General features: G+C 54.4%; 52 protein-coding genes, 1 tRNA gene and 4 pseudogenes (2 of these 57 cut by a window edge). 34 read left to right on the forward strand and 23 right to left on the reverse strand.

Features of this window, described 5'->3' with window-relative positions; genetic code table 11:
- From MUA00_RS12780 to MUA00_RS12875, 21 genes and pseudogenes are all read left to right on the forward strand, one after another.
- A protein-coding gene (locus MUA00_RS12780) for a hypothetical protein (protein ID WP_271123427.1) crosses the window boundary here: on the forward strand, positions 1-272 show its final stretch. 889 nt of this gene lie to the left of the window's left edge; only the last 272 of its 1,161 coding nucleotides appear in the window; its start codon lies off the left edge, out of view; its stop codon occupies positions 270-272.
- 26 nt (positions 273-298) lie between these two features.
- A complete protein-coding gene (locus tag MUA00_RS12785) occupies positions 299-3,670 on the forward strand; it encodes an ImcF-related family protein (protein ID WP_271123428.1) in 3,372 nt (1,123 codons plus the stop codon).
- Positions 3,671-5,290: a type VI secretion system protein TssA gene (gene tssA / locus MUA00_RS12790; RefSeq protein ID WP_271123429.1), complete on the forward strand. Its 1,620-nt coding sequence runs from the start codon at positions 3,671-3,673 to the stop codon at positions 5,288-5,290.
- A 97-nt stretch (positions 5,291-5,387) separates the two neighbouring features.
- On the forward strand, positions 5,388-7,157 hold the full coding sequence (gene tssF / locus MUA00_RS12795) for a type VI secretion system baseplate subunit TssF (RefSeq protein WP_271123430.1): 1,770 nt from the start codon (positions 5,388-5,390) through the stop codon (positions 7,155-7,157).
- On the forward strand, positions 7,121-8,200 hold the full coding sequence (gene tssG, locus MUA00_RS12800) for a type VI secretion system baseplate subunit TssG (protein ID WP_271123431.1): 1,080 nt from the start codon (positions 7,121-7,123) through the stop codon (positions 8,198-8,200). The genes tssF and tssG overlap by 37 nt, the downstream gene beginning before the upstream one ends.
- A gap of 56 nt (positions 8,201-8,256) precedes the next feature.
- Entirely contained in the window at positions 8,257-8,784 is a 528-nt protein-coding gene (tssJ, locus tag MUA00_RS12805) for a type VI secretion system lipoprotein TssJ (protein WP_271123432.1), read from the forward strand.
- Between the two features lie 4 nt (positions 8,785-8,788).
- Entirely contained in the window at positions 8,789-11,353 is a 2,565-nt protein-coding gene (locus tag MUA00_RS12810) for a type VI secretion system Vgr family protein (protein WP_271123433.1), read from the forward strand.
- Complete coding sequence (locus tag MUA00_RS12815) at positions 11,350-12,900, forward strand: hypothetical protein (RefSeq protein ID WP_271123434.1); 1,551 nt, start codon at positions 11,350-11,352, stop codon at positions 12,898-12,900. Before MUA00_RS12810 ends, MUA00_RS12815 begins: the two co-directional genes overlap by 4 nt.
- A complete protein-coding gene (locus MUA00_RS12820; protein ID WP_271123435.1) occupies positions 12,897-14,042 on the forward strand; it encodes an Imm72 family immunity protein in 1,146 nt (381 codons plus the stop codon). Before MUA00_RS12815 ends, MUA00_RS12820 begins: the two co-directional genes overlap by 4 nt.
- A gap of 2 nt (positions 14,043-14,044) precedes the next feature.
- Entirely contained in the window at positions 14,045-14,494 is a 450-nt protein-coding gene (gene tssE, locus MUA00_RS12825; protein ID WP_271123436.1) for a type VI secretion system baseplate subunit TssE, read from the forward strand.
- A gap of 30 nt (positions 14,495-14,524) precedes the next feature.
- Positions 14,525-14,746, forward strand: a pseudogene (locus MUA00_RS12830) (type VI secretion system tip protein VgrG); the annotation flags it as partial.
- Between the two features lie 40 nt (positions 14,747-14,786).
- Positions 14,787-15,251, forward strand: a complete 465-nt coding sequence (locus tag MUA00_RS12835) for a hypothetical protein (protein WP_271123438.1) — start codon at positions 14,787-14,789, stop codon at positions 15,249-15,251.
- A gap of 45 nt (positions 15,252-15,296) precedes the next feature.
- Positions 15,297-15,818 (forward strand): DUF3304 domain-containing protein, encoded by a 522-nt coding sequence (locus tag MUA00_RS12840; RefSeq protein WP_271123439.1) that lies wholly within the window; start codon positions 15,297-15,299, stop codon positions 15,816-15,818.
- A gap of 22 nt (positions 15,819-15,840) precedes the next feature.
- Positions 15,841-16,362: a DUF3304 domain-containing protein gene (locus tag MUA00_RS12845; RefSeq protein WP_271123440.1), complete on the forward strand. Its 522-nt coding sequence runs from the start codon at positions 15,841-15,843 to the stop codon at positions 16,360-16,362.
- Positions 16,362-18,146 (forward strand): DUF2235 domain-containing protein, encoded by a 1,785-nt coding sequence (locus tag MUA00_RS12850; RefSeq protein WP_271123441.1) that lies wholly within the window; start codon positions 16,362-16,364, stop codon positions 18,144-18,146. Before MUA00_RS12845 ends, MUA00_RS12850 begins: the two co-directional genes overlap by 1 nt.
- Before the next feature lie 155 nt (positions 18,147-18,301).
- Positions 18,302-18,751, forward strand: coding sequence for a type VI secretion system baseplate subunit TssE (gene tssE / locus MUA00_RS12855; RefSeq protein ID WP_271123442.1), 450 nt, complete (start codon positions 18,302-18,304; stop codon positions 18,749-18,751).
- Between the two features lie 225 nt (positions 18,752-18,976).
- Entirely contained in the window at positions 18,977-19,375 is a 399-nt protein-coding gene (locus MUA00_RS21330; RefSeq protein WP_408639709.1) for a YdcA family protein, read from the forward strand.
- Between the two features lie 77 nt (positions 19,376-19,452).
- Positions 19,453-20,039: pseudogene (locus MUA00_RS12860) on the forward strand (GIY-YIG nuclease family protein).
- 46 nt (positions 20,040-20,085) lie between these two features.
- A complete protein-coding gene (locus MUA00_RS12865; protein WP_271123443.1) occupies positions 20,086-21,462 on the forward strand; it encodes a VasL domain-containing protein in 1,377 nt (458 codons plus the stop codon).
- 200 nt (positions 21,463-21,662) lie between these two features.
- Positions 21,663-21,917, forward strand: coding sequence for a hypothetical protein (locus MUA00_RS12870; RefSeq protein ID WP_271123444.1), 255 nt, complete (start codon positions 21,663-21,665; stop codon positions 21,915-21,917).
- 102 nt (positions 21,918-22,019) lie between these two features.
- A pseudogene (locus MUA00_RS12875) lies at positions 22,020-22,953 on the forward strand (hypothetical protein); the annotation flags it as partial.
- On the opposite strand, the pseudogene MUA00_RS12880 reads toward MUA00_RS12875, so the two are convergent.
- Positions 22,919-23,120, reverse strand: a pseudogene (locus MUA00_RS12880) (Arm DNA-binding domain-containing protein); the annotation flags it as partial. The pseudogenes MUA00_RS12875 and MUA00_RS12880 sit on opposite strands and share 35 nt — an antisense overlap.
- 194 nt (positions 23,121-23,314) lie before the next feature.
- Positions 23,315-23,390: transfer RNA gene (locus MUA00_RS12885), tRNA-Phe, on the reverse strand.
- A gap of 450 nt (positions 23,391-23,840) precedes the next feature.
- On the opposite strand from MUA00_RS12885, the gene MUA00_RS12890 reads away from it, so the two are divergent.
- A complete protein-coding gene (locus MUA00_RS12890) occupies positions 23,841-25,976 on the forward strand; it encodes an ornithine decarboxylase (RefSeq protein ID WP_271123445.1) in 2,136 nt (711 codons plus the stop codon).
- A gap of 80 nt (positions 25,977-26,056) precedes the next feature.
- Here the strand turns inward: MUA00_RS12890 and MUA00_RS12895 are convergent, their stop codons facing one another.
- The 7 genes from MUA00_RS12895 to mutY form a co-directional block, all read right to left on the reverse strand.
- Positions 26,057-27,421, reverse strand: a complete 1,365-nt coding sequence (locus MUA00_RS12895) for an efflux transporter outer membrane subunit (protein WP_271123446.1) — start codon at positions 27,419-27,421, stop codon at positions 26,057-26,059.
- A gap of 2 nt (positions 27,422-27,423) precedes the next feature.
- Positions 27,424-30,531: an efflux RND transporter permease subunit gene (locus tag MUA00_RS12900; protein WP_271123447.1), complete on the reverse strand. Its 3,108-nt coding sequence runs from the start codon at positions 30,529-30,531 to the stop codon at positions 27,424-27,426.
- Complete coding sequence (locus tag MUA00_RS12905) at positions 30,531-31,649, reverse strand: efflux RND transporter periplasmic adaptor subunit (protein WP_271123448.1); 1,119 nt, start codon at positions 31,647-31,649, stop codon at positions 30,531-30,533. Before MUA00_RS12905 ends, MUA00_RS12900 begins: the two co-directional genes overlap by 1 nt.
- Before the next feature lie 140 nt (positions 31,650-31,789).
- Positions 31,790-32,359 (reverse strand): TetR/AcrR family transcriptional regulator, encoded by a 570-nt coding sequence (locus MUA00_RS12910; RefSeq protein ID WP_271123639.1) that lies wholly within the window; start codon positions 32,357-32,359, stop codon positions 31,790-31,792.
- A gap of 306 nt (positions 32,360-32,665) precedes the next feature.
- Positions 32,666-33,742, reverse strand: coding sequence for a membrane-bound lytic murein transglycosylase MltC (mltC, locus tag MUA00_RS12915; protein ID WP_271123449.1), 1,077 nt, complete (start codon positions 33,740-33,742; stop codon positions 32,666-32,668).
- Between the two features lie 66 nt (positions 33,743-33,808).
- Positions 33,809-34,081, reverse strand: coding sequence for an oxidative damage protection protein (locus MUA00_RS12920; protein WP_121263791.1), 273 nt, complete (start codon positions 34,079-34,081; stop codon positions 33,809-33,811).
- A 2-nt stretch (positions 34,082-34,083) separates the two neighbouring features.
- Entirely contained in the window at positions 34,084-35,172 is a 1,089-nt protein-coding gene (mutY, locus tag MUA00_RS12925) for an A/G-specific adenine glycosylase (RefSeq protein ID WP_271123450.1), read from the reverse strand.
- A 154-nt stretch (positions 35,173-35,326) separates the two neighbouring features.
- Here mutY and trmB point away from each other — a divergent pair, with 154 nt between their 5' ends.
- The 3 genes from trmB to MUA00_RS12940 are packed head-to-tail and all read left to right on the forward strand — an operon-like array spanning position 35,327 to position 37,143.
- Entirely contained in the window at positions 35,327-36,046 is a 720-nt protein-coding gene (trmB, locus tag MUA00_RS12930) for a tRNA (guanosine(46)-N7)-methyltransferase TrmB (protein ID WP_271123451.1), read from the forward strand.
- Positions 36,046-36,372: a YggL family protein gene (locus tag MUA00_RS12935; RefSeq protein WP_121263800.1), complete on the forward strand. Its 327-nt coding sequence runs from the start codon at positions 36,046-36,048 to the stop codon at positions 36,370-36,372. The genes trmB and MUA00_RS12935 overlap by 1 nt, the downstream gene beginning before the upstream one ends.
- Positions 36,373-36,426: 54 nt before the next feature.
- Positions 36,427-37,143, forward strand: coding sequence for a YggN family protein (locus MUA00_RS12940; protein ID WP_271123452.1), 717 nt, complete (start codon positions 36,427-36,429; stop codon positions 37,141-37,143).
- Positions 37,144-37,286: 143 nt separating this feature from the next.
- Here MUA00_RS12940 and hemW read toward each other — a convergent pair whose 3' ends face one another.
- Genes hemW through MUA00_RS12965 form a run of 5 tightly spaced genes read right to left on the reverse strand, consistent with a single transcriptional unit; the run spans position 37,287 to position 40,616 of the window.
- Positions 37,287-38,423 carry a radical SAM family heme chaperone HemW gene (gene hemW / locus MUA00_RS12945; RefSeq protein ID WP_271123453.1) on the reverse strand — a complete coding sequence of 379 codons (1,137 nt, stop codon included), beginning with the start codon at positions 38,421-38,423 and terminating at the stop codon, positions 37,287-37,289.
- Complete coding sequence (locus MUA00_RS12950) at positions 38,416-39,009, reverse strand: XTP/dITP diphosphatase (protein WP_271123454.1); 594 nt, start codon at positions 39,007-39,009, stop codon at positions 38,416-38,418. The genes hemW and MUA00_RS12950 overlap by 8 nt, the downstream gene beginning before the upstream one ends.
- A 26-nt stretch (positions 39,010-39,035) precedes the next feature.
- On the reverse strand, positions 39,036-39,326 hold the full coding sequence (gene yggU / locus MUA00_RS12955) for a DUF167 family protein YggU (protein WP_271123455.1): 291 nt from the start codon (positions 39,324-39,326) through the stop codon (positions 39,036-39,038).
- Positions 39,323-39,889: a YggT family protein gene (locus tag MUA00_RS12960; RefSeq protein ID WP_271123456.1), complete on the reverse strand. Its 567-nt coding sequence runs from the start codon at positions 39,887-39,889 to the stop codon at positions 39,323-39,325. Before MUA00_RS12960 ends, yggU begins: the two co-directional genes overlap by 4 nt.
- A gap of 22 nt (positions 39,890-39,911) precedes the next feature.
- A complete protein-coding gene (locus tag MUA00_RS12965; RefSeq protein ID WP_271123640.1) occupies positions 39,912-40,616 on the reverse strand; it encodes a YggS family pyridoxal phosphate-dependent enzyme in 705 nt (234 codons plus the stop codon).
- 15 nt (positions 40,617-40,631) lie between these two features.
- Here MUA00_RS12965 and MUA00_RS12970 point away from each other — a divergent pair, with 15 nt between their 5' ends.
- Positions 40,632-41,657: a type IV pilus twitching motility protein PilT gene (locus MUA00_RS12970; RefSeq protein ID WP_271123457.1), complete on the forward strand. Its 1,026-nt coding sequence runs from the start codon at positions 40,632-40,634 to the stop codon at positions 41,655-41,657.
- A 94-nt stretch (positions 41,658-41,751) separates the two neighbouring features.
- On the opposite strand, the gene ruvX is transcribed toward MUA00_RS12970, so the two are convergent.
- From ruvX to metK, 8 genes are all read right to left on the reverse strand, one after another.
- Positions 41,752-42,171, reverse strand: a complete 420-nt coding sequence (gene ruvX / locus MUA00_RS12975; protein ID WP_271123458.1) for a Holliday junction resolvase RuvX — start codon at positions 42,169-42,171, stop codon at positions 41,752-41,754.
- Positions 42,171-42,734: a YqgE/AlgH family protein gene (locus MUA00_RS12980; RefSeq protein WP_271123459.1), complete on the reverse strand. Its 564-nt coding sequence runs from the start codon at positions 42,732-42,734 to the stop codon at positions 42,171-42,173. Before MUA00_RS12980 ends, ruvX begins: the two co-directional genes overlap by 1 nt.
- Positions 42,735-42,835: 101 nt before the next feature.
- A complete protein-coding gene (gene gshB, locus MUA00_RS12985; RefSeq protein WP_271123460.1) occupies positions 42,836-43,783 on the reverse strand; it encodes a glutathione synthase in 948 nt (315 codons plus the stop codon).
- Between the two features lie 12 nt (positions 43,784-43,795).
- The gene (gene rsmE, locus MUA00_RS12990) at positions 43,796-44,527 is read right to left on the reverse strand and encodes a 16S rRNA (uracil(1498)-N(3))-methyltransferase (RefSeq protein WP_271123461.1); all 732 of its coding nucleotides are present in this window, start codon (positions 44,525-44,527) and stop codon (positions 43,796-43,798) included.
- Between the two features lie 121 nt (positions 44,528-44,648).
- Positions 44,649-45,356, reverse strand: coding sequence for a deoxyribonuclease I (gene endA, locus MUA00_RS12995; RefSeq protein WP_271123462.1), 708 nt, complete (start codon positions 45,354-45,356; stop codon positions 44,649-44,651).
- Between the two features lie 91 nt (positions 45,357-45,447).
- Complete coding sequence (locus tag MUA00_RS13000) at positions 45,448-45,963, reverse strand: SprT family zinc-dependent metalloprotease (protein WP_271123463.1); 516 nt, start codon at positions 45,961-45,963, stop codon at positions 45,448-45,450.
- A 72-nt stretch (positions 45,964-46,035) separates the two neighbouring features.
- On the reverse strand, positions 46,036-47,433 hold the full coding sequence (locus MUA00_RS13005; protein WP_271123464.1) for a sugar porter family MFS transporter: 1,398 nt from the start codon (positions 47,431-47,433) through the stop codon (positions 46,036-46,038).
- 403 nt (positions 47,434-47,836) lie between these two features.
- Positions 47,837-48,991: a methionine adenosyltransferase gene (gene metK, locus MUA00_RS13010; RefSeq protein WP_271123465.1), complete on the reverse strand. Its 1,155-nt coding sequence runs from the start codon at positions 48,989-48,991 to the stop codon at positions 47,837-47,839.
- A gap of 365 nt (positions 48,992-49,356) precedes the next feature.
- Here metK and MUA00_RS13015 point away from each other — a divergent pair, with 365 nt between their 5' ends.
- The 5 genes from MUA00_RS13015 to speB all read left to right on the forward strand — a co-directional run bounded on the left by MUA00_RS13015 (position 49,357) and on the right by speB (position 53,015).
- On the forward strand, positions 49,357-49,533 hold the full coding sequence (locus MUA00_RS13015; protein ID WP_271123466.1) for a hypothetical protein: 177 nt from the start codon (positions 49,357-49,359) through the stop codon (positions 49,531-49,533).
- 75 nt (positions 49,534-49,608) lie between these two features.
- A complete protein-coding gene (locus MUA00_RS21410; protein WP_456298738.1) occupies positions 49,609-49,707 on the forward strand; it encodes a hypothetical protein in 99 nt (32 codons plus the stop codon).
- Between the two features lie 92 nt (positions 49,708-49,799).
- Positions 49,800-49,946: an acid stress response protein YqgB gene (gene yqgB, locus MUA00_RS13020; protein WP_271123641.1), complete on the forward strand. Its 147-nt coding sequence runs from the start codon at positions 49,800-49,802 to the stop codon at positions 49,944-49,946.
- On the forward strand, positions 49,939-51,915 hold the full coding sequence (gene speA, locus MUA00_RS13025; protein ID WP_271123467.1) for a biosynthetic arginine decarboxylase: 1,977 nt from the start codon (positions 49,939-49,941) through the stop codon (positions 51,913-51,915). The genes yqgB and speA overlap by 8 nt, the downstream gene beginning before the upstream one ends.
- 179 nt (positions 51,916-52,094) lie before the next feature.
- The gene (speB, locus tag MUA00_RS13030; protein WP_271123468.1) at positions 52,095-53,015 is read left to right on the forward strand and encodes an agmatinase; all 921 of its coding nucleotides are present in this window, start codon (positions 52,095-52,097) and stop codon (positions 53,013-53,015) included.
- Positions 53,016-53,107: 92 nt separating this feature from the next.
- Here the strand turns inward: speB and loiP are convergent, their stop codons facing one another.
- Positions 53,108-53,866: a metalloprotease LoiP gene (gene loiP / locus MUA00_RS13035; RefSeq protein WP_271123469.1), complete on the reverse strand. Its 759-nt coding sequence runs from the start codon at positions 53,864-53,866 to the stop codon at positions 53,108-53,110.
- Positions 53,867-54,148: 282 nt separating this feature from the next.
- Between loiP and tkt the strand changes: the two genes are divergently transcribed.
- The 3 genes from tkt to pgk form a co-directional block, all read left to right on the forward strand.
- Positions 54,149-56,140, forward strand: a complete 1,992-nt coding sequence (tkt, locus tag MUA00_RS13040; protein ID WP_271123470.1) for a transketolase — start codon at positions 54,149-54,151, stop codon at positions 56,138-56,140.
- Positions 56,141-56,447: 307 nt separating this feature from the next.
- The gene (epd, locus tag MUA00_RS13045) at positions 56,448-57,467 is read left to right on the forward strand and encodes an erythrose-4-phosphate dehydrogenase (protein WP_271123471.1); all 1,020 of its coding nucleotides are present in this window, start codon (positions 56,448-56,450) and stop codon (positions 57,465-57,467) included.
- A gap of 48 nt (positions 57,468-57,515) precedes the next feature.
- Positions 57,516-57,671: the start of a phosphoglycerate kinase gene (pgk, locus tag MUA00_RS13050; protein WP_271123472.1), read on the forward strand. Its footprint extends 1,008 nt past the window's final position; only the first 156 of its 1,164 coding nucleotides appear in the window; it begins with the start codon at positions 57,516-57,518; the stop codon falls past the right edge of the window.

Raw genomic sequence — 57,671 nt, forward strand, 5'->3', positions numbered from 1 at the left:
TTGAAAAAACGGCACTGAAGCAGGCATGGACCAGCGGTGGTCAGATGGCCTCCGGCGACATCTTCAGCAAGGCCCGGGAGGCACATGCCCCGGGACTTAAAGCAGATAAAATTACTCATATTGATACGGTTGCCGGGTTTGCGGGCGTTGCCGCTCCCTGGCAGGCGTTACAGCTGGCAACCCGCCAGTGCCTGAACGACAGTCAAGCTCAGCTTATTGTCACGGAACTGTCTGAAGACAACCGACAACTCTGTATTGTCACCCCAGAATAACTCTCAAGGGATTGCTCTCCTCCGTTATGAAAATCGCATCCACCTTTCTGCTTGCGCTGCTCCTGGGCGCATTATCTGTCTGCCTCATTGGCGGCGCACTCTGGTTCTGGCCGGTGTGGGTTAAGGACACCTTCAATATGGGGCCGTTCAGTACGACCGGCATAGTGATCATCAGCCTGCTGCTGATGCTGGCGGCGCTGATTATCGGTTGGGTGCTTGAAACCGTATTTACGAAAGACGGTGAGAAGCTGGGAAAGCTGGATGTGATCACCTCCGGACAGCAGGCTGCTGCATCCCAGCCTGAAGCAAAGCATACTGACGCGGACACCTCCCGGTTTGTGGCTGAGGTGCTGGTCGATCACCTGCGTCTGCGCTACCGTCGCCGCTGGAAAGCTAAAGTCCGTTTGTTACTGGTGCAGGGCAGTGACAGCGATATCGAAAAAGTGGTGCCAGGTCTTAAGCGTGACCACTGGCAGGAGAGTGACGGGATTGTGCTTATTCACGGCGGTCAGCCTGAAAGCGTGCCCGATGATGAGTTCTTGTCCGTCCTGAAAGAGGTGCGTCCGCAACGTCCACTGGACGGCGTGGTGCAGGTGATGAATGCGACTGCACTGCCGGATACGGCGAAGCAGGATACCCTGGTTCGCGTGCGGCAGAAGACCGATACGTTGCTGGGCTGGCAACTGCCGGTCTGGCTGTGGCTCGTCCGTGAAGGCGTCTGGGAAAACGACGGCGAAGGAGTACCGCCAGCCGGGGCATTGTTTGGTCCGGGGGCAGTGACCGAAGACGCCCGCGACACGCTTGCCACACTGTCCTCACGGCTGCAGACGCCTGGTGTCGCGGCACTGCTGGAAGATTCACAACATCACTGGCTGCTGGACCTGTCTAAAGCCCTGCGGGGGCGACTCCATCAGTCCCTGCTTCCGTTGCTGAACATGTTGATGTCCGGACCGGCACCGTACCGTCTGCGTGGGGTGATGTTCAGCCCGGCGCTACCGGGCAGCACAACAGTCCCGCATGTCCGCCTGTCACCGCCTGTCTGGCAGGCGCTTGAAAACGACAGCCTGCAGGTCCATGCCCGTAAAATCGGCTTCCACGGGCAAAAGGTGCTGCGCCTGGTGCTGCTGGGAGTGGTTCTGCTCTGGGGGGCGGGTACACTGCTGTCGCTGTCCGTTAACCGTGCCCAAATCTGGCTCGCCCAGGATACGGCCCGTGTTGCCGCTGACACCAAACAGCCTCTGCCCGAACGTCTGCGTAACCAGCTGGCGCTGCAACAGACGATTGCCCGCCTGCAGAACCGCGAAGTACACGGTGCGCCGTGGTACACCCGCTTTGGCCTGAACCAGGACAGCGACACGCTGAAGATGCTCTGGCCACTGTACGCCCGTAACAATCAGACGCTGATACGCGATGCACTGGCGGATGAACTTCTCCGCCAGCTTAATGCCTTTGTGCAACTGCCACCGGCAAGCGATGCACGAACCTCTGCGACTCAGAAAACCTACAACCTGCTGAAAGGCTATCTGATGCTGGCGCGTCCGGACAAAGCGGATGCGGACTGGCTGGCCGGTAACATGCTGAAAGCCTGGCCGACACGTTCTGGTGTGTCCGACAGCGTGTGGCAGACCCAGGCGCCGAAGCTGCTCGGGTTCTATGCGCAGAACTTACCGGCGCACCCGGAGTGGAAAATCACCCCTGACCACGAACTGGTGGGCACGGTGCGGCAGATTTTGCTCAAACAGATTGGCCAGCGTAATGCCGAATCCGGCCTGTATCAGGAGATGCTCGGCCGTATCGCCCGCAACTGGCCGGATTTAACCCTGGCCGACATGACTGGTGATACAGATGCCTCTTCACTGTTTTCATCAGAAGAAGTGGTGCCGGGCATGTTTACCCGTCAGGCGTGGGAGGAGCAGGTCCTGGAAGCCATTGATGAGGTGGTGAAAAACCGTCGCGATGAAATCGACTGGGTACTGTCCGACAAAAAACAGCAGGCAGACAGTGAAATCTCACCGGAGGCCCTGAAGCAGCGTCTCACTGAGCGCTATTTCACTGATTTTGGGAATGCCTGGCTGAATATGGCTAACAGCATCAAGTGGCACGAAGCGGCCTCGCTTTCTGAAGCCATCGCTCAGTTGAACCTGCTGGCGGATGTCCGTCAGTCACCCCTGGTCGCGCTGATGAACACCCTGGCCTGGCAGGGGCAGACCGGGGCTAAAGATGAAGCCCTGGCTGACTCCCTGGTGGACTCGGCTAAAAAACTGGTCGGGCGTCAGAAGAACGCCAGACAGTTTATTGAACAGGCCCGGGGGCCAAAAGGACCGCTGGATGGCGTGTTTGGTCCGCTGGCCAGCCTGATGGTCGGTAAAGACGGGACCGGGAACAACGGTAACCTCAGCTTCCAGTCATGGCTCGCCCGTGTGACGCAGGTGCGTCTCAAGCTGCAGCAGGTCACCAGCGCACCCAATCCGCAGGCGATGGCCCAGATGCTGGCCCAGACAGTATTCCAGGGCAAAGCCATTGACCTGACCGACACCCGCGACTACGGCAGCCTGGTGGCGGCAAGTCTGGGGCAGGAGTGGAACGGCTTTGGTCAGGCATTGTTTGTACAGCCTCTGGACCTGGCCTGGCGTCAGGTACTGGCTCCGGCCGCCGGCAGTCTCAATGCCCGCTGGCAGAGCACCATCGTGTCGCAGTGGAATACCGCCTTTGCCGGACGCTATCCGTTTAAGGCCAGCGGCAGTGATGCCTCGCTGCCGCTGTTGGCGCAGTTCCTGCGTGGGGATTCCGGGCGTATCGCAAGCTTCCTCAAAACCAACCTCGGTGGCATTCTGCATCAGGAAGGCAGTCACTGGGTGGTGGATCCGGCCGCAAGCCAGGGGATGACCGTCAACCCGTCGTTCCTCTCAGCCATCAACAAACTGGCCGATATTTCAGATATTGTCTTTGCCCAGGGCGATGCCGGAGTGCACTTTGAACTGATGGCACGACCGTCGCGCGATGTGGCACGCACCCAGTTGACACTGGATGGCCAGAAGCTGGATTACTTCAACCAGATGGAGAGCTGGCAGAGCTTCACCTGGCCGGGTAATACATATTACCCGGGCGTGGATCTGAGCTGGCGCTCAACCAGCACCGAAATGCGCCTGTATGAAAGCAACCAGGGGAACTGGGGTTTCATCCGTCTGCTTGATAAAGCCCTGTTGACGCCACTTGACAGTAGCCGCACCCAACTGGTGTGGATCACTCCGGACGGTAACCCGCTTAAATTCATTATGCGCAGCGAACTCGGCGACGGACCACTGGCGCTGCTCAGACTGCAGGGCTTCATCCTGCCGCAGAACATTTTTGCCGTTGGTGCCGCTGACAGCACACTGACACTTGCGGGAGATAAATAAATGGCGACGGCAGAGACGTTACTGACCTTGTGTCTCCCGGATGCGGCACAGCGCGCAGCATTGCTTGCACAGACCCGGGAAAACCTCTCCTTGTGGTCGCCGTGGCTGATGGTGCTTCCGACCGGACAAGGTGCAGGGGATGACCCGACCTATGAGGATGATTTCCAGCGGATGCGCGAGGAAATCAACAAGCTTTCCGGCACGGATACGGACGAGTTGTGCCGCCTGGCAGAGCAGGTTCTGACCCATCAGGCCCGCGATATCCGGGTGGTGACCTGGTACACCTTTGCCCGCCTGCAGCGTGACGGCGACACGGGCCTCACCGATGGTCTGCTGCTGCTTGCGGCCATGCTGAATCAGGTAGGTTCCTACTGTCATCCGCAGCGTGCCACCGCCCGACGGGCGGCGCTGGAATGGTTGAACAGTGAGAAAATGCTGGATGCGCTTTCGCGCTGGCCGGACGTGACGCGGGAAGAGACTGCGAAAACCGCGGCTGTGCTGTGCCTGCTGGAAACCGCCCTGACGACTCTGCCGGAGGCGGAACGTCCTTCATTCGCCGGGCTACAGCGTACTCTGGAAACTCGACTTGCCGGTTCGGGTGGGCTGGACACCCCGGTGGCCACCGCACGTTATGAGGGTACCGGCGACGCACGCAGCCCCACATCAACTTCAGGCAGTGCCGTGCCAGCCATCCCGGCCGTAAAATCCGAAGTGGAACTGGTACGCCAACTGCGTGTGCTGTCCGGCTGGGTGGTGGAGCAGCCGCAGGGTTGGCTGTCGGCACACCGGATGATGAAAGCCGCTCGCTGGGACCTGGTGACGCAACTGCCCGCGCTCGATGCCAGCGGCCGGACCCGACTGTTGCCCCCGAAAGCGGACTACCGTGCTCAGCTTAAGCGTCTGTATCTGCAGCAGAGCTGGACAGAACTGATTGAACTGGTCGATTCGGTTTTCACGGAAGGCGGTAACCGCTTCTGGCTGGATTTACAGTGGTATCTGTGGCAGGGGCTGAGCCGTGCAGGTGCTCCCTGGGAGTACTGGGCCGATTACATCCTGAGCGACCTGAAGTTGCTCCTCCGGCGTCTGCCGGGACTGGAAACGCTTGCCTGGAATGACGGCACGCCGCTGGCCGATGAGGTGACGCTTGGCTGGATAGCGGAGAAGGTCAACGATGAGATGCCCGGGTTCAGTGATGAGCCTGTGGTGGCGAACGGCGGTCAGATGGATGATATCCTGGCGCTGGAAGCAGAGGCGATGGTAAAGGGTGACAGCGAAGGCCCGGAGGCGGCACTGGGCTGGTTGCAGAGCCGTCCGGATATGGCCTCACCGCGCAGCCGCTGGTTACTGCGTCTTCTTATGGCCCGGGTGGCCGAGCAGTACGGACGCAACGAGCTTGCCTTGCACCTGCTCGGTGAACTTGCCGCCAGCGCGCCGCAACTGACCCTCAGTGAATGGGAACCCGGGCTGCTGTTTGACGTGCAGGCCCGCAGACTCCGGTTGTTGCGCCTGAAAGCCGGGCGCAGTGAAAGCGACAAGGCCCGTCTGACACCAGAAATGGATACGCTGCTGGCAGGGCTAATTGCGCTCGATCCGGCCCGTGCGATGGTGCTGTGCGGGTAAATCCACTGTTTCCGCTCAGAGCTACCCTTTTCAGTTAACGATCGTCCTCTTGATGACGCCTTTCTTTTGATGATTTTTCCACTCAGGATGTCCGTACATGGATGATTTAACCCTGCGTTATTATGAAGCTGAGATGCGCTATCTGCGCGAAGCCGGTAAAGAATTTGCCCGCGCCCACCCGGACCGGGCGGCGATGCTCAATCTGGACAAAACCGGGGCGCGTGACCCGTATGTAGAGCGTTTGTTCGAGGGCTTTGCCTTCCTGATGGGCCGTTTGCGTGAAAAACTGGATGATGACCTGCCGGAGCTGACCGAAGGGCTGGTCAGCCTGTTGTGGCCGCATTACATGCGCACTATTCCGTCACTTTCCGTGGTGTCCTTCACACCGGACTGGCGTCAGTTGCGCAAAATGGAAGTGCTGGAAGAGGGCTTTTCCGTACTTTCCCGCCCGGTCGGGCCGGATAACACGGTGTGCCAGTACCGCACCACCCGTGAGGTGCCGCTGCAGCCGCTGCACCTGACGGACGCCCGCCTGCAGACCGAACCGGATGGGCGTGCCGCCATTCGTTTGCGTTTCGAATGCCCTGACAAAGTGGACTGGTCGAAGGCCGGGATTGATAAGGTGGCAATTTATCTCGATGCCGACAGTCCGGTGGCCTCGGCGCTGCATCTGGCGCTGACCCGACGGGTTCACGCCATGTATGCCCGCCACAGTGAGACCCGCACTGAGCGTGTACGCTTCGACGGCTGGTGTAAACCGATGGGTTTTGACGATACTGATCGCCTGTGGCCAAAGGGAGACTCTGCGTTCAGCGGCTATCAGCTTCTGCTGGAGTACTTCAGCTTTCGTCAGAAATTCATGTTCGTGGAGCTCCGGGGCCTGGAGCTGACCAGCCTCAGTGCGAAAAATAACTGGTTTGAAACCGATATCGTGCTGGACAGTGGCTGGCCGTCGGACCTGCCGTTTGAGACCGAAAACTTCCGCCTGCACTGCGCGCCGGTGATTAACCTGTTCCCGCTGGAAGCCGATCCGCTGACGCCGGACCCGCTGCAGAACGAATACCTGCTGCGCCCGATGCGCGTCCAGGACGGCCATACCGAAATCTACAGCGTGGACGATATCCACGGGGCGGTGAAAAATGGCAAACACCCGTATGTGCCGTTCACCAGTTTTCGTCACCGTGGCGGCATGATGCGCTTTGACGCACCGGAGCGTTACTTCCACACCCGCGTGAAGCGCGGTCCTTCGGGCCTGTATGACACCTGGTTAATCCTTGGCGGGAAGTCTTTCGAGCAGGAGCAGTTGTCACAAATCCCGGAATCACTCTCTATCCGCATCACTGGCACGAACGGTCAGTTGCCGCGTCGATCGCTTGAAAGCACGCTGCTTGACCGGGTAGTGAAAGCAGGCAAGGTGCCGGTCAGGGTGATGAACCTGAAGGTCCCGACGCTCCCGCTTTATCCGCCGGCCAATGACCGCTTCCACTGGCGGGTCATGAGCCATCTGGGTTCCAGCTTTTTGAGCATGATGGATAACCCGGAGGTGCTGCGCGGGACGCTGGCGCTGTATGACTGGACAGATGATGAGATGAACCGCCGCCGTCTGGACGCCATTGTGGCGGTGAAGCACACGCTTATCCGCCGCTTTGAACGGGGCTTTATGCTGCGCGGGGTCGATATCGAAATCACCCTGAATGCCGATAATTTTGCCGGCGAAGGGGATGTCACCCTGTTTGGCGAAATGCTGCACCGCTTCTTTGCACTCTATGCCGACGTGCACCTCTTCAATCAGCTGACGCTGGTACTGCAACCGACAGGGAAACGACTGCGATGGAAAGAGAATCACAGCCAGCACATTCCGGGCTGACAGAGGCGCTTCGCAACGACATCTGGCGGGTGAATTTCTACCGTTTCTGCCAGATGCTTGAGCAGGAAAACCCGGATGCACCACCGCTGGGCAGTACCGATAAACTCAGCAATGACCCGGTGCGCTTTCGTCCGTGGCCGGGAATGGGCTTCCCGGTCAGTGAGCTTAAGGTCGTTGAAACCGACGACGATAATCCGGACCTGCCAGCGACGGTACGTACCACATTTCTCGGGATGTACGGTGTGGATTCGCCACTGCCAACGGCGTTGCTGGATGATATTGCCCAGCGACGGGAAGGCTATGAGGCCACCTCCGCGTTCCTTGATATCTTCAGTCACCGCATTCTGACCCAGTACTACCGTATCTGGCGCAAGTATGCGTATCCGGCCACTTTCGAACCCGGCGGCACAGATGATATCTCCCGGTGCCTGCTGGGGCTGATTGGCCTTGGTATTCCGGGCACCGCGGAGCAGGTGGCTACACCGGTTTCCCGCTTTCTGGCCCTGCTTGGCACCATGCGCCTGCCGACCCGCAATGCCGAAGGGATACGCCAACTGGTGAGCCTGCTGGCCCTGGAGACCCGGGCCACCATTATCAGTTCGGATCCGGTCACCGTGCCGGTGACAAACCGCAGCGGACTCGGCAAGGGCAACCGGGTGTCGCTGTCACAGCGTGCCACCCTCGGTAAAACCGGAAAAGAGGCCTGCAGCCGTATTCTGCTGATGCTCGCGACAGACAACCCCGAAGAAGCTGAAGGCTGGCTGCCGGGCGGTCAGATGCATACCGACCTGATGGTGTTGTTGCGGGTGTATATGGGTTACCGCTCTGATGTCAGGGTGCGTCTCACGGTACCCGTTGCCTGCCTGCCAGAGCCGCGGCTGGGTAAAACCGGTCGGGTGCAGCTCGGGCGAACCGGTGTGCTCGGCCTGAAACGCGATAAGTCTGCGAAACGCACCCACCTGACGGTCAGCATGGGAACGTATGAAGGGCTGACCTGCAGCGCGCTTCCTCCGGCACAGTCCGGTGGCTACCGGTTTGACTGATGTTCCACTACCTGACCCTAAACACTCCTGTTGTGAAGTCTGAAAAGGATCTCTGAATGACATTCGCTTCCCTGCAACGTTGCGCTTCCCTGATGCTGCTCACTGCTCTACTGACCGGCTGTGGCCTGACCCAGTCGGTGTCGGACGGCACTGTCAGCATGACCAAAGCCATTTTCTACAAAAAAATAAAGGTGCTGCATCTGGATTTCGAACCGCGCGCCGCCGCCAATGCCGATGAAGGCCAGACGCCCCTTGCCACTATGGTGCAGGTCTACCAGCTTAAAGACCGCCAGAAGGTGGACGCCGCCGACTACCAGAAACTGCTGCGCGATGCGGACAACACCCTGAAAGAAGACATCGTGGCCAGCAAGTCGCTGCTGGTGATGCCCAAAGGCAGCGTCGCCCTCAATATGCCGATGGATGAAGACGCAAAATTCGTGGCGGTGGTGGGGCTGTTCAACCGCCCGGATATCCATAACAACACCTGGAAGCTGGTGCTGAGCCTTGATGACCTCGACCCGGACAAGCCGCGCACCATCCAGCTCAACAGCACCGGACTGACCCTGGTCCCGGTGAAGGAGTAAGGTAATGGATACAACGCTGGATAACTGGCCGGCCCTGTTTGACGGGCAGGCCCGCTACACGCTTGAGATTAATGACAGCCGCCTGAAACCGGATGTACTGAACTTCCGTGGACGCGAGGCGCTGAACGCGCCGTTCCGGTGGGATATTGAGTTCACCACGGCGCAGCAGGGTATCACCCGTCAGGATGTGATGCTCAAATACGCCACCCTGTCGATGCGCTCCGGGCGTGTGGTGCAGGGCATCATTACCGGGTTTAGGTACCTGAAGGAGACCGCTGACCAGACGCATTTTGCGGTCACGCTCTCTTCCCGTCTTGAGCTTCTGTCCCACACCCGCCGCTGTGCGGTGCACCAGAATGTCTCCGTACCGGAACTGGTGGAGCAGGTTCTGCGGGTGCATGGATTTGAAGGGGCCGATTTTGAGTTCCGACTGGAACGGACCTATCCGGTACGTGAGCTTATCACCCAGTGGCGGGAGACGGACCTTCAGTTTATTCAGCGCATCCTGGCAGAAGACGGTATCTGGTTTCGCACCGGGGTGAACACCACCACCGGGCTGGATACGGTGACCTTCGCCGACAGCCAGCAGCAGTATCAGTTTCATGTGCAGCTTCCGTACCGGGAACCTTCTGCGCTGTATGACGGCGCGGTCGAGGCCGCGTGGGACGCGCGGGTCTGGCACAACACTGTCACCGGCAGCGTCGCCACCCGGGATTATAACTACCGCACGGCCAGCACGCCGATGGATACAAAGGTCAGCGTCAGAAACGAGGCGGCCACCACCGGCGAACATTACCGCTACGCGGCCTCGTACCGCGAAGCGGGGGATGACACCACCTCTGAGCCGGAAACCGAAAGCGGAGCCTTTTATGCCCGCATTCACCATGAACACGCCCTCAATCAGGCCATTCGCCTGCAACTGTTCAGTAACGCCAGTCACCTGACGCCGGGCATGATGCTGGAGACCGGTGACAGTGACGTGCCGGAGCTCAAAGAGGGCATGGTCATCACGCTTGCCACCTTTCAGGCGGCCCGTGATACCCGTTTGCACGTTTCCGTGTGGGGCATGCCTTACAGCGAGCAGTTCTGTTTCAGACCCGAGCCTGCGCCACGTCCACTTATCGCCGGTACGCTGACCGCCCGCGTCGAGAGCGACGAGAAGAACGCGCCGTATGCCCATCTGGATGAACAGGGGCGATACCGGGTGAAGCTGGACTTCAGCCGTGAGGATGCTGAGCAGGGCTACAACTACCTGTGGGTACGCCAGGCAAAACCGTATGCCGGGGAAACGTATGGCTGGCATACGCCGCTCATCGACGGCACGGAGGTGGGCATTGCCTTTGACGGCGGCGACCCGGACCGGCCGTACATCGCCCATGCGTTCCATGACTCTGAGCATCCTGACGTGGTCACCCGGGACAACCGCAGCCAGAACATTCTGCGCACCGCAGGGCGTAACGAACTGCGGATGGAAGACCAGCGGCAGGCGGAGCATATCGCGCTTAACACGCCGTCTGGTGCCACAGCGCTGAACCAGGGCCACATCGTGGACACGGAGAATGAACCCCGGGGCACCGGCTTTGAGTTGCGCACCGATGAGTACGGGGTTATTCGTGTGGCGAAAGGGCTGCTGGTCACCGCCGATGGCAAAGTGCATGGCGAAGGCGATGTGCTGGATATGGATGTGGCACTCCAGGAGATTGAGGCCGTTCGCGCACAAATCGAGGGACTGGCCAGAGCCACCCGCCAGGCGAAAGCCCTGGAAGCCGATATCGCCAGCCAGCAGGCGATGTTCAGCACCCGCCTGAAAACCCTCAATGAGATGATTCACTTCACCGCCCCGGAAGGGATGGCCTTTACCAGCGGTCAGCACCTGCAACTGGCTGCGGTGAAGAATGTCGCCCTGAATGCGGGTGGTGACATCAGCGTGGGTGCCGGAGGACATATCACCGGACTGGCTGGCGACAGCGTGGGAATGTTTGCCCAGCACGGCAAGCTGAGCCTGATTTCGGCTCAGGGGCCGGTGCAGTTTCAGGCCCAGAACGGGGTGATGCACCTGAGTGCCGAGCAGAAACTGACCCTCATCTCCGCCAAAGAGATGCTGCTGGCTGGTAAGAAGCGAATACGGCTGGTTGGCGGCGGGAGCTCGTTGCTCATCGAGCAGGGGCAAATTAAGTACGAGACTGCAGGTACCTACACCCGCAAGGCCCGTCGGCTGGATACGGAAGGTGGTGCGTCACAGACCCCGGACGTGCCGTGGCTGGCTGACCCGCTGAAAGACAGAAACAATGCGGCGATGCAGTACCTCTATCACGACGATGCGCCTGTGGTGGGAGCCCCGTTTACGGCGACACTGGCGGACGGCTCTGTGCGTACCGGTAATCTGGACGGAGCCGGGTACCTGCATCTTGATGATGTGCCGGATGGCCCATTGACGGTGGAGTTGGGGCCGGATGCACGGAATTATTTACGAAAAAATAAAACCGATAATCAGCAATTTGTTGGTTCGTCAGTGACTGAATCCGATATTGACGTACTGATAGCGAAACACTGCGGAGGTGTTGAATGAGCATGCCGGGCGTTGCGTGGTTTAAGGAAACCAGCCTGGAAACCGGGCAGTGGATCTGGGGAACGCTCCAGGGCGCGTTTAATGAGAAGCAGACCATCGGGCAGATCCTTGTCGATGCAGCGATTGGTATGGTTCCGCTGGTGGGGGATGTGACGGCGGTGCGCGATCTGATTGCGGTCTCTATTGGTCTTGCAAAAGAGCCGAAGAAGCGGGAAAGCGTGACGGAATGGCTGTTTCTCGTGATTTTACTGTTTGCCCTGATCCCGGTAATTGGCGGCGTGATAAAAGGTGTCGGACGTCTGGCCCTGCGTGTGACAACAAAAGCGGCAGAGAATGTGGAAACGCTCGGAGACGTGATTAAGTTTCTGAACCGTGTCGGCGAGGGAGATGCGGTGAAATGGCTGAACAAACTGAATGTTGTTGAGTATCAGGCGCAGCTTATAGGGAAAATGAGTGATTTTTGCCACACCATGATCACGGCAATTAATCAGATATTGAAAGCCCGGGTGGGACGAATGCTGCCGGAGAGATGGCAGGCGGATTTAATCCGGGTACGGGATGGCTTCGCGGCGCTGCAGCCACTGGCGTCGAAAATGATCCCACAGGCGCTGAAAGAGCTGGATGCGAAACTGCGGGTGCTACAGGCGCTGGTATATAAGGGCGAAATCCATACGGTGGCGACCGGGGCAGGGCGTACTCAAGTGAGGCGCGAGGCTGAGGCGTATCTTATCGAACGTCCGCTGCGGGATGCGCCAAAGCAGGGAACGCGTTATCCGAGTCTTCATGCGGAGAAGCAGCACGAAACTATACTGCGGCGTAAATATTCAAAAAAAGGCTACCCGGACTTATTGGGATATAAAGAAAAAAGCCCAGCCTTTGGAAAAGAGAAAATTTTCATAAACATAGCCTCTTTCAGCAGTGAGATCACCGCCAAAAGCGCCAGAGAAATGGCGGGTAGTACGATTTTTCGCGCTTTCGGCAACGAGACTGCGCTGGCAACAAAGCCCGGCGGTTCCTGGGCTGCGGGAGGATTTTGGGGCTATCAGAAAGTGCCTGGTAACGCGGAAGAGTGGCGGCAGCTCTCGGCGGTACTGGATGAGTGGAACGGCAACGGTTTTCTTGTGGTGCTGCATCTGCCGGAAGACCTTGCCATGCGGATGCCGGGCACTAATGCCTGGCATGGAAAAATTGCTGAACAATTTGGTAGCGATATTCCCAAGCAATATCTGCAGGGCGGTGGCGAGCAGGTGATAATTAATCTGGATGAAATGCTGAAAACAGAGCTTAATCGCATCGGTGAGCAGGTCAAGGCCACCGGGCAGCCTGCCAGCTTAGAGATTAACGGGGTAAAAGCTGAGTTTTATCCTTCTGGCTGGAAAGATGTGGAAGGCGTGCACGGTTACAACAAACCTGAGGGAATTGACCCGCCCTATGCCACCTATACGCGAGAACTGCATGACGATGAACTGCGCAGCAAGGTGAAGGAGAGAACGATAATTAACGCCGCCCGTGTGGAGCGTCAGACAACAACAGGAAGTGAACCATGATGAGCATCGAAAAAACAAAATACCCGATGAGCGATGAGCAGGTCAGGCGCAAACTGTTCTGGTTACTACAGCGTCTGAGCAGCTATACCCTGTGGCAGCGCAAACGAGATGCCTGGGCGTGTTTTACTCAAAAATTTGAAGAGTCGCTGAAAACCTGGCCGGAGGAGATAACGAAAGGTTTTCATCCGAAGGCGATTATCTGGGCATACGATGCCCTGCGTCTTTATGATGAAGGGTTACCTGAACTGGCGCTGGGTAACCGGCAGGTGTGGCAAATTAAAACCGGTGAATTTGACCAGCTTTTTCGGCCGGTTAGCCTGATCGAGAAGTACTTTTATTGGCCCTGCCATGACGAGCGAGGCGGGCAACGGGAACCTTATCCTCCGGAAATAGAAATAATTAATCAGTGGCGTGTTGCGGCAGAGTTTGTGGGCGATAATTTGCTTTATCCGCCGCACAATAACGTGTGTAATATTTTTGATGCAGAGTATTTATTGGAGCCTAAAAATTATATTTATAATTTAACCTTGTTTGCCTACCCGGTATTCCCCAAAAATCTTCCCCCCGTTCCTGAACGCAGCGATATTATTATTAAAACCGATGACCCGGTACCCTGTGACGGCATCTGGGAACCGGTTAAAATTCAGTACAATCATAAATTTCTGGTGGTTAAAGACGGCATCAGTGGTTTTAAAAACCTCGGGGCCTACAACTATTTTATTCGCGGTATGAATGCCCCCCGGCAGATTTATTACGATGTATTGATGGAAAGTGACACGGAAATGCTTATCACCGATGATCCTATTCGCTACCGCGATGTTCACTGGCGTTTAGTCTGGGAAGATACGCGCTACTGTGACGGTATTATTCCGGATGAGTCGGAGTATTTTCTGGAGGATGCACCGGGTAAGCGTATTACCTGCTCAAGCGGGGAACGCTGCCCGCACTCAGGACGCTGGGCAACGATTACCGGAGGGCATCAGCAGTTTATTGATGTTCAGGCAGGCACGTTGATGCCTGAGGCCACGAAATATCAGCGTGATATGTATGCACCTGAAATATGCATCCCGGCGGAGTGGAGTCTTATTGGCAAGGATGATGGCGGCAGCGTGTTTGCTGTGACTCCTGATGAGGGGAATTGATCATGCCGCGCAATTCGCCCTCATTATGCGAGATGCTTTACGGTAATTTTGCCGGTGATCTCGACCTTCAGCAGGTTAGTGAAGAGAATCAGGTCATCCTTTCGGTGCTGGGTAATATGCAACGGATCCTTAACTGCCGCGCCGGGACTCTGGCACATTTACCGGACTATGGCCTGCCGGACATGACCACCATTCTGCAGGGGCTTCCGGGCACGGCACATAAACTGATGGCCACGTTGTCAACGGTTCTGCTGAAGTATGAGCCGCGCCTGAAATCCATTGAGGTGGTACTGCTCGATCAGCACGTCCCCGGCGAACTGCGGTATGCCATCTATGCCGAACTCACAGACGTGGGCCTGGTGCGGTACGGCACTGAGTTTATGCCGGAAGGACGCGTTTTAATTCGCCATATGAAACAACAAAGCTATCTCGATCATCAGGTACAACTGTAATCCGCCCATATTCATAACTGCTAATGCCCGGCCAGCACGCCGATGGATGTGCAGGTAAGCGTCCGGAATGCGGCGGCAACCACCGGTGAACATTATCGCTACGCGGGGCCATACCGTGCAGCGGGGAAAGACACCACCTCTGAGCCGGAAACCGAAAGCGGAGCCTTTTATGCCCGCATTCACCATGAACACGCCCTCAATCAGGCCATTCGCCTGCAACTGTTCAGTAACGCCAGCCACCCGCCAGCCGGATGGCTCAACTGAGCTGACACGCTTTTATGCCAGCCATGTTATGGGTGTACTGGCGCAGTGTGCTGACTGTGACTGGCATGCCTTTCTGTTCAATGGCATCACTCAGTGGTGGTTCCCTGGAGAAATGCATTGGCAGTCACTTGCCATCATGCCCTCTGAAGTAGAAATACCGACTAATCATATTATCAGGCTTGATAAAGCCGCCTGGCAGCAGATTACGGATAAGCCAGAGGTTACCAGTGTATTGAATGAATGGCAGAAAATGCCAGCCAGCAAGGCATTTCCACCCTGTGCACAGCGTTTGATGGTGATAAAGGCACTGAATAAAAGTAAAGAGTCGGGCTCGTTATCCCCTGCGGATCAGAAAGTGTACGCGCTGTATTATCTTAATGGTGGGCGGCAGGAGCTGGAATCAGATGCGCTGAAGGCTGCATTACCAAAGGTGCTGAATAGGACACGGTCGCTGGCAGAGGTATTGGTAAATCTTGCGGAAACACAGTACTGAAAATCTGAACAGTTAATGGTGTTTGCTTCGATCAGGGAAATAAAAATGGGATTTTTTAAGTCTTACGACAAAGTTGATAACGCCGTCAATCGCGGCTATGCCCACTGGGGTAAATGGATCTGGGGCAGTTTATTGGCAGTGGTTCTGGCATACGGTGGCTGGCTAATCTGGGCATCAATCTGGGGGCCGCCGACGGGTGGCGTCACGTTAATCATTCACAGTGAAATTGACCGCCCCATTTTGGGGTTTAGCGTCAATGGCGTGGCGGGTGCGAATGCCTCGGCATATAACAAAAACAACCCGTATGGGAAGGGAGCAGGTAAAACAACCTGCTGTGGCAGTATTAGCGGGAAAACTGCCGAGGTTATCTGGATGCTAAGCACAACCCGTGCTCAGTATGATGCAGGGCTTCGCAAGGAAACTCGCCGTGTTGTAATGCCTTTGCCTGAACGAAAGTGGGGAGAGAATGATTTACATGTTCACTTTTTACCCGGGGATAAGGTGTTACTGGGCTGGAGTGATAATGCCTGGTCGCCTTATGAAAAAGGTCCAGAAAAGATGAAATAACAGGTGAGTCAGGGAAATAAAAATGGGATTTTTTAAGACTTACGACAACATTGATAACGCTGTGAATCGTGGCTATGCCCGCTGGGGTAAATGGATCTGGGGCAGTTTATTGGCAGTGGTTCTGGCATACGGTGGCTGGTTAATCGGGGCATCAATCTGGGGGCCGCCTACCGGGGGGGTAACGTTAATTATTCACAGTGAAATTGACAGACCTATTTTGGGATTTAGTGTTAACGGAGTGGCGGGATCAAATGCGTTTGCCCATGGTGGTGGTGGTGCCACCTGCTGCGGCACCATCAGCGGAAAAACAGCGGAAGTTATCTGGACGCTTGATATTACTCATGAGCAGTATCTTAAAGGTATGCGCCTGGAAAAACGTCGGGTTGTTATGCCAATGCCAGAAAGAAAATGGGGAGAGAATGATCTGCATGTTCACTTTTTACCCGGAGATAAAGTCTTACTGGGCTGGAGCGATAATGCCTGGTCGCCTTATGAAAAACGTCCTGATACTCCAGATAAGTCTGCAAAGCAGGAGCATAATTGATGGATATCGAAAATATCATTGCTGCCGCCAGTCGCGCGCAGCAGGCAGAAGAAGCCGGGTTGGGAAACTGTTCACGTATTTGGCATGTTGGTTTCTTTTTTGATGGCATCCATCGGAATATTGACCAGGATGCACCGGATCAACGTCTTAGTAATGTGGCGCGCTTGTTCAGAGCATTTCCAGATCAGAAGCAAGATGCTCCGCAAAATACTCATAATAAATTTTATTTATCAGGTCTTGGGACACCATTTAATGAAGAACTTACTGAGAAACTGCATACCATTATGGATAGTGCGCAAGGCTCTGCACTGGATGATTTGAAAGATCAGCCAAAAGAAATGGCAAAAGATGCTGGCCTTGATTATTTGAAAGGTGGTAACTGGTGGGAGGTTTTAAAGGACTCAGGAAAAAAACTGATAAACCCTTCAGAGTGGAAATCGCTGGCGGGGGATGTAGCTAAAAACGCAGCAAAGAAATCAGGTATCGAGGCAACCCCCTGGTTGCGTGATAATCCCGCTATTGCAGATATGTTAGTTACCGGTGTCGATACGCGAATAAATTCGGCAAAATTACGTTTTGAGCGGTTTTTTGAACGAGCCAAAACTAATAGCCCTGTACCGATCAAACTAATCTCGATTTCACTCTTTGGATACGATGTTGGAGCAACTCTTGCACGTAAATTTATTGATACGCTGCTTGATGATATTTGTCAGAAGCAGGGTGATAAACATACTTACCAGGGGATCTCCGTAGAGATTGTTTTTACAGGCCTGTTTGACTGTGCTCGTCATACCCCTGCCAATAATAATGGTGTGGACTGGTTTATTTCTACTTTCGGGGGGCCAGTAAAAGGTATCAGTGTGTTGCTGGGTGATAAATCTATCGACCAGGAATCGGCATTACCTGATACGGTCAAAAACGCGCTGCATCTGGTTGCCGCCCATGAAAACCGGCCCTGGCGCCGTCTTTATTGCCTGGGGGGAAGTAACAGTAAGCATCAGGAAGAACTGTTGCCCGGATGTGCAGAGGACGTAGGGGGTGGCCTGAAACCGAATGAACAAAAACCGAGCGCGGAACTCTGTCGGGTAGCTTTGCACCGGATGTACAGAGCGGCGACGATGGCCGGCGTCCCTTTTCCTGATTTTCAAAATTTGCGGGCTCAATCTGAAACAGTTGCAAACTATTTCATCATGCAGGATAAGGTTAAGAACAAGTCTGTCGCTCAATGGACAAAGCTGTATCAGCAAGCGGTGCCTTTTAAGGCCGTCAGTATCGGAGCGCAGAACCGTCATCTGGACAGCTATATTGAGTGGCTTGGGCGACAATACTATCAATACCGCTGTGAGTGCATGAAGTATGAAAAACAACGCGGCGATATTTTAGCCTCCGCTGGTGCTTCTGCCGGGCTATTGGGGATTTCATCACAGGCAAAAGAAGCTTCAAGGCACTACCAGAATGAACTTGATGTGTTGCATAAAAATTGGGGATGGCTGGACGATGTCCATGATGCCGCAATAAGGATGAAGAACAGTATGGAAAACGATCCTAATGATAAGCGTATCCAAATCGTGCCTGATATTTATAGGCCTGCATTGAGGCGTGCGAGACGTTTTCTCGATTATGCGCATGCAGCTTATCTTGGTCAGCCTCAACCTTTCCCTGAAGATAACGCGCCCTCAGAAATGTATGCCTGGTTTGTTCATGATCGACAAGCAGTAGAAAAAGGGGCTGGTATTTCTCAGGACTTCCTGGTTATCCGTTCAATGGAAAAACCTGAAGCGTAAACATCACTAGCTTCCGTTAAACCGCAACCAACAGCACCGTTCGTGCGCAATTGCTAAAAAACCGTAGGAAGAGGGTGAGATCTTAAAAAGATGGAGTAAAACCGTCTGAATTTTTCATTAGCAACAAAATCACTAAATAATGATGGAAGTTAACCATGACCCGAAATATCCCCTCTCTGTGCGAGATGCTTTACGGTAACTTTGTAGGTGGACTCGATCTTCACCAAGTCAGTGAAGAAAATCAGGTCATCCTGTCAGTGCTGGACAATATGCAACGAATCCTTAATTGTCGCGCCGGAACACTGGCGCATTTACCGGATTACGGTCTGCCGGATATGACCACCATTCTGCAGGGCCTGCCAGGAACTGCACACAAGCTGATGTCCACGCTCTCAGCCGTACTACTCAAATATGAGCCTCGCCTGAGCGCCATTGAGGTGGTGCTGCTTGAGCCGGACATTCCGGGAGAGCTGCGTTATGCCATTGATGCTGAGCTGAAAGAGGTGGGACTGGTACGTTACGGCACGGAGTTTATGCCTGAAGGGCGGGTGTTACTTCGACACTTTAAGAACCAACAGTATCTTGACACGACAACCCGTATGTAAGGCCAGATAACAGCATGTCAGTAAAATCACAGTTCCTTAAAAAACTGCAGGCCAGACAACCCACTCCGGTCTCGTTTACCAGCAAAACTCAGGCCGATATAGCGGGTACAGAAATATTAAGAGTTATTTCTTTGCTTTTAGTCATTGCATATTTACCTGACGAAATGGTCAATAGCTGACGGAGAACAGAGCCCCTAATTAACGAAATAATTCACGGATACAGCGATGAAAAAAATAAGCCTCTTACTGGTGTTGAGTGTCCTTTTCACCCTGCAGGCTGAGGCTGCGCGTGGAAGACAGCCCTGTTCAGGTTCAAAAGGCGGCATAGCACACTGTACTTCGGATGGTCGTTTTGTCTGTAATGACGGGAGTCTGAGTCAGTCGAAGCGATTCTGTTCCGGGTATGGTTCCTCAGAAGTCCGCAACCCGGTAAAACCTTCCACTTCCACCCGTAAAACGCAGACGAAAAAGGTGACAACTGCGAAAAAGCAGAAACCGCAACGTGTTGCAGAAAACGACGAACCGATCAGTACCCAACCCCAACAGCCAACATGCGCTCCCCTCTATATGGCCAGCAGGCCCGGATACACCCATTTACCGATTTGCTCAGGGAATCAGTATTAATCGGCTATAGCAAAGGCCCCTTGCCCGTTATTCAGATTAAATAGTCAGGATTAAAATAAGAAAGGAAAAAATAAAACATGGCACGAAGAAAAAAAGATGACAATGCTGCGGGTATTATCCTGATTATTATTGGTGTAATTGCCTGGGGTGTTTATGTCGCGGTAAGAGCATTAATCAATCTTAATGAACAATTCATTGAATCTGTATCGAATCCGGCTGGCGTCATCGGTCTGTTCTTTGGTTTGCTGATAGCCGTTGCGCTGATAATACGAATTTTCATTTACCGGGGCTTCAGGAAGAAAAAAACGGAGTTTGAACAGGCCGTGTCAGCCTGGCACAGAAAGAGAAAGCCTTTGAAGAAACCGTCAGTACTGAAGTGGCTCGCGGCCTGTATCAGGAAAAGAAACAGCTTTCCGGTCAGTGGGACGACGTTCATGCCATGATTTCCTGCGATGACGCCCCCGCACTTGAAAAGACACTGCATGACCATCTGGAAAGCTACCGGATTAACAGGGTTAACCTGCGTAAGGAGTTTTTCCGGGTCGAACTCAGTCGAATTATTGATGAGGTGGAGCGTCATCATGGGCAGGTTGAATATATTGCCGATCCGGTGGCGTTACAGTATCTGCAGAGTCTCGAATATGCAGAAAGCGAAGCCGCATAAACAATAACCTTCCACAGTTCCAGGCACGTCAGATGGATATCTGGTCATGAATGACATCACCTCACGTAAAATCAAAACCGGCGGCGACCCGCGCACGCTACCGGATTATGCCGCCCTGCGCGATGAACTAAGTAAGCTGACACATCCGGCCCGGCCGGATGTGAACTGGTCGTATGCAGAGAAACTTTGCCTGTCGCTTTTTGAAACCAACGGCGTTGAAATGCAGACCGCCGCCTGGTACACGCTGGCGCGTACGCAGCTGGCCGGGGTTTTCGGGCTTAATGAAGGGCTGGCGATACTCGAGGCACTGATAAGTCATCAGTGGGAGGCGCTGTGGCCTCAGCCGGTCCATGCCCGCATGGAAATCCTCAGCAGTCTGAGTCAGCGCCTGCAGCAGCGGATGCGCTCGCTCCCGCTGAATTACAGTGACCTCAGCCAGTTGTACCGGGCGGAGCAGTTGCTTACCGGTCTGGGGGAGGTGTTGCAGCGTCTGGAGCTTAAACACCTGAGCCAGCTCGATACGTTGCGTACCCTGATGCACAGCAGTGTTGTTCGGCTGGAAAACAGCGATGGTATTACCAGCACAGGGCCAAACATTCAGCCCAGTATTGTGTTGCCTGCTACCGTGATGAATGATGCAACAACAGCCATGAGGGACCTTACTAGTCCCGCTGAAGATACGCCAGACAGTGCAGTTAAGTGGGTATATGTCGCGCAACCGGAACAGCAGCCGAACGGGGAAGTGCTGGCGGCAACGCCCACCCCGGTAAAAAAGTGGAAATCCTTCGCTGCCGGGATGTGTGCCATGCTGGTGATAAGCACAGTCGCAGTGTGGAGCTGGCAATATCTTCACCGGCCTGACCCGCTACAGACTCAGCTTGCTGCATCCCTGGCACCGTTACCTGCACCTCTCGCGCCTGAAAAGCTGGATATGTTGCGTCAGCAGACTCCATTGCCGAAGGAACTTATCGCCCAAACACAAAAGCAGCTTGCCCGACTGGATAAATTGCCTCCTGACTGGAATATTACTTACAGCCGAAAACTTACAGAACAGGCTCTGGTGCTGTGGCCGGAGCAGGCTAAGCCTCTGATACAACAGTGGCAACAACAGGTTAACGTCTCAGCGTTGTCAACTGACGCAATGGATGGCTGGCATGAAGGCATGATACAGCTTCAGGCACTTGCCGATAAACTGAATGCGCTTGACGGTCAGAAGGGAAAATACATCACCGTCAGTGAACTTAAATCGCAGGTTTTTGGCATGCTGACAAGCTTCAGGCGGACTGTTCCGCTGGAAGAACAATTTCGTCTGCTGAATCAGTTGCCTGAAGATTCGCTGCAACGTCAGCAGCAAATCAGCCAGGCTGAGCAGCACCTCCGGGCTCAAATCTATACGCTGGTGCAGGAAAGACAACGTGACTGATGTAAAAGGAACTGGCGGGGTGGATAAAACACAGCGACACCGGAATCACTGGACGATAGCCGAAATCACGTTCGTGGAACAACAACATGGATAGATCTCTGCCATCGAAATAGGGAAAAGCTGGGCAGAAGCGTCAGTGCGGTGAGGGCACAGTGACCAAACTGGGGATTGGGAAGTGACATAACCGTCCCTGGACTGAAATGGAACAGGCACTGATGCTGGCGCATCACAGAAAAGGGATTGACGGAATGAAGGCGTTGCTGCCCGGTCACACCCGGAGGGCCACTTTTGCCCGGGCCGGAAAAATGGGCCTGACGGAGACCCGGCTCTGGCAGTCTGATGAAGACGACCTGTTAAGGGAATTATATCCAGCACTTGGCATCTCTGGCGTGCGGGAGAAACTTCCCCACAGAACGATCTCGTGGATCAAACATAGGGTCAAGTTCCTGGGGTGAGTTCCCTTAAAAGAACAAAGCGATAAATACCTTTTGGGATAGATTTAAGCGTGCCCTTAACGATTTTCTCCGGAAGTTAAATAATAATTATTGGGTGATAACATGGTCACGATTTGTGTTGACGGGGAAAATAAGACCCACAAAATTACCGACTGGACTTTATGGGCTGGAAATGATGACGGAGAGGTCATGCTGACCTGTCATTTTCGTAGTGGAAAAAAATATAATCGTCCGCTTTCTGTATGCCAGATAACACCAACCGTAATCCTGCGAAATACTTTTCTCGAACGTAAGGGGCGTTCTGTGGTATCCCAGGCTGAACAAGTTATTCTCTATGGCGATAAATATGCGGCAGTTTACTACTCTAAAAATAATAAATCCTACGTTATGAAATTAAAGGGCCACCCGGAACGGGTAAGACGCAGACCATAACCTTTCTGATCGACGGATTGGGTTCAGAAACAGAATTGATTTGCTGTTGAATTTCAGGATACTGAAAGTAAAACCGCTGGACAGTCAGGATAAAAGGCTGGCGCTTTTTACTTCCCTTCAGTTATTTTTTATGAAAAAGCCATCCAGGAAAAACAAAATTCTCTGTCTGAATATAATAAAGTATTAGAGGTATTCGATTTTAATGTTTTACTGGGGCAGCTAACATCATTATCGATGATTTATTTAAAATAACATTTGCGGGAACATATCCCCATAGCAAAATCATTTGCGGGAACATACAGGGATGATTTCGACCGTTTTATTAAACGTTTTCCGGTTATCGGCAGTAGCACTCATTCGATTATTAATTCCATCGGTAAAGTTGCTCTTCTTGATTAGGTCATTATTGATGAAGCCTCACAGCAGGATATTGTCCTTGGTATCCTGGGACTGGGGGGGGGCCCGTAATGTGATTGTTGTAGGGGATCGTAAGCAACTCCCACATGTTCCGGTAATACACCCGGGCACACCACCGGCAGATCATTATAACTGTGTGAAATACAGCCTGCGCGTTTCTCCCTCGCTTTTGATAAAGAGACTTCTGGATAGACTCCAGAGCAAGCGTTTCTCTTTGCCCAGAAACCGGTAGCGCAGTCGCCAGTAGCGGGAATCGTTAGGACGAACGAGCAAAAACATGTTGCCGCTGTCGGCAAGTTTATAAGGTTTTTCATCCGGTTTGGCTGCGCGGATTTTAGCATCAGTGAGCGCCATTGGTGGGTCTCCTGATAGCAAAAAGGGGTATAAATTTTATCGAATCAGACTATACCCTCAGTTGTACCCTCGCAAGGGACTTGATGCGGGTTGAAGTTGATTGAGTTGGGTGGAGTTAAGTTATTGTAAAAACGTTGATTTCGGCGAGTTTAGAAAGCAAAAAACCAGCCCGTAGGCTGGTTTTTCTAAATAAGTGGTGCCCGGACTCGGAATCGAACCAAGGACACGGGGATTTTCAATCCCCTGCTCTACCGACTGAGCTATCCGGGCAACGGGGCGCATTAAACCGTAAAGCCCTTTCTTCGTCAACGATTTTGTAGGCCATGGCCGTGCGTTTGCATGAATAATGTGCGCTATATCGTACCTCCGCCTCGCGTCGCGTCTTGAACCCCGGGAAAGAAGGTGCCATGATTGCGCGAAATTTTTCGCATTCAACGGGGCGCTTATTGATGTTCACAGTCAATGTTCACCGACATCTCTTGATGGCGCTCGTTCACCTTTCCGTACTCTCCCGAAGACCCTTGCCCTCTATGCGGTGAGGGCAACGCACGCTCACTGCAGGACAACAGTAAAATCAGATAACTCGGCCTGATTTTACTGATGTCTGGTGGTCGGAGTGGTTACCTCCTTTAGACCCGCAAGACGCATTCGCCGGGGAATTATTCCCCTTGCCGTGCCTTCTGGCACTCACTCATCCTTGAGCTTTTGGGATTTGTGCATATGAAATCATTGAAAATTGCCGCCAGCCACGACGTGGTTGCCACGCTTTCCACCCATCGTGAAGTGGTTGCACTCGACAGCACAGATTTTACCGATGTTGCGGCAGTCGTGCTGTCTGTTGCAGACAGCCGCAGCGGCATTCTGGCGTTACTCAAACGCACGGGCTTTAACCTTCCGGTCTTTTTAGTTTCCGAAACCCAGCAGGATGAACAGGCTGATTTTACGGGCGTTATCACCGGTAAAGCGCAGGATTATCTGGAGCTGGAAACCGCAGCCGTTGAGTATGAAGAGAGTCTGCTGCCGCCGTTCTTCGATACGCTGACCAAATACGTGGCGATGGAAAACAGCACCTTTGCGTGTCCCGGCCATCAGCACGGCGAGTTTTTCAGGAAGCATCCTGCCGGGCGTCAATTCTATGATTTCTTCGGTGAAAACGTATTCCGCGCTGACATGTGCAACGCGGACGTGAAGCTGGGCGATTTACTAATCCACGAAGGATCGGCAAAACATGCGCAGAAATTTGCGGCTAAAGTGTTCCATGCGGATAAAACCTACTTCGTATTAAACGGCACCTCCGCTGCTAATAAAGTCGTCACCAACGCGCTGCTAACGCGCGGCGACCTCGTACTGTTCGATCGCAATAACCACAAATCTAACCACCACGGCGCATTAATTCAGGCGGGCGCAACGCCAGTCTATCTCGAAGCGGCGCGCAACCCGTTTGGCTTTATCGGCGGGATTGACGCGCACTGTTTTGACGATGCTTATTTGCGGAACTTGATCGGCGAAGTGGCGCCGGATCGCGCGCAGGATGAACGCCCGTTCCGCCTTGCGGTTATCCAGCTCGGTACTTACGACGGCACCATTTATAACGCGCGGCAGGTGGTGGATAAGATCGGCCACCTTTGCGATTACATCCTCTTTGATTCCGCGTGGGTCGGCTACGAACAGTTTATTCCGATGATGGCGGACTGCTCGCCGTTGCTGCTGGATCTTAATGAAAACGATCCGGGGATTTTCGTCACCCAGTCGGTTCACAAGCAGCAGGCCGGTTTCTCGCAGACTTCTCAGATCCATAAAAAAGACAATCATATCCGCGGCCAGGCGCGTTTCTGCCCGCATAAGCGTCTGAACAATGCTTTCATGCTGCACGCTTCTACCAGCCCGTTCTATCCGCTTTTTGCGGCGCTGGATGTGAACGCTAAAATTCACGAAGGGGAGAGCGGGCGTCGCCTGTGGGCAGAATGCGTGGCGCTAGGGATCGAAGCGCGCAAGGCGATCGTCGCCAACTGCAAAATGATCAAACCTTTTATCCCGCCGGTTGTAGCAGGCCGACCGTGGCAGGATCATCCTACCGATATCATTGCTAAGGAGCGCCGCTTCTTCAGCTTTGAGCCGGGCGAAAAGTGGCACGGTTTTGAAGGTTACGAGAAAGACGAATATTTTGTCGATCCTTGTAAGCTGCTGCTGACCACGCCGGGAATCGATCCACAAACCGGCAAGTACAGCGAATTCGGCATTCCGGCTGCAATTCTCGCAAACTACCTGCGTGAAAACGGCGTGGTGCCGGAAAAAGCGGATCTCAACTCGATTCTGTTCCTGCTGACGCCTGCGGAAAGTACGGAAAAAATGGCGCAACTGGTGGCGATGCTTGCGCAGTTCGAACAGCATATTGAAGATGACACGCCGCTTGCCGACGTGCTGCCGACCATTTATCAGAAATATTCCGTGCGTTATAAAGATTACACGCTGCGTCAGCTCTGCCAGGAAATGCACGATCTCTACGTCAGCTTTGAAGTGAAAGATCTGCAAAAATCCATGTTCCGCAAAACCAGCCTGCCGCCGGTAGCGATGAACCCGCAGGATGCTCACAGCGAGTTTATCCGCGGCAACGTAGAGCTGGTGCGTTTAAGCCAGGCTGAAGGGCGTATTGCCGCAGAAGGCGCGTTGCCGTATCCGCCGGGCGTACTTTGCGTTGTGCCTGGCGAAATCTGGGGAAGCGCTGCGCTGCGTTATTTCCTGGCGCTGGAGGAGGGCGTAAACATGCTGCCCGGCTTCTCACCGGAGTTACAGGGTGTTTACAGCGAAACGGATGCGGACGGGATTAAACGTTTGTACGGCTATATGGTGAAGTAAGAACCCATTAGCCGTCTTATAAACGGCTCTGATTAATTACTTCTGCAAACCTGGCCGGGCATAGCTGCCCGGCTTTTCTTTTACTGAATGCCGCCGCCGAGCGACTGCCAGAGAGTGACGCGGTTTTCGAAATCGGTCTGTTGCAGCGCAATCAGCGATTCCTGCGCAGACCACAGCGACCGCTGCGCGGTTAGCACCGTCAGATAATCGCCCGCGCCTGCCTGATAGCTGCGCGTCGCTACATCCAGAGTTTTTTGCTCTGCCGCCACGTATTCACGCTGGGCATCAAGTTGTTCACTCAGGGTTTCACGGCGAGCCAGCGCGTCGGCTACGTCTTTAAACGCGCTCTGAATGGTTTTCTCGTAGGTGGCGATCAACCCTTTTTTCTCCGCTTCGGCATAGCGCAACTGCGCCAGATTATTGCCGCCGCTAAACAGCGGCAGAGTGATGTTTGGTGCGAAAGACCATACTTTCAGGCCGTGGCTGAACAGCGACGAGAGGGAATCGCTGCCGACGCCCGCGCTGGCGGTGAGTGAAATGGTCGGGAAGAAATTGGCCCGCGCCGCGCCAATATTAGCGTTGGCGCTTTGCAGGTTATGCTCGGCTTCCTGAATATCCGGACGGCGCAGCAGCGTACTTGAGTTCACGCCAGCCGGGATCAGCGTGATGGCATTATCGCTCAGGCTTTCCAGCGTACCGGGCAGCATTGCTTCCGGCACCGTATCGCCAGCCAGCAGATTCAGGGCATTTTTGTCCTGCATCACCAGCGTCTGGTAGCTTGCCACGCTGGCGCGTGCCTGCTGATAAACCGCCATCGCTTCACTTACGTCTGTTGCCGCAGCGACGCCCACTTCCCGCTGGCGCTTAACGATTTTTAACGAGTTGGCCGCGCTTTCCATTGTGGATTTTGCCAGCGCCAGATTGCTGTTGTCCGCCGCCAGAGTTATCCAGGCGGTAGTCAGTTCACCGATCATCGTCAGACGGACGTTTTGCGCGGTGAATTCGCTGGCAAGCCAGGTTTCACGCGCCGCACGAGACAGGCTCTGGTTGCGGCCGAACAGGTCCAGCTCGAAGCTGGAAACCGCGCCGTTGGCCTCATCGCTGGTGGTTACTCCGCTCGCCAGAGTGCGGCTGCGGGTATGGCTTAGCTGTGCATCCACCGTAGGGAACAGGGATGAACGCGTTTCGCCATACTGGGCGCGGGCGGCGTCGATATCGGCAATCGCTTTTTGAACATCGCGGTTGCTATTAAGCGCCATAGTTACCACGCTTTTCAGCCGCGCGTCGTTCACCACCTGCTGCCAGTTGCTGACTACCGCCGTGGCTTCGCCGTGATTACCAGGAAGCGTTGCCGGGATGGGCGCTGCGGGACGCTGGTACGTCGGGTCCAGCGACACGCAGCCCGCGCTCAGCAGCGCCAGAACTAATACAGAAAGTCGAAACATTATTACCTCCGGGTCAGGTGTTTACCGGAGAAAAGACGTTTCACCAGTACAAAAAATAAAGGGACGAAGAAGATGGCGAGCAGCGTCGCCGCCAGCGTCCCGCCGATAATGCCGGTACCGATCGCTATGCGGCTGTTAGCGCCCGCGCCGGTTGCTATCGCCAGCGGCGTAACGCCTGCGATAAACGCCAGAGAAGTCATAATTATCGGACGCAGACGTGTCTGGGCGGCGCGTAACGCGGCTCGCGTCAGGGAATAGCCTTCGTTTACCGCAGCTTCGGCAAACTCGACGATCAGAATGGCGTTTTTCGACGACAGGCCGATTGTGGTCAGCAGCGCCACCTGGAAGTAGACGTCGTTATTCAGATCGCGCATCCATGCCGCCAGCGCCGCGCCCAGCACGCCGAGCGGGATCACCAGAATGACGGAGATCGGCACCGACCAGCTCTCGTACAGCGCCGCCAGGCACAGGAACACCACCAGAATCGAGATGGCATACAGGCTCACCGCCTGGCCGCTCGCCAGTTTCTCCTGCAAAGACAAACCGCTCCACGCCCAGGTCGTGCCGGAAGGGAGGCTGTTCGCCAACTGTTCCATCCTGATCATTGCCGTACCGGAGCTGGAGCCGCTGGCGTTCTCGCCCTGGATTTCATAGGCCGCCGAGCCGTTGTAGCGCACCAGGCTTTCCGGGCCGTATTCCCAGCGGGTGGTGGCAAAAGCGGAGAACGGCGTCATGCTGTCGTCGCTGCCGCGAACAAACCACTTATTAAGATCTGACGGCGCGGCGCGGTAATCGCTATCACCCTGGAGATAGACCTTTTTCACCCGGCCGCGATCGATAAAGTCGTTCACGTAGGTGCCGCCCCAGGCGCTGGAGAGGGTGCTGGTGACGTCGCTCAGGGACAGCCCCAGCGATACGGCTTTGTTGTTGTCGATATCCACCTGCAACTGCGGCATTTGAGGCAGGTCGTTGGCGCGTACGGCCTGCAGAGACGAGTCCTGATTAGCTTTGGCAATGAGTTGGTTACGCAGCTTCAGCAGCGTATCGCGATCGGTTCCGCCTGCGGCCAGCAGTTCAAAGGTAAAGCCGTTGCTTTGGCCCAGGCCGTCTACCGACGGCGGCGTCATGGCAAAGATGGTAGCATCGCGGATGGCGCCCAGCTCTTTACTCGCGCGCAAGGCAATCGCCTGGGCGGTGTTCTCTTCTCCTTCGCGCTCTGACCAGTTTTTCAGCGACACAAACGCCATCCCGGCATTCTGGCCGCTACCGCTAAAGCTGAAGCCTTCGACGGTAAAGATAACGTTGGTGTTGTCTTTTTCTTCCTTAAGGAACCAGTCGGTGACTTTGCGGCTCACCTCGGCGGTGCGAACGGCCGTCGCGCCTGCGGGCAGGGTGTACTGCACCATGATTTCACCCTGGTCTTCGGTGGGCAGGAAGCTGCCCGGCAGTTTCCACATCGCCAGCGCCATCGCGCCACAAAGCACGACGTATACCGCCAGCACGCTGCCGGAGCGGCGAAGAACACGCAATACGCGGTGCTGATAACCGTGCTCGGTTTTGCCGTAAAAGCGGTTAAACGCGCCGAAAAAACCTTTCCTGTGCGGCGGCGTATGGCTGAGAACCGAACCGCACAGCGCGGGCGTCAGGGTCAGCGCCACAACTACCGAGAGAATCATTGCGGAAATAATGGTGACCGAAAACTGGCGGTAGATAACCCCCGTCGAACCGCCGAAGAACGCCATCGGCAGGAAGACGGCGGAGAGCACCAGCGCAATCGCCACCAGCGCGCCAGAGATTTCACCCATCGATTTTTCAGTCGCTTCACGGGCAGGCAGCCCTTCATCGCGCATAATACGCTCGACGTTTTCCACCACTACGATGGCGTCATCCACCAGCAGGCCTATCGCCAGCACCATCGCAAACAACGTCAGGGTATTGATGGAGTAGCCAAACAGCGCCAGCACGCCGAATGTACCGAGCAACACTACCGGCACCGCCAGCGCGGGGATCAGCGTGGCGCGGATGTTTTGCAGGAACAGGTACATGACCACCACTACCAGGATGATGGCTTCAAACAGCGTCTGAATGACGTCCTCGACGGAGATTTTGATGAACTCCGTGCTGTCTTTCGGGTAGGCGACGTCATAGCCTTCCGGCATCGCGCGTTTGAATTCGGCGATTTTTTCCTTCACAAGCGTTGCGGTACTGAGCGCGTTGGCGCCCGGAGAGAGCATCACCGCCACGCCTGCCGCCGGATGGCCGTTTAGCTTCGAGGTAGCTGTATAATCTTCACTGCCCATTTCTACACGGGCGAGGTCGCTGATTCGAACCACCGCGCCGTTGGCCTGGCTTTTGACGATGATATTTTTAAACTGATCCACCGTTTGCAGGCGTGACTGGGCGCGCACGGTTGCGGTGAGCTGCTGGGCCGAAGAAGAGGGCAGCGCGCCGATTTTACCCGCCGAAACCTGCACGTTTTGCGCTTCAATCGCGCTTTGCACGTCGGACGGCATCAGCGAGTAAGAAGCCAGCTTCGCCGGATCGAGCCATATACGCATGGCGTATTCCGCGCCGAATACCCGCAAGCTCCCAACGCCTTCAACGCGCGCCAGCGGATCCTGTACGTTACTTACCAGCCAGTCGGCGATATCAGAACTGCTGGCTTTGTCGGTTTTGTCATACACGCCCATGATCAGCAGGAAGTTGCTCTGCGATTTCACGACCGTAATGCCTGACTGCTGCACTTCGCTCGGCAGGCGTGATTCGGCCTGCTGAACTTTGTTTTGCACCTGCACCTGAGCGGTATCCGGGTCGGTGCCCTGCTCAAAGGTGACGTTGATGCTTACCGTGCCATCGGAGCTGCTGGTGGAGGTGAAATAGAGCAGGTTATCCAGCCCGGTAAGCTGCTGTTCGATAACCTGAGTAACGCTGTTTTCCAGCGTCTGCGCCGAAGCGCCGGTGTAGGTGGCGGAGATTTTCACCGAGGGCGGCGCAACGTCCGGATACTGCGCTACGGGCAGCGTGCGGATCGCCAGAATCCCGGCGAGCATAATCAGAATGGCAATTACCCACGCGAAAACCGGGCGACGGACAAAGAAACGGGAAAACATCAGGCGTTTCCTCCGCTCGCTTCTATCTCTTCAGCTTTGACTTCCTGCCCGGCGGCAACTTTGTCCGTTCCCTCGACAATAAGCTTATCGCCGGCTTTAAGCCCGCTTAGCACCAGCCATTTATCGCCATAGGCATCGCCGGTTTGCACAGTGCGTTGTTCCACTTTATTGCCGGCGTTCACCACCAGCGCGGTGGCGTTCCCTTTAGCGTCGCGGGTCACTCCCTGTTGAGGCGCGAGAATGGCGTCGTCCATGATTCCTTCATCCACTTTGGCGCGAACAAACATGCCCGGCAGGAGTTCTTGTCGGGGATTAGGAAACACGGCGCGCAGCGTGACTGAACCGGTAGATTCATCCACCGCAACTTCCGTCAGCGCAAGTCGGCCCTTCTCGCTGTAGGCGCTGCCATCTTCCAGAATCAGCGATACGCTCAGAGTGTCGCTGTTTGAAGAGAGCGCCTGCTTGCGTAAACGCAGCAGATCGGCGCTGGTTCGCGTCAAATCGACATACATATTCTCCAGTCCGCGAATGGTGGCGAGGGCGGTTTCCTGTTGAGCCGTCACCAGCGCGCCTGGCGTAACCGAAGAGATGCCAATACGTCCGCTAATAGGGGCGGTAACTGTCGTCCAGTTGAGATTGATGCGCGCGCTTTCCAGCGCCGCTTTTTTTGATTCCACACTGGCTTTGTCCTGCGCGCAGGTGGCTTTGGCGTCTTCCGCATCCTGCCGCGATACGCCGTCATCTTTTACCAGTTGCGCGTAGCGCTGGGCTTTCTGGCAGTCAGCCTGTACCAGCGACTGCGCCTGTTTTAACGCTGCGGCGGCTTCGTCATACGCTGCGCGATAGCTGGAGGGATCGATTTGATACAGCTTTTGTCCGGCTTTTACGGTATCGCCCTCGTTAAAAAGCCGTTGCTGGATAATGCCCCCGACCTGCGGACGGACTTCCGCGCTGAGCGTCGCAGCGGTGCGGCCGATTAGCTGGCTGGTCACCGCAACCGGCTGGCTGGCTAAGGTAACGATGCCGACTTCCGGGAGTGAGTTTGTTGCAGATGGCTGGGTATTATCGCAGCCGGTGAGAAGAAATAATGCCGCGATGGGTATTGTTATATATTTCATGGTTTTTCCAGAATGCACAACCCTCTCCCCGTTAATAAATGACGGGGATAAAGATTATTTAAAGGTATCGTAATACGGTGTTCCCACTATTAATGGCAACAAAAAAGAGGGGGTTATTTTCCTCTGTTAATTTTCCGCCTTTAATTAGCTTTCAGCAGCATATTAAGTATTTCCCGGTAACGTTTTTCGAGTAATTCCGGCGAGGCTTTTTGCAATGTCAGGCGGCGAAAGAGCGTGCCCTCCATCATTACCGCAGTGATCTCCACGCAGCAGCGAATGTGTTCTTCGCTAAGATGTGGATTCTGTTTTTTCAACGACTCGCAGGCGTTAGCGAACATGCGTGCATCGGCTGCGGCGAGCATCGAGGCGACCAGCGGATTTCGTGTAGCCTCAGCGGACATTTCAAGCATCAGCTTATCGTCGTCTTCGTTCAGCGTTTGCCGCCAGGCCAGGAGCTGCGGTATGCGATCGGTCTGCATCTTGCCTTCGATCTCAGCGATACGAGAGTCAATGATGCGGCGAACCATCTCTTCGATAATGGCGTCTTTGTTGCTGAAATAGCGATAGATTTGCCCAACGCTTAATTTTGCTTCGCCGGCGATCTGCGACATGCTGGCTGCGTGAAATCCGCTTGCGCAGAAGCAGCGGCGCGCCGCGATAATGATTTCGTCCTGTCGTAGTTTCTGACGTTCTTCAAGCTTCATAATCATCTTCTGTCCGTCTTCCTGGAAGTGAGAATGATCGTTCTCACTGACGCTCATTATAAATTTTTGCGGCATAATGTGAAGCAGTATTGCTGTCAATTATTTAAACGAATATTTCTGAAAGGAAATAATGGAGAGATTATGGAGTTATTAAGAAAGAAGGTTTTTCGGTTTATTTAATTGAAAATAAGAAAATGACGATTATTGAAACGGCAAGCGTCGGATATTAGGTTTTTTGTTTTTTTGTAGCTTTGTATGCCTCGATGAAAATCCCCCGTACAGTTGGTTTCACTTTACGGGGGAGCGTTTTAACTAACGCCTGCGATAACTTTTCTGTGCGGTATTTACTTTATAGAGATAACGGCGCGATTCCGCAGACGGATGGCGCGTGGTTAGCGTCTGATAAACGTCGTCGGCATTCATGCTATTAATAATGCTGAATGCACGCTGTTTATCGCTGTTAAACACCCGCAGCACGCTGCCTGCGCCGCCGTTGTATGCGGTGATGACGGCATAGCGACGAGAGGTTGGGTTATCAATGCCGCCCAGATAGCTCTCTTGTAAAATCGCAAGGTACGCGGTGCCGGTATCGATATTGCTTTCCGGGTCGAACAGGTAGCTGCGGCTTGGTTTGCCCCATTTTCCCTGCGCTTTAAACACGTCAACGCCCGCGCTGTGCTGCACAACCTGCATCAGGCCGAGCGCATCTGCATGGCTTACCGCATACGGGTTAAAGCTCGATTCGGTTTGCATAATCGCAAGGATCAGCGACTCGTCCACGCCGTACTTTTTCGAGGCTTTACGTACCATGCCGATGTATTTATGGGCACGCTTATCAAGGTGGTTCGGCACCAGATTAATCGTCACGCTATAAACGACTTTCAGGCCGGTTGAGCGACTTTTCAGGCGTGTTTGCAGCAAATAGTCCGCAAACTTCGCGGCGCGGCCTTCCCAGCGGATCGGCTGGCCGGTGTTATCAACAACCTGCCCGTACAGGAACGGCATTTTCGAAATCAGCACGTCGTTAGCATCGGAGTAGAGATCGATTGAACCGGGATCGTCGCCCATCAGCAGCGTAGTAATGATCGCCTGACGCAAGTGCGCGGCCGGATCGGTGCCTGCGATGGTTTCAATGGTAATGGTACCGTCGTCGAAGTTAATGTGGCTACGGGTCAGATACCGATCGGTATATTTGACATAGTCCTTGGGACCTGCGATCAGAACCTCTTTCATGCCCCAGATATTTTCGATGTTATGGGCAAATTGCCCCATCAAAATATCAAATCCGTTCGTGTCCTTAACAAATGCTTCGTTATAGGCGTCGTCTTTTTTGCTCGAACATGAGATGAGCAGTGGGGCAACAAGGGCTAGCGCGAGAAGTTTTTTCATCTTTCCGTGTTTGCATTTTGCGTGTCGTGGATTGCAAAAGGGCCGAAACCGGCCCTTTGAGTACGCTTACTTTTCTGGCGGCGTGAAGCCTTCAATATGGACTTCTTTGCCTTCGAACAGGAAGTTCACCATTTCGGCTTCCAGCTCTTTGCGGTGCTCCGGGTTCATCATGCTCATTTTGCGTTCGTTGATAAGCATGGTTTGTTTGGCCTGCCACAGCGCCCAGGCTTCTTTAGAAATTTCGTTATAAATGCGCTTGCCCAGTTCGCCTGGATAGAGCTGAAAATCCTGGCCTTCGGCCTCGCGTTGCAGGTAGGTACAAAAAATAGTTCTGCTCATCATCATTCCTCTTCAAGAGCCCGGGCAGCGTTAATCACTACCGGCTCTGCATGTAATTGCTGTAACAGGCGCTCCACGGGGGCAGCCAGCCCCACGGAAGGCGGCTGCGCTAAGTTATACCAGAGAGCGGTTCCTTCATCCATGCACCCCGTGAATGAATGCACGGGCAGCCACATGGGCACAATATCCAGATGGAAATGGCTAAAAGTATGGCGGAAGGCGGTTAATTGCGTGAGATTATTGGCCGGAATTTGGCGTTGCGCCAGCCACTCGCGCAGCTCTGCTTCGGTGCCGAACTGCGGGAAACAGTACAAGCCTCCCCATAAACCCACGGCTGGTCGCTGAGCGAGAAATACCTCATCAGCCTGCTGCATCATCAGCATGTAGCCGGTGCGTTCCGGTAGCGTGACTTTCGGTTTTTTCCCCGGATAGTTTGCCCAACTGTGACTGGCGTAAGCCACGCAGCCGTTGTTTAACGGGCAAAGTTCGCATTTGGGCTTCGAACGGGTGCAAACCATTGCGCCCAGATCCATCATCGCCTGGTTAAACTGGCTGACGCCCTCCGCAGGCGTGACTTTTTCGCTGATTTCCCACAGACGTTTCTCCACGTCCTTTTTGCCCGGCCAGCCAGAAACGGCGTAGCAACGCGCAAGAACGCGTTTTACGTTACCGTCCAGAATAGGAAAGTGTTTGCCGAGGGATAGCGACAAAATCGCGCCAGCGGTTGAACGCCCAACGCCGGGCAATGCGGCAACCTCTTCAAAGGTTTCCGGGAAAACGCCGCCATGAAGGTTAGCCACCATTTGCGCGGCTTTATGCAAATTGCGGGCTCGTGCGTAATAGCCAAGACCGGTCCACAGATGCAGAACCTCATCTAGCGGCGCATTGGCGAGATCGGTTACCGTCGGAAAACGCGCCATGAAGCGTTCAAAATATGGAATAACCGTCGCGACCTGCGTTTGTTGCAACATCACTTCTGAGAGCCATACTTTGTAAGGCGTTTTCTCTTGCTGCCAGGGCAGAGTTTTACGCCCGAACAAGTGGTACCAGTTAAGAACCTGGTGGGCGAATTGAGGCGCTTGTATCGTCAACGCGAGGCATCCGGCAAAGGGTTAAATCAGGGTGCCGATTCCAGCACAGACCACGGACGGCTGTAAACCGGAACTTTCCTGTGCTTGTTCTTGCAACTCACCACTAACTTTGGATAATGCCCGTTTCCCGAACACTAACACGTAGCCAAAACCCATGAAAAATGACGTCATCTCACCGGAATTTAATGAAGAAGGCCGCGTGCTGCGCCGGATTCGCAGCTTTGTCCGCCGCCAGGGCCGCCTGACTAAAGGCCAGGAGCACGCGCTGGAAAACTACTGGCCGGTGATGGGCGTCGAATATGAAGCCGCACCCGCTGACTTTGCCGCGCTGTTTGGACGTGAAGCGCCGGTCACGCTGGAAATCGGTTTTGGCATGGGGTCATCGCTTGTGGCTATGGCGGGGGCTAAGCCCGATCAGAATTTCCTCGGTATTGAAGTGCATTCGCCGGGCGTGGGCGCCTGCCTGAGCACCGCGCACGAAGCGGGCGTCGAAAACCTGCGCGTAATGTGCCACGACGCGGTAGAAGTGCTGGAAAATATGATTCCTGACAATTCTTTAAACATGGTTCAGCTCTTTTTCCCTGATCCCTGGCACAAAGCGCGTCATAATAAACGCCGTATCGTTCAGGTGCCTTTTGCGGAGCTGGTGAAGCGCAAACTGAAACTGGGCGGCGTGTTCCATATGGCGACCGACTGGGAACCTTATGCTGAACACATGCTCGAAGTGATGTCTTCTATCGACGGTTATCAAAATCAGTCGGAGAATAACGACTACGTACCGCGTCCGGATTCGCGTCCGGTGACCAAATTTGAACAACGTGGCCATCGTCTTGGTCATGGCGTATGGGACTTAATGTTCGAGAGGGTAAAATAATGGCAAAAAATCGTAGCCGTCGTTTGCGTAAAAAAATGCATATCGACGAATTCCAGGAGCTGGGGTTCTCAGTTGCATGGCGTTTCCCGGAAGGCACCTCGGAAGAACAGATTGATAAAACCGTTGATGCGTTTATTAACGACGTCATCGATAAAAACGGCCTGGCCTTTGACGGCGGCGGTTACCTCGCGTGGGATGGATTAATCTGCAAGCAGGAAATCGGCAAATGCACCGAAGAGCATCAGGCGCTGGTGCGTAAATGGCTCGAAGATCACAAGGTCGAAGATATTCGCATGAGCGATCTGTTCGACGTCTGGTGGGATTGATAGTCAGTCTCTGCGGGTCGGTTTAGCCGGCCCGTTTTTTTATCAGGAGTAGCTATGATTCGTAAGGCTTTAATGGGCGTTCTGCTCCTCACCGCTATGCAGGCGCAGGCCGATTATAAATGCAGCGTGAACCCGCGCGATGACGTGGTCATTAGCCCGCAGTCTGTGCAGGTAGTCGGTGAGAACGGCAATTTAGTTATCGCCCCGGACGGCAGCCTGCAGTTTAACGGCAAGCCGCACACTTTGAATGCAACGCAGCGCCAGTTGGCGATTAACTATCAGCAGGCGCTGCGTACCGATCTGCCGTGGATTGATACCGGTGCACGTAATCGAGTTGAAAAAGGACGTGTAGCGCTGGATAAAATTATCGCTCAGGAAGTTGGCGAGAGCAGCAATATGCGCGGCCGTTTGACTAAGCTTGATGCCCAGCTTAAAGAGCAGATGAATCGCATTATTGAACATCGTCAGGACGGATTAACCTTCCACTATAAAGCTATCGACCAGGTACGGGCCGACGGCCAGACCCTGGTAAACCAGGCGATGGGCGGCATCCTGCAGGACAGCATTAACGAGATGGGCGCAAAAGCGGTGCTCAAAGGCGGCGGCAATCCATTACAGGGCGTGCTGGGTAGCCTGGGCGGTCTGCAAACCTCGATTCAGAACGAGTGGAAAAATCAGGAAAAAGATTTTGAGCAGTTCGGCCGCGATGTATGCAGCAAAGTGGTGACGCTGGAAGGCCAGCGTAAAGGGCTGGTTGAAACGCTGAAGTAAACTTAAGCGGCGGATGGCGCTACGCTTATCCGCCCTACAAGGGCGAATCATTACCGTGGGATGGATGGCGCGACGCTTATCCGCCCTGCAAGGGCGAATCGTTCCGTAGGGCGGATAAGCAACGCGCCATCCGCCGTCTCCTCTCACTCCGCCAAAAACAGCTCCAGCAGCGAATTCAGGAACAGTTTGCCGTGCTCGGTAATCTGCCAGTGTTCCGCCGTCTCAATCAGATAATCTTTAGCTATCGCTTCATCTAACTGAGGACGAATAACGTCTTCACCAAGCCCGGTGTATAAGTTGAATTCGTTGCGCGGCGCAGCTTCCAGCAGGCGGAAGCGATTCATAAAGAACTCGAACGGTTTGTCGGCCTGCTCCACGTCATGCTGGCGGTCAAGGTATTTCCCGTCCATATAGCCGCGAGGATGGCGCGTTTTGGCGGTTCGCAAAATGCGACCGTCTTCAAACGTAATTTTACCGTGAGCGCCGCAGCCGATGCCCAGATAGTCTCCGAAGCGCCAGTAGTTCAGGTTGTGCTGACACTGGAAGCCAGGTTTAGCGTAGGCCGAGGTTTCGTACTGCTGATAACCCGCGGCGGTCAGCAGCTTGTCGCCCTGTTCAAAAATATCCCATAACGCGTCATCGTCCGGCAGTTTTGGCGGACGAGAACCGAACAGCGTATTCGGCTCAATGGTCAACTGATACCAGGACAAATGCGGGGGGTTAAGCTCGATTGCCTGGCGCAAATCGTCCAGCGCTTCTTCCAGCGACTGATCCGGCAGGCCATGCATCAGGTCGAGGTTAAAACTGCGAAGCCCGAGGCCGCTTGCCAGATTCGCCGCTCGTTTCGCCTCGTCAGAATCGTGGATGCGGCCCAGACGTTTTAGCTTTGGCTCGCTAAAGCTTTGCACGCCGATTGAGATGCGATTCACTCCGGCGCGCTGATAGCCGTTGAAACGATCGGCCTCGACTGTGCCAGGGTTCGCCTCCATCGTCATTTCTGCATCTGCTGCTAACGGCAGGCGCGCACGCACGCCGTCGAGCAGGTTTTGCATCGCCTCGCTTGAGAGCAAGCTTGGCGTTCCGCCACCAATAAAGATGGTCTTTATTTCACGTCCTTGTGCCAAAGGCGCGTCAAGATCCAGATCGCGCAGCAGGTGGCTGACATACTCGTCGTGCGGCACGTCGCCTTTGAGCGCGTGAGAGTTGAAGTCACAGTAGGGGCACTTCTGCACGCACCACGGGATGTGAATATAGAGACTCAGCGGTGGCAAATTAGCCATTTTTCATTGCTTCCAGTAACAGTTTCAACGCTTGTCCCCGATGGGATATCGCGCGTTTCTCGTCGCGGGTGAGTTCCGCGGCGGTCTTGCCTTCGCTTGGGACAAAGAAGATTGGATCATAGCCAAAGCCGCCTGCGCCCGCGGCTTCGCGAGTGATTTCTCCGGACCAACTGCCGTGGAACACCAGCGGCGTTGGGTCTTCGGCATGGCGCATATAAACCAGAACGCAGTGGAACTGAGCCTGGCGTTGTTCGTCCGGCGCATCTTTGAGCGTAGCAAGCAGCTTCTCAAGGTTTTGTTGGTCGGTAGCATTTTCACCGGCGTAACGCGCGGAATAAATTCCCGGAGCGCCGCCAAGAACATCAACCGCGAGGCCGGAATCATCGGCAATTGCCGGCAGGCCTGTGACCTGCGCCGCGTGGCGGGCTTTGAGGATGGCATTCTCAATAAAAGTCAGGCCGGTTTCCTCGGCGGATTCTACGCCCAGCTCGGTTTGTGCCACGACATCAAGACCAAAGTCGCGCAGTAAATCGGCGAGTTCGCGCACTTTACCGGCGTTACCGGTAGCGAGGACAACTTTTTGCATAGCGGGATCCTGTGAAATTTGGGTAATTATTCGAGCAATGCCGCGACTTCCGTCGGGATTTGTTGCGGGTCGATAATCTTAATTTGCTTATGGCGGCCCAGTTCGCCTTTTTCAACCAGCACCTGGCCTTTGGCGACGCGGAACTGTTTAGCCAGGTACTTTACCAGATGAGCGTTGGCTTTACCGTCTACCGGCGGGGCGGTGATGGCGACTTTAAGCTCGTCGCCATGCAGCCCGATAATGCAATCCCGGCTGGCTTTAGGCTGAATATACAGCCGCAAAACCAGCCCGTCGGAGGTTTGACTCACTGCACTCAAAGCGCCATCCACAGGCTCGGCAGCAGCATATTACCGGAAAGCGCCAGCAGCTCGGCCACGCCGATATTCAGGGCGTAAAGCGCCAGAATCACGATCATGCCGGAGAAATCGATGCCGCCCATCGCAGGCAGAATGCGACGCACCGGAGCCATAAACGGTTCGGTGAGCTGCATCAACACAAATTCAACCGGGCTGCGTCCCTGGCTTACCCAGCTCATCAGCGCCCGAATAATCATCACCCAGAAGAACAGCAGACCGGCGGTTTTCAGCAGCACCAACAGAGCGGCAATCCAGATAATTGGGGCGAAGGTGATAGCCTGGAAAAGCACCATCGCTTTTAGAAGACAAAGCACGTAGGCGATAAGCAACGAGGCGGTATCAATTGGTCCCATCGAAGGAATAAAGCGGCGCAGCGGACTGATTATCGGCTGCGTTGCTTTCACCACAAACTGGGAAAACGGATTATAAAAGTCAGTGCGCGCCCACTGCATCCAGATGCGCAGCAACAGCACCATGACATAAAGCTCAACGATGGTGGAAATCAGGAAGGTCAACATCTGCATGGCGTTCCTCAAACATTAGTGATTAGCGAGCGGAATAATCCCGCGCGCCGAAAATAGCGGTTCCAATGCGCACCATGGTGCTGCCTGCGGCAATCGCGGCGTCCATGTCATCGGTCATGCCCAGAGATAAAGTATCGACCGTCGAATAACGGTTTTTGAGCGCTTCGAATGCCGCGGCCATCTGGCTGCAAACAGCAAACTGACGCTCATAATCGGGTTCAGGGGCAGGAATCGCCATTAAACCCCTTAACACCAAACCCGGTAGCGCGGCGACTTCAGACGCAAGCTGGTCAAGCTCGCTAAGCGCGATTCCGGATTTGCTATGTTCATCGCTAATATTAATTTGAATCAAGACGTTAAGCGGCGACAGCCCCGCCGGGCGCTGCTCGCTCAGGCGAGTGGCAATGCGCAGCCTGTCAACCGTATGGCACCAGTCAAAATTTTCGGCGACCAGACGACTTTTGTTCGACTGCAAAGGGCCAATAAAGTGCCATTCAAGCGGCTGGGCGCCTTTTTCTGCGAAGTAGCGAATTTTATCCACGCCTTCCTGCACGTAGTTTTCGCCAAAAGCACGCTGCCCGGCGGCAACCGCTTCTTCGATGGCGCTCGCAGGTTTTGTTTTGCTGACTGCAAGCAAAGTAACTTCTTCGCAAGCCCGGCCGCAGCGTAACGCTGCCGCAGAGATTTTGTGGTGAACCTGTGCCAGATTGTGCGCTATCTCGTTCATACGTTGGAAAGTGATATGGATATCGAAGAAATTGTGGCCCTTAGTGTAAAGCATAACGCTTCCGATCTACACCTGTGCACGGGGCAATCTGCTCGCTGGCGCAGGCAAGGGAGGCTTGAGCCCTTGCCGGAAACCGCGCCCGAACCCGAAACTCTGCTTGCCGGCTGGCTTGCGAAGGGACAACAAGAAGAGCTGGAAGAGACGGGGCAGTTGGATTTTGCCGTGACGCTTGCAGATAATATTCGGCTGCGCGCCAACGCGTTCCGTCAGCTTCATGGCTATTCTCTCGCGTTACGTTTGCTTTCATCAAGCTGTCCGAAGTTCGAGGAATCTGGCGCTCCGCCGATAATTCCATCGCTACTACAAATGCCTGATGGCCTGATTCTTGTCACAGGCGCCACCGGCAGCGGCAAATCCACCACGCTTGCAGCGATGGTAGGCCATCTCAATCAGCATCTGGATGGGCATATTCTCACGCTGGAAGATCCGGTGGAGTTTGTGCATCGCTCCGGGCGGTGTCTGATTCAACAAAGGGAGCTGGGCGCGCATTGCCAGACATTCGCCGCCGGCCTAAAAGCCGCGCTGCGCGAAGACCCGGATGTGATCCTGCTGGGAGAGTTAAGAGACAGCGAAACCATAAGGCTTGCTTTAACCGCGGCGGAAACGGGGCATCTGGTACTGGCTACGTTGCATACACGCGGCGCGGCGCAGGCGGTGGAAAGATTGATAGACGTATTCCCGGCTGAAGAAAAAAGCCATATCCGCAGCCAGCTTGCAGGCAGCCTTAAAGCCGTGCTGGCACAAAAGTTATTGCCAACAACGAACGGAGGGCGGGTCGCCCTGTACGAACTGCTGGTAAATACCGCCGCGGTGGCGAATCTGATTCGCGAAGGCAAAACGCATCAGTTACCCGGCCTGTTACAGACAGGGCAACAGCATGGCATGCAAACTTTTGCGCAGAGTGAGGCTCAGCTTGTGCGAGAAGGAAAAATCGATAAGGATGCGGATGCTGCTAATGCGCCACGGGAGAAAGCATTATGAATTCCTCTGACCTGCTAAAGGAACTGAAGGCCGCAGCCGCGAAGCATAAGCTGCAGAACGCGGCTACCGGTACGCCACCTGGCAGCAAAACCAGTCAGGGATGATATTCAAACCAGCTTTCAAGGATCACTACCGCGGAAGCGGAATCGATGCTGCCTTTGTTAAGCGCCCGGAAGCCGCCATGTTCAAACAGGCCCGCACGCGCTTCAACGGTGCTGAGACGTTCATCCTGCAGGGAGACTTTCACGCCGAAGCGGCCGTGCAGACGGTTTGCAAATTTGCGGGCGCGGGCGGTCAACGGTTGTTCTGTGCCGTCCATATTCAGCGGCAGGCCAACAATCACTTCGTCTGGCTGCCACTCTTTCAGGATTTTTTCCACGGCGTTCCAGTCAGGCGTGCCGTCCTGAGCTTTCAGAGCGGTGAGCGGGCGGGCGGTGCCGGTGATGCGTTGGCCAATCGCCACGCCAATGCTTTTGGTCCCGAAATCAAAAGCTAAAAGTGTTCCACCGCTCATTACGCGTGCCCCGCTTCGCCTGGCATTGTATGGATATCAACGCCAATCAGCTTCGCCGCTTCGCGCCAGCGTTCGGCAATCGGGGTGTGGAATAAAATGGCGGCGTCGGCCGGGGCGGTAAGCCAGGCGTTTTCGAGGATCTCTTGCTCAAGCTGCCCTTTTTCCCATGAGGAATAACCTAATGCCACCATCACCTCTTTCGGCTGGTTTGGCGTGCCGAGGGTTTCCAGCACATCCCGGGAGGTGGTAATGACGGTATCGTCCGAGATGCGAATGCTCGACGCGAAAAGATCCGGTGGGCTGTGCAGGATAAAACCACGGTCTTCAGCCAGCGGGCCACCGATAAATACGGGCTTATCAAGGCGGATGGCGGGGTCGCGAGGATCGGGTTCTATCTTCAGCTTCTGCAGCACGCCTTCGACCTGAAGATTTTCGAGAGGTTTATTGATGATTATCCCCATTGCGCCATCTTCGTTGTATTCGCAGATATAAACTACGGCGCGCTTAAAGAGGGGGTCCTGGAGAGCTGGCATGGCAATAAGAAAGTGATGCTGTAAATTCATTGTCAGAGGTTCTGATCCCGGTTGAAAAAGCGACAGCGCCCAGTATGCGGGGAAAGCAGCTAGCTGTCACTACTGGCGGTTTCCCTACCGCCGCTTAAAGATTATTTCGCGAGTCGCTTCTCGATTGCGTCAAACAGCATACCGGTGATGGAAACCGGGAACTCGGCTTCGATTTCGCGGATGCAGGTGGGGCTGGTGACGTTAATCTCGGTCAGGCGGTCACCGATAATATCCAGGCCGACGAAAATAAGCCCTTTGGCTTTTAGCGTTGGGCCCACGCGACGCGCAATTTCCCAGTCGCTTTCAGTCAGCGGACGAGGTTCGCCACGACCGCCAGCCGCCAGATTACCGCGCGTTTCTCCGCCCTGCGGAATACGTGCCAGGCAATAAGGAACCGGCTCGCCGTCAACGACCAGAACGCGTTTGTCGCCATCGACGATAGCCGGCAGATAGTTTTGCGCCATGCAGTAGCGGTTACCGAGTTCGGTCAGGGTTTCTGCAATCACGCCGAGGTTAGGATCGCCTTCCTTCACACGGAAAATAGAAGTGCCGCCCATGCCATCCAGCGGTTTCATAATGATATCGCCATGCTTCTGCCAGAACGCTTTAAGCTGCGTTTTGTTGCGCGTCACCAGCGTTTCCGGGGTTAAATCCGCAAACCAGGCGGTGAATAGTTTTTCGTTACAATCGCGCAGGCTCTGGGGCTTATTGACGATTAGCGTGCCTTTCTCTTCGGCGCGCTCAAGGATATAGGTGGCGTAGATAAATTCGGTATCAAATGGCGGATCTTTACGCATCAGCACGACGTTAAGATCGGTCAGAGCAATATCCTGCTCGCTACCGAAGTCGTACCATTTGTCGTAATTTTGCTCGACGGAAACCAGACGAGTACGCGCGCGCGCTTCACCGTTAATCAGGTACAAATCCGCCATTTCCATGTAATGGATCTCGTAACCGCGGCGTTGCGCTTCGAGCAGCATGGCGAAGCTTGAGTCTTTCTTGATGTTAATGTTTGCGATGGGATCCATCACGATGCCGAGCTTGATCATTCTTCCTCTCCTTTAGCCCAGATCGCCAAAACGCACCTGAAGCGCGGTGATGGCGGTGAGCGCGGTAGTCTCAGTGCGCAGAACGCGTGGTCCTAACAAGATATCAGTAAACTGGTGGCGTGCGGTCATGGCAATTTCGTCCGCCGTTAAACCGCCTTCCGGGCCAATCAACAAACGCACGCGTTCGACTGGCTGCGGCAAGGTATTAATGCTGGCGCTGGCGCGAGGATGGAGATTGAGCTTCAGGCTTGCATCCTGCTCGGCGCACCACTCTTCAAGCTCCATCGCCGGGCGGATTTCCGGCACCAGGTTACGGCCACATTGCTCGCAAGCGCCAACGGCGATTTTGCGCCACTGCATGAGCTTTTTATTCAGACGTTCGGCATCAAGCTTTACGCCACAACGCTCGGAAAACAAAGGCGTAATGACGTTCACCCCAAGCTCCACGGCTTTTTGAATAGTGAACTCCATTTTTTCGCCGCGTGACATCACCTGGCCGAGATGCAAATGCAGCGGCGATTCGCGATCGTCGGCGTTTGCAGCAAGCACTTTGACCCGCACGCTTTTTTTATCGGCCTGCACGATTTCAGCGTCAAAAATCTGATTGCTGCCGTCAAAAAGCTGCAAAGCCTGGCCTGCTCCCATGCGCAATACGCGGCCTACATGGTTTGCGGCGTCTTCGCTGAGCGCCACATCCTCGCCGACGGTGAGAAGTTCAGGGTGATGAATGCGGGGTATACGCATGCGTAAAATATCCGATAGTTATGCTGTATGTCCGGACCAGGGTGGATAAGCTGGCGCTATCCATCCTACGAAAATCCTGTTCGGCATTCACAGCTAAATGAGCAATGGAAGCTAGTTTAGGTTAGCTGTTTTGCGCCTGGCAAGCCCGCAGCACATAAGGGTTATGATTGCCCTGCACTTTAGCGATGCGATCGTCGCGTTCGCATTCCCAGCGGCTTACCGGATACAGCCTGTTCCAGACTTCGAAAAGCTGCGTCTGCTGACGGGAAAGCCTCAGTTGATACCGATCGCGCATATAAAAGTAGGTGCGGGCAATAACGCCACGTGCGCGAGCTGGCGGCTCGGCCAGCTTATCTTTAAAATCGACTTTCATTTCGCACTGGCCGTACTGGCCTTCGCCGCCGTTCCACTGGCTATACATAAAGTTATTGCGGTCGGCATTTACTTCTCCTACCGCCGGCTGCAGGTTGTGCATGTCGCTTTCTATTTTGCGATAGAGGGGATCTTTGGCGCAGTTTTTCCTGCCGCCGTTCTGCCAGCACTGGCGCTGATGGCCGAACTGCCAGGCCGGAACAACGTGTTCCCACTCGATGCGTTTCGCGCGGTTTTCGTTTTTACGCACTTTATAGCCGCAAGATTTAAGGTCCGGAATACCTTTCTTGCCCTGCCAGTTGATTTTACATCCGCAGTAAAAGTCTCCCGGCGCATCGGCATTCACTTTGACGCCAGCGGTTTTGGCCTGAGAGAAACTGTTGATACCGGAGCTGAAAGCAGAAAAAGAGGAGAGGGCTGCAACAACTGCAACAGCCCAAAAATATTTGCGAGACATTTCCAGAATCCTTACTAAAACGTGCCCGCACCCTACCTGAGGATTTATCCAGTTTCAATCGGCAGGATCAGAAAATTCTTTGGTTAATTTTTTAATTACAGAAAGCTGTAAGTTCGGGTTTTAGCAGGTCGCCGCAGTGCACGCAGCGGTATTCAGATTCACCGCGCAGCACTTTATTGTGGCGGCGCACGGTAAGCTGATGCAGTTGGCAGCGACAGCGATAGGGGAAGGTGTTTTTGCGAACGGATTGCACTTCAAACTGATGTGTCCGGCGAGCGGGAACGCCGAGCACGGCTTCCATCATCCATTTCCACTCTTTACCGTGCGGCGCCACGCGGCCAAAGTGTTTCCAGACCAGAAGGTGAGCCAGCTCGTGCGGCACAACTTCATCGATAAACGCCTGCTGGTTTTCCATCAGCAGCACGGGATTCAGGCGGATTTCGTAGCTTTCCATCCAGGCGGTGCCCGCCGCGGTGCCGCGTTGCTGATATACCAGTTTCGGTTCCGGGTAGTTACGGCCTAAGTGCAGATTTGCCTGCTGTAATTTTTCACGCAGGCAACGCATAACGGCCTGCTGGACGGCGATAGGGAGTCGTGGGGATTTCATAACGGCAGAGAATAGAATGGGGCAAGGGCAGAGTGCAAGCCCCTCTCCTTGCGGAGAAGGGCAGTTTCAGGCTTAGTCGTGAGCGCCAATCTCACGTAAAGGTCGGCCTTTCATCAGGTTACGTTCAATATGTTCCAGGGACACGTGTTTGGTTTCTGGAACCAGCCACAGCGTTAGGGCGATAAAGAAGATGTTCAGACCGGCGTAAACCCAGAAGGTGTTCGCGTTGCCCAGCGTGTTGAGCATGGTCAGGAAGGTTGCGCCGACAATCATATTGGCGATCCAGTTAGTCGTCGTGGAGCAGGTGATACCAAAATCGCGGCCTTTCAGCGGCTGGATTTCAGAGCACAATACCCAAATCAACGGACCGGCGCTCATCGCAAAGCCTACGATAAACATCAGCAGCATAGCCACGGCGAAGTACTGCGCGCCCTGAGAATGGATGCCGACATGCAGCATAGTCCCCAGCACGCCCATACCCGTTGCCATCACCAGGAAGCCCAGCACCAGCGTTGGTTTGCGGCCCCAGCGATCCACCAGACCGATGGCGATAAAGGTCGCCAGCACGTTAATCAGGCCGACGATAACCGTCCCCCACATTTGCTGCGTGGTGTTGGTGAAGCCGGCGATTTCGAAGATTTTTGGCGCGTAGTACATGATGACGTTCATACCGGTGAACTGCTGCATTACCTGAAGCAGAACGCCGAGGAACACCGCGCGACGGAAGTTGCTGTTGTCTTTGAACAGCGACCAACCGCTTTGTTTCACCTGCAGGCTTTCACGGATCTCTTCAAGTTCACGCTTTGCTTCCGCGCTGGTATCGCGCAGACGCAACAGCACCCGTTCGGCATCGTGGAAACGGCGTTTAGCGGCAAACCAGCGCGGGCTGTCCGGCAGGAAGAACACGCCAATCAGCAGCAGCAGGGCCGGAATGGTGATGACGCCGAGCATCCAGCGCCAGGAGCCGGAGTAGCTAAAGGCGGTATCGGACAGATAGGCGCCGAGAATACCGATGGTAATCATCAGTTGATACATAGAAATCATGCTGCCGCGAATTTTTTCCGGCGCAATCTCAGACAGGTAAAGCGGGGCGGTATAAGACGCCACCCCGACCGCCAGGCCAAGCAGCACGCGAGAAATAATCAGAACTTCAACGTTTGGCGCAAAGGCGGAACACAGCGAACCGGCAACGAAAAGGATCGCCCCGATCATCAGGCTGTATTTACGCCCCAGGCGGAAGGAAAGCCAGCCGCTGCCGACGGCGCCGACTGCCGCTCCAAACATCATGGAGCTGACTACCCATTCTTGCGTGTGTGAGCTTATCTGGAAATCGTTAGCGATAAACGGCAGGGCGCCGGCGATAACGCCGATATCCAGACCAAACAGTAAACCTGCCAGCGCGGCAAGGAAGCAGACAAAAAACGTCATGCTCTTATTAGAGCGCCCGTGTTTTTTATTAGTGTCAGGCATATAGCCCTCCGGTTGAATTATCAGTTTTATCGTTGTTAAGGGTAGGTGAGTGCCGCGTAAATTAGTGTGATACCAATCACGTTAGTGTAATCGGTTACACAAGTGTCAAGAAGTGTATGCATTATTTATGTAGATAAAACATAGCATTAAGTGAGCTTTCGGCAAGGGATTTGCTGGATTTTCAGACTAAGCCGAAACGAGTTGTAACAAATGCAGCATTAGGGGGAATTAGAGGGATTAATCTGATTGAAAAGCTTGGCAAGCAGACTGTAATCGTTTTCATAGAATCTGTTTTGGCAGCCGGAAAGAAAGTATAGACGAGGCGTGTAAAAACGGGGATTGCAGCAGGTGAAAATACAAAAGGCCAGCAGAGCTGGCCTTTGAAGGTCTGAAGCGTGGCGGATTATTTCAGGCCGGCAGCTTCGCGCAGCAGAGCGGCTTTGTCGGTTTTTTCCCATGGGAAATGTTCACGACCAAAGTGACCGTAGGCTGCGGTTTCTTTGTAGATTGGGTGCAGCAGATCCAGCATCTGAATCAGGCCGTATGGACGCAGGTCGAAGAACTCGCGCACCAGCAGGGTCAGTTGCTCGGTTGAGATTTTCTCAGTGCCGAAGGTTTCAACCATGATGGAAGTAGGTTCAGCGACGCCGATGGCGTAAGAAACCTGAATCTCACAACGGTCTGCAAGGCCCGCAGCCACGATATTTTTCGCAACGTAACGCGCAGCGTATGCAGCAGAACGGTCCACTTTAGAAGGATCTTTACCGGAGAACGCGCCGCCGCCGTGACGCGCCATGCCGCCGTAGGTATCAACGATAATTTTACGACCGGTCAGACCGCAGTCGCCCATTGGGCCGCCGATAACAAAACGGCCGGTTGGGTTGATGTGGTATTTGGTGGAAGCGTTAAGCCATTCAGCAGGCAGAACCGGCTTGATAATCTCTTCCATCACCGCTTCTTGCAGCGTTTTCAGTTCAATATCTTCGGAATGCTGGGTAGACAGAACCACCGCATCAATGCCGACAATTTTGCCTTCGTCATACTGGAAGGTGATCTGGCTTTTCGCATCCGGACGCAGCCATGGCAGCGCGCCGTTCTTACGAACTTCTGCCTGGCGCTGGACCAGACGGTGTGCGTAAGTGATTGGCGCCGGCATCAGCACGTCGGTTTCGTTAGTGGCATAGCCAAACATCAGGCCCTGGTCGCCCGCGCCCTGTTCCAGCGGATCGGTACGGTCAACGCCCTGGTTAATGTCCGGAGACTGTTTGCCGATAGCGCTCAGCACCGCACAAGAATTGGCGTCAAAGCCCATATCAGAATGCACGTAGCCGATTTCACGAACCGTGTTACGGGTTATCTCTTCGATATCAACCCAGGCGCTGGTAGTGATTTCGCCGCCAACCAGAACCATGCCGGTTTTCACGTAGGTTTCACAAGCTACGCGAGCCTTTGGATCCTGTTCGAGGATCGCATCAAGCACCGCATCGGAGATTTGGTCAGCGATTTTGTCGGGATGCCCTTCTGATACAGACTCGGACGTAAAAAGGTGTTTAGCCATGTTTTCTTCACCCTAAAAATAATTCGTATAGTAAGACTGCTCTGATTGGCGCCCGCATCAGTGCGATATGCTGACATTGTGGGTATTCGCCGCAGGTTGAACGACAGGCAGTCTAACAGTTAATCAGTATAGACGGATTAACATCTGGACGGCCATTTTAGGTTAACCCTTAATCAGATTGCCAGCGATTTTTATCATTCATCAAATTTATGAATAAACCGCTGTGGCAATTTTTCCTGACGTCATTGGCAAAAGCTGCATTTATCCTTTGCTTTTTCCCCCTGTTGTCGGTATAAAGCGGCGCGCGCGGCTCATTCAACAAGCACACAGATTTTTGTGTTGCCCACTTCCAGCCGGGTTGAGCAATGATTGCTGACAAAGAAGGAAAAAGCGTGGTTTTTCCTTCTTTGTGGTTATCAGGCGAAAATCAATTAATTGATTTTCCTGTTAATTTTTTGAGTGACATCTTTCAGGGGCTTATTCACATGAAGTTTGTCACCGGTCTGAGCAATTATCCAGGCTTTGGCTTGTCGCATACCTAAACCGTATGCGTGGAGGTGATACGATTGAAAAACCGCTGTAATTCGCAGAATCTGGCGACCGTCCTGGTCGCGTATATGCCCCTCGCAACCTGCATCTCTTTGCTCCATTCCAGCCGATGTTATGCCCATTTTGGCGCATCGATGGACTCCCGGGCTGGTTACATACGTCCATAGTTCCTGAACAAGGGCGCTCTTGTCCTGGATAAGAGTTTCTCGTGGTTTCGCCGACCCGTCCGACGGAGTTCGGCTATGTGTTTTACAATGATATGAAAAAGAAACCGGCCGCACAGTTTTTCTGTCAGCGTCTTATGCTGCTATTACGCGCTGTTAATGGGTTGTTATTGCAGGATGCCCCTGCGATAGTAGTCAACTATTTTGCACATTCGTTTAAATTTGAGGTTCGCCATGTCTGACAAAATCTCTTCTGTTTCGGGTTCGTCAGTGGGCGAGCAGAATGTACACCGCTCCATGCAGGAGGTTGCCATGAGCTCCCAGGAAGCCAGCAAGATGCTGCGTACTTACAATATTGCCTGGTGGGGCAATAACTATTACGACGTCAACGAACTGGGCCATATTACCGTATGCCCCGATCCGGATGTGCCTGAGGCACGGGTCGATCTGGCGGAGTTGGTTAAAGCCCGTGAAGCACAGGGGCAGCGCTTGCCTGCACTGTTTTGTTTCCCGCAGATTCTTCAGCACCGCCTGCGCTCTATTAACGCAGCATTCAAACGCGCGCGTGAATCTTACGGCTATAACGGCAACTATTTCCTCGTCTATCCCATTAAGGTAAACCAGCACCGCCGCGTGATTGAATCACTGATCCATTCCGGTGAACCGCTTGGCCTGGAAGCGGGTTCGAAAGCCGAGCTGATGGCCGTTCTGGCGCATGCGGGCATGACACGTTCAGTGATCGTCTGTAACGGTTATAAAGACCGTGAATATATCCGCCTCGCGCTTATCGGCGAGAAGATGGGCCATAAGGTTTATCTGGTCATCGAGAAGATGTCAGAGATCCGCATCGTGCTGGAAGAAGCTGAGCGTTTGAACGTGGTGCCGCGCCTTGGCGTGCGTGCGCGTCTGGCATCGCAAGGCTCCGGTAAATGGCAGTCTTCCGGCGGCGAAAAATCCAAATTTGGTCTGGCGGCGACTCAGGTTCTGCAACTGGTTGAAATGTTGCGTGAAGCTGGTCGTATCGACAGCCTGCAATTGTTGCACTTCCACCTCGGTTCGCAAATGGCGAACATTCGCGATATCGCCACCGGCGTTCGTGAATCCGCACGCTTCTACGTTGAGCTGCACAAGATGGGCGTTAACATCGAATGCTTCGACGTGGGCGGCGGTCTGGGCGTGGACTACGAAGGGACACGTTCCCAGTCGGATTGTTCGGTTAACTATGGCCTGAACGAATACGCTAACAATATTATCTGGGCTATCGGCGATGCCTGCGAAGAGCATGGCTTGCCGCACCCGACGGTGATTACCGAGTCTGGCCGTGCGGTTACCGCACACCATACCGTGCTGGTGTCCAACATCATCGGCGTTGAGCGTAACGAATACACAACGCCAACGGCGCCTGCTGAAGACGCGCCGCGCGCGCTGCAAAGTATGTGGGAAACGTGGGGCGAGATGCATGAACCGAACAACCGGCGCTCGCTGCGTGAATGGCTGCACGACAGCCAGATCGACCTGCACGATATCCATACCGGCTACGCTTCGGGCAGCTATTCGCTGCAGGAACGCGCCTGGGCGGAGCAGCTTTATCTGAGCATGTGCCATGAAATTCAGCGCCTGCTGGACCCGAGCAACCGCGCGCACCGTCCCATTATCGACGAGTTGCAGGAACGTATGGCGGATAAAATCTACGTCAACTTCTCGCTGTTCCAGTCTATGCCGGATGCCTGGGGTATCGACCAGTTGTTCCCTGTGCTGCCGCTTGAGGGGCTGGACCAGGTTCCCGAGCGTCGCGCGGTGCTGCTGGACATTACCTGCGATTCCGATGGCGCAATCGACCATTATATTGACGGCGACGGTATTGCCACCACCATGCCGATGCCGGAATACGATGCGGACAACCCGCCGCTGCTGGGCTTCTTTATGGTTGGCGCATACCAGGAAATTCTGGGCAACATGCATAACCTGTTCGGCGATACCGAAGCGGTAGACGTATTCGTGTTCCCTGACGGCAGCGTGGAAGTTGAGCTGTCTGATGAAGGCGATACCGTCGCGGACATGCTGGAATACGTGCAGCTTGACCCGAATACTTTGCTGACCCACTTCCGCGATCAGGTGAAGCAGACGGATCTGGATGCCGCCCTGCAGCAGCAGTTCCTGGAAGAGTTCGAGGCGGGGCTGTACGGTTACACTTACCTGGAAGACGAGTAATTTCGAAGCCTGTTCTATACTGTGCGTATGAATTACGCACTATTGAACCCGGATGAAATTACGGCGATAATCCGCGACAACAGACAGTATCTGAACGAATCCAGTCCCTTCCTCGTCGGGTTTAACGACGCGGAAGGGACTTTTTTTTGACATAAATTCACTCACCGAGAGGTCATACAATGAGCACCCTAGGCCATCAGTACGATAATTCCCTGGTATCCAATGCTTTCGGTTTTTTACGTTTTCCGCTGAACTTCCAGCCGTACGATAGCGATGCCGATTGGGTGATCACCGGCGTTCCGTTTGATGCGGCTACCTCTGGTCGCGCGGGCGGCCGTCATGGCCCTGCGGCTATTCGTCAGGTTTCTACTAACCTTGCCTGGGAAGGCAGCCGCTTCCCGTGGAACTTCGACATGCGCGAGCGTCTGAATGTCGTAGACTGCGGCGATCTGGTTTATGCATTTGGCGACGCACGCGACATGAGCGAGCGTTTGCAGGCGCATGCCGAAAAACTGCTGGCCGCGGGCAAGCGAATGCTCTCTTTCGGCGGCGATCATTTTGTGACTCTGCCGCTGCTGCGCGCTCATGCTAAACACTTTGGCAAAATGGCGCTGGTGCATTTCGATGCGCACACCGACACCTATGCTAACGGCTGCGAGTTCGACCACGGCACCATGTTCTATACCGCGCCGCTTGAAGGTCTGATCGATCCAAACCATTCCGTGCAGATTGGTATTCGTACCGAGTTCGACAAAGACAATGGTTTTACCGTACTGGACGCGGGCCAGGTTAACGACCGCACCGTTGACGATATTCTGGCCCAGGTTAAGCAGATCGTCGGCGATATGCCGGTTTATCTGACCTTTGATATCGACTGTCTGGATCCCGCTTTTGCTCCGGGGACCGGCACGCCGGTTATCGGCGGCCTGACTTCAGACCGCGCCCTGAAGCTGGTACGCGGCCTCAAAGACCTGAACATTGTTGGGATGGACGTCGTGGAAGTGGCTCCGGCCTACGACCAGTCTGAAATCACCGCTCTTGCAGGCGCTACGCTGGCGCTGGAAATGCTCTATATCCAGGCGGCTAAGAAAGGCGAGTAAACGTTGGTGTCGGATGGCGCTTACGCTTATCCGGCATACGTAGGGCTGTTGTAGGGTGGATAAGCGTAAGCGCCATCCACCATTTTTTTATCTTACTTCAGCCCATCCGCAGTCATGCGATCGCGAACATGCTGCGCGCGCTCGGCGGAAGCCGGGTGGTCGTCCAGCATTGAGCTCTGGCGGCCTTCTTCCTGTTTGGCAAGCTTCTCGAAGCTGGTTGCAAGGCCTATCGGGTTAATACCGCGTTTTCTCAGCAGATCGTAAGAATAGTCATCGGCTTCCGATTCCTGACGTTGAGAGAACTGCGCGTTCACCAGCTTTTCACCCAGGTCACCTAACTGCGATTGCGACAGGCTGCCAATCATGCCGCCGGCTGAAGCGGCGGCAACTCGCGCAGCGTTAGTGCCGAGCGCAACCTGCATACCTTTCTTCACGTGGCCGAGCGCGACGTGGCCCATTTCGTGGCCGATAACCGCTTCGACTTCGTTATCGTTCATCATGTCCATCAGACCGCTGTAAACGCGGATACAGCCGTTCGCCATGGCGAACGCGTTGACGTCTTTAGTGACGTAAACTTTGTAGTTCACCGGCATGCCGTTGATGTTGTCGCCCAGCGCGCTGGATATTTTTGTCAGGCGTTTCGCATAGTCGCTGCTTGCCGGGGCGATAGTGGCTTTACTGTCCAGCTCCGCACAAGATTTATCGCTCAGCTCTTTAACCTGCGCATCGCTTAGCGTATAGGCCTGAAAGGCTTCGGCGCCGGAGGTTAATAAACCGTTGGAGTCCATGTTTTGGCAGCCGCTCAGCGCGGTGGCGAGCGTCAGGCTCAGTAAAATAGGGCGCATCTTCATGGCCAGTCTTCCTTTATTAGTTTCAACAGCCCAGGGGCAAACTCCACGCCAGAAATGGCGGTGGATAAAGCTCAGTATAAATAAGTTAGCGAAGCGCGCGCAGCAACTTGCGCAACATGCGAGCGCTTCCTGGATATTTCTTACGGGGACAAAAGGATGCTCCATGTACATGACCTGCGGCTTGCGGTACATTGTTGGCAATTTTTCGGGCGTAGCCCATAACGCTTAGTAGTCAAGTCGTAAAACAAGGCGTGACCTTCAACCATCCGATCTGGAGTGAAAATGTCCTCTCGTAAAGAGCTTGCCAATGCTATTCGTGCGCTCAGCATGGACGCAGTACAGAAAGCCAAATCCGGTCACCCGGGCGCCCCTATGGGCATGGCCGATATTGCTGAAGTCCTGTGGCGTGATTTCCTGAACCATAACCCGCAGAACCCGGCCTGGGCCGATCGCGACCGTTTCGTCCTGTCTAACGGCCACGGTTCCATGCTGATTTACAGCCTGCTGCACCTCACGGGTTATGACCTGCCGATTGAAGAGTTAAAAAACTTCCGTCAGCTACATTCAAAAACCCCGGGTCACCCGGAAGTGGGCTACACCGCCGGGGTTGAAACCACTACCGGCCCGCTGGGGCAGGGCGTTGCGAACGCGGTAGGTATGGCGATTGCTGAACGTACCCTGGCGGCGCAGTTCAACCGTCCGGGCCACGATATCGTTGACCATTTCACCTATACGTTTATGGGTGACGGCTGCATGATGGAAGGCATCTCCCACGAAGTCTGCTCGCTGGCCGGTACGCTGGGTCTGGGTAAACTGGTCGCGTTCTACGACGACAACGGCATCTCCATTGACGGCCACGTTGAAGGCTGGTTCACCGACGATACCGCGAAACGCTTTGAAGCCTATGGCTGGCACGTGGTGCGCGGCGTGGACGGTCACGATGCGGACGCAATCAAGCGCGCTGTTGAAGAAGCGAAAGCGGTGACCGACAAGCCTTCCCTGCTGATGTGCAAAACCATCATCGGTTTCGGTTCGCCAAACAAAGCCGGCACGCACGATTCCCACGGCGCGCCGCTGGGCGACGCGGAAATCGCTCTGACCCGTGAACAGCTTGGCTGGAAACACGCTCCGTTCGAAATTCCACAGGATATCTACGCCCAGTGGGATGCGCGCGAAGCAGGCCAGGCGAAAGAAGCGGCCTGGAACGAGAAGTTCGCGGCCTACGCGAAATCCTTCCCGCAGGAAGCCGCAGAATTTACCCGCCGTATGAAAGGCGACATGCCTGCTGATTTCGCCGCTAAAGCGCAGGAGTTCATCGCGAACCTGCAGGCTAATCCGGCAAAAATCGCCAGCCGTAAAGCGTCCCAGAATGCCATTGAAGCCTTCGGCCACTGGCTGCCTGAATTCCTCGGCGGCTCTGCTGACCTGGCGCCTTCTAACCTGACTATCTGGTCCGGCTCTAAAGCCATCAACGAAGACCAGGCCGGTAACTACATCCATTACGGTGTGCGTGAATTCGGTATGACCGCGATTGCCAACGGCATCGCGCTGCACGGCGGTTTCCTGCCGTACACCTCCACCTTCCTGATGTTCGTGGAATACGCCCGTAACGCGGTGCGTATGGCGGCACTTATGAAGCAGCGCCAGGTGATGGTCTACACCCACGACTCCATCGGTCTGGGCGAAGACGGCCCGACGCACCAGCCGGTAGAGCAGCTTGCTGCCCTGCGCGTGACGCCGAACATGAGCACATGGCGTCCGTGTGACCAGGTTGAATCTGCGGTTGCGTGGAAATACGCTGTAGAACGTCACGACGGCCCGACCGCGCTGATTTTCTCCCGCCAGAACCTGGCCCAGCAGGATCGTACCGAAGAGCAGTTGGCGAACGTTGCCCGCGGCGCTTACGTTCTGAAAGATTGTGCAGGCACGCCTGAGCTTATCCTGATTGCTACCGGTTCAGAAGTTGAGCTGGCGGTAGCGGCATGGGATCAACTGAGCGCTGAAGGCATCAAAGCGCGCGTGGTTTCCATGCCGTCCACCGATGCATTCGACAAACAAGATCCGGCTTACCGTGAAGCGGTTCTGCCGAAAGCGGTTGCAGCGCGTGTGGCTATCGAAGCCAGCATCGCTGACTACTGGTACAAATACGTCGGCCTGAACGGCGCGGTTGTGGGCATGACCACCTTCGGTGAGTCCGCACCTGCCGAGCAGTTGTTCGAAGAGTTTGGCTTCACCGTTGAGAACGTGGTGAAACAGGCTAAAGCAGTTCTGTAATTTTTCTCTGCGTTGAAACGGGGCGCTCAGGCGGCCCGTTTTTTTTTGCGCGTTATTCGTCCCCGCCTGCCTGTCCGTTTCATTAATTCCATCAAAAATGTGACTTGCGTCAGAATAACGCCCGTCTGTCCCGCGCCAGCGTTCCTTTTATTCCACGTTTCGCTTACCATAGCTGAAGCGTTTCAGTTGATTATATGTTCGACAATTAAGCAATCAATTGCAGTTTCGTGAGCGCGAGGATTCCCCTCAGACTGTTGCTGGATTACTCTGTCAGCCACTTAGTTTCAGGGATCCTGGCAGGAGAGATATGACCGTACGCATCGCAATTAATGGCTTCGGTCGCATTGGGCGCAACGTGGTACGTGCTTTGTACGAATCCGGTCGCCGTGCGGAAATTACCGTTGTAGCAATCAATGAGCTGGCTGATGCTGCGGGAATGGCGCACCTGTTGAAATACGATACCAGTCACGGGCGCTTTGCCTGGGACGTGCGCCAGGAACGCGATCTGTTGTGGGTCGGCGATGACGCGATTCGCCTGCTTCACGAACCTGGCATCGCAGCGTTACCCTGGCGCGAACTGGGCGTCGACGTTGTACTGGACTGTACAGGCGTATTTGGTTCCCGCGCAGACGGCGAAGCCCATCTGGCAGCCGGCGCGAAAAAGGTTCTCTTCTCCCATCCTGGCGGCAACGATCTCGACGCAACCGTGGTTTTCGGCGTCAATCATGACGAAGTGAAAGCCGAACACCGCATCGTCTCGAATGCTTCCTGCACCACGAATTGCATAATCCCAATTATTAAGTTGCTGGATGACGCATTTGGCATTGAGTGGGGCACCGTGACCACCATTCATTCCGCCATGCACGATCAACAGGTTATTGACGCGTATCACCCGGACCTCAGACGCACTCGTGCTGCCAGTCAATCGATCATTCCGGTAGATACGCGACTTGCCGCCGGTATCACACGTGTTTTCCCGCAATTTAACGACCGTTTTGAAGCGATTGCGGTACGTGTACCAACAATAAACGTTACCGCCATTGATTTGAGCGTGACGGTGAGGGATGCAGTAAAAGCTAGTGAAGTCAACCTGTTGCTGCAAAAAGCGGCACAGGATTCATTTCATGGTATAGTTGACTATACGGAATTACCGTTGGTCTCGACTGATTTTAACCACGATCCGCACAGTGCCATTGTTGACGGCACGCAAACCCGGGTCAGTGGGCAACATCTGATTAAAACTCTAGTCTGGTGTGATAACGAATGGGGCTTTGCTAACCGAATGCTCGACACGACGTTAGTCATGGCTGCAAGTGGTTTCAGGTAGAGCGCATAAGCGTTCGCAAAACTTTAAGAATCAACGAGAGGATTCACCATGTCTGTAATTAAGATGACCGATCTGGATCTGGCTGGTAAGCGCGTTCTGATCCGTGCAGATTTGAACGTACCAGTTAAAGAAGGGAAAGTGACATCTGACGCACGTATCCGTGCATCTCTGCCGACCATCGAACTGGCTCTGAAACAAGGCGCG

It is taken from the genome of Dryocola boscaweniae (assembly GCF_025215095.1).
GTDB lineage: Bacteria > Pseudomonadota > Gammaproteobacteria > Enterobacterales > Enterobacteriaceae > Dryocola > Dryocola boscaweniae.

Bases quoted from the DNA above. Each gene is read 5' to 3' on its own strand.
- mltC (WP_271123449.1), bottom strand. From the start codon at position 33,742: ATGAAAAAACTTCTCGCGCTAGCCCTTGTTGCCCCACTGCTCATCTCA.
- endA (WP_271123462.1), bottom strand. From the start codon at position 45,356: ATGTCTCGCAAATATTTTTGGGCTGTTGCAGTTGTTGCAGCCCTCTCC.
- MUA00_RS12900 (WP_271123447.1), bottom strand. From the start codon at position 30,531: ATGTTTTCCCGTTTCTTTGTCCGTCGCCCGGTTTTCGCGTGGGTAATT.
- trmB (WP_271123451.1), top strand. From the start codon at position 35,327: ATGAAAAATGACGTCATCTCACCGGAATTTAATGAAGAAGGCCGCGTG.
- MUA00_RS12910 (WP_271123639.1), bottom strand. From the start codon at position 32,359: ATGATTATGAAGCTTGAAGAACGTCAGAAACTACGACAGGACGAAATC.
- MUA00_RS21330 (WP_408639709.1), top strand. From the start codon at position 18,977: ATGAAAAAAATAAGCCTCTTACTGGTGTTGAGTGTCCTTTTCACCCTG.
- MUA00_RS12960 (WP_271123456.1), bottom strand. From the start codon at position 39,889: ATGCAGATGTTGACCTTCCTGATTTCCACCATCGTTGAGCTTTATGTC.
- MUA00_RS13000 (WP_271123463.1), bottom strand. From the start codon at position 45,963: ATGAAATCCCCACGACTCCCTATCGCCGTCCAGCAGGCCGTTATGCGT.
- MUA00_RS12890 (WP_271123445.1), top strand. From the start codon at position 23,841: ATGAAATCATTGAAAATTGCCGCCAGCCACGACGTGGTTGCCACGCTT.
- loiP (WP_271123469.1), bottom strand. From the start codon at position 53,866: ATGAAGATGCGCCCTATTTTACTGAGCCTGACGCTCGCCACCGCGCTG.
- tssA (WP_271123429.1), top strand. From the start codon at position 3,671: ATGGCGACGGCAGAGACGTTACTGACCTTGTGTCTCCCGGATGCGGCA.
- speA (WP_271123467.1), top strand. From the start codon at position 49,939: ATGTCTGACAAAATCTCTTCTGTTTCGGGTTCGTCAGTGGGCGAGCAG.
- MUA00_RS12835 (WP_271123438.1), top strand. From the start codon at position 14,787: ATGGGTGTACTGGCGCAGTGTGCTGACTGTGACTGGCATGCCTTTCTG.
- MUA00_RS12870 (WP_271123444.1), top strand. From the start codon at position 21,663: ATGGAACAGGCACTGATGCTGGCGCATCACAGAAAAGGGATTGACGGA.
- MUA00_RS12940 (WP_271123452.1), top strand. From the start codon at position 36,427: ATGATTCGTAAGGCTTTAATGGGCGTTCTGCTCCTCACCGCTATGCAG.
- MUA00_RS12810 (WP_271123433.1), top strand. From the start codon at position 8,789: ATGGATACAACGCTGGATAACTGGCCGGCCCTGTTTGACGGGCAGGCC.
- MUA00_RS13015 (WP_271123466.1), top strand. From the start codon at position 49,357: ATGATTGCTGACAAAGAAGGAAAAAGCGTGGTTTTTCCTTCTTTGTGG.
- MUA00_RS12840 (WP_271123439.1), top strand. From the start codon at position 15,297: ATGGGATTTTTTAAGTCTTACGACAAAGTTGATAACGCCGTCAATCGC.
- tssF (WP_271123430.1), top strand. From the start codon at position 5,388: ATGGATGATTTAACCCTGCGTTATTATGAAGCTGAGATGCGCTATCTG.
- MUA00_RS12970 (WP_271123457.1), top strand. From the start codon at position 40,632: ATGGATATCGAAGAAATTGTGGCCCTTAGTGTAAAGCATAACGCTTCC.
- MUA00_RS12845 (WP_271123440.1), top strand. From the start codon at position 15,841: ATGGGATTTTTTAAGACTTACGACAACATTGATAACGCTGTGAATCGT.
- gshB (WP_271123460.1), bottom strand. From the start codon at position 43,783: ATGATCAAGCTCGGCATCGTGATGGATCCCATCGCAAACATTAACATC.
- MUA00_RS12820 (WP_271123435.1), top strand. From the start codon at position 12,897: ATGATGAGCATCGAAAAAACAAAATACCCGATGAGCGATGAGCAGGTC.
- hemW (WP_271123453.1), bottom strand. From the start codon at position 38,423: ATGGCTAATTTGCCACCGCTGAGTCTCTATATTCACATCCCGTGGTGC.
- MUA00_RS12980 (WP_271123459.1), bottom strand. From the start codon at position 42,734: ATGAATTTACAGCATCACTTTCTTATTGCCATGCCAGCTCTCCAGGAC.
- tssG (WP_271123431.1), top strand. From the start codon at position 7,121: ATGGAAAGAGAATCACAGCCAGCACATTCCGGGCTGACAGAGGCGCTT.
- rsmE (WP_271123461.1), bottom strand. From the start codon at position 44,527: ATGCGTATACCCCGCATTCATCACCCTGAACTTCTCACCGTCGGCGAG.
- MUA00_RS13005 (WP_271123464.1), bottom strand. From the start codon at position 47,433: ATGCCTGACACTAATAAAAAACACGGGCGCTCTAATAAGAGCATGACG.
- MUA00_RS12850 (WP_271123441.1), top strand. From the start codon at position 16,362: ATGGATATCGAAAATATCATTGCTGCCGCCAGTCGCGCGCAGCAGGCA.
- tssE (WP_271123436.1), top strand. From the start codon at position 14,045: ATGCCGCGCAATTCGCCCTCATTATGCGAGATGCTTTACGGTAATTTT.
- speB (WP_271123468.1), top strand. From the start codon at position 52,095: ATGAGCACCCTAGGCCATCAGTACGATAATTCCCTGGTATCCAATGCT.
- MUA00_RS12935 (WP_121263800.1), top strand. From the start codon at position 36,046: ATGGCAAAAAATCGTAGCCGTCGTTTGCGTAAAAAAATGCATATCGAC.
- tssE (WP_271123442.1), top strand. From the start codon at position 18,302: ATGACCCGAAATATCCCCTCTCTGTGCGAGATGCTTTACGGTAACTTT.
- MUA00_RS12865 (WP_271123443.1), top strand. From the start codon at position 20,086: ATGAATGACATCACCTCACGTAAAATCAAAACCGGCGGCGACCCGCGC.
- epd (WP_271123471.1), top strand. From the start codon at position 56,448: ATGACCGTACGCATCGCAATTAATGGCTTCGGTCGCATTGGGCGCAAC.
- MUA00_RS12950 (WP_271123454.1), bottom strand. From the start codon at position 39,009: ATGCAAAAAGTTGTCCTCGCTACCGGTAACGCCGGTAAAGTGCGCGAA.
- tssJ (WP_271123432.1), top strand. From the start codon at position 8,257: ATGACATTCGCTTCCCTGCAACGTTGCGCTTCCCTGATGCTGCTCACT.
- MUA00_RS12815 (WP_271123434.1), top strand. From the start codon at position 11,350: ATGAGCATGCCGGGCGTTGCGTGGTTTAAGGAAACCAGCCTGGAAACC.
- MUA00_RS12965 (WP_271123640.1), bottom strand. From the start codon at position 40,616: ATGAACGAGATAGCGCACAATCTGGCACAGGTTCACCACAAAATCTCT.
- MUA00_RS12895 (WP_271123446.1), bottom strand. From the start codon at position 27,421: ATGTTTCGACTTTCTGTATTAGTTCTGGCGCTGCTGAGCGCGGGCTGC.
- metK (WP_271123465.1), bottom strand. From the start codon at position 48,991: ATGGCTAAACACCTTTTTACGTCCGAGTCTGTATCAGAAGGGCATCCC.
- ruvX (WP_271123458.1), bottom strand. From the start codon at position 42,171: ATGAGCGGTGGAACACTTTTAGCTTTTGATTTCGGGACCAAAAGCATT.
- tkt (WP_271123470.1), top strand. From the start codon at position 54,149: ATGTCCTCTCGTAAAGAGCTTGCCAATGCTATTCGTGCGCTCAGCATG.
- MUA00_RS12905 (WP_271123448.1), bottom strand. From the start codon at position 31,649: ATGAAATATATAACAATACCCATCGCGGCATTATTTCTTCTCACCGGC.
- MUA00_RS12785 (WP_271123428.1), top strand. From the start codon at position 299: ATGAAAATCGCATCCACCTTTCTGCTTGCGCTGCTCCTGGGCGCATTA.
- MUA00_RS12920 (WP_121263791.1), bottom strand. From the start codon at position 34,081: ATGAGCAGAACTATTTTTTGTACCTACCTGCAACGCGAGGCCGAAGGC.
- MUA00_RS21410 (WP_456298738.1), top strand. From the start codon at position 49,609: ATGCCCCTCGCAACCTGCATCTCTTTGCTCCATTCCAGCCGATGTTAT.
- yqgB (WP_271123641.1), top strand. From the start codon at position 49,800: ATGAAAAAGAAACCGGCCGCACAGTTTTTCTGTCAGCGTCTTATGCTG.